Here is a 57,671-nt window from a genome sequence, read left to right on the forward strand (position 1 = left end):
GCAACCTTAATCTTATCAGCGTTTGCCCATCTTCTAAGAGTATCAGGATGAACTCCGAGTTGTTTTGCTGCTTGTGTCAGTCGTACTTTCATATCCGAAAATATATGCAATTAGCATAGTCATGTCAAGAATAATCTAGAATATTTCTAGCTGCTTCTAGCCCCGGATCTGAAAACACCTTCCTAACTGTTTCTAGCAATGATAGCCTTCATTTCCTAGACGGTAAACGAATTGGAAAGGTGTTTCTAAAATGAAGACTTTTGATCTTGTTTTGTACGGTGCGACGGGCTTTACGGGGAAGCAGGCGGCTCAATACCTTAGAAATAGGGCTCCTCGGGACCTAAAGTGGGCCATCGCGGGACGTAATCAAGACAAGCTCAAGGCATTGGCGAAGGAGCTTGGTCTGCCGGAGTCTTCGATTATTGTTGCTGATAGTCAAGATCGGACTGCCATCGAAGCTATGGTAGGGCAGGGGCGTGTGATTGCCAGCACGGTGGGACCATTCGCAAAATATGGAGCCATTCTAATTGAAGCATGCTGTCGCAGCGGAACGCACTACCTTGATATCACAGGTGAGACCCCCTTCATTAAAGATATGATCAAGCAGTGGGAGCCCGAGGCGCAGCGTACTGGTGCCAAGCTCATTCCTTTTAGTGGCTTTGACTCGGTTCCTTCTGATATCGGTGTCTACTACGCTGTTTTAGAGATGAAAGCGCTAGGGGTTGGTGTAAAAAGAATCGATTCCTACTATAAAATGAAGGGCGGCTTTAATGGGGGAACGATCGCGTCAGCGCTTCATATGGCTGAAACAGGGCAAAACCGAAAGCTCCTTGATCCTCTATTGTTGACCCCTCAGAAACTAAAAAGCGATGAAGAGAAACGAGAAAGCTACCAAACTACTAAGCCAGTTTATGTTGAAGCTTTGGGGGGATGGTCGCCTCCATTTTTTATGGCTCCAATCAATACCGCAGTCGTAAGGCGCAGCTACGCTCTCTTTCGCCAGGCTGGGTTCGTCTATGGCAAGCAGTTCCGTTATGCTGAGCGCCTTGCACCCATGGGATCGAAGTGGAAGGCCCAACTGGTGACCGGGGGCTCAGTGGCGTTTGCGGTGACTATTAGTTCTGGACTGGGCCGCAAACTAGTTGAGAAAGTCGCCCCTGATCCAGGTGAGGGGCCATCGCAAAATGCCATAGAATCGGGCTTTTTCTCAAACACAATGATCTGCACTGGCGACAACGGTAAGCAGTACAAGGCAATGCTAAGCGCTCAGGGAGACCCTGGAAATCGGGTTACGATAACTATCCTTTGCGAGTCTGCGATAACTTTAGCTACCCAAGAAGCTAAGTTGGAACAAAAAAAGGCAGCTGGATTTCTGACTCCAGCTTTTGCTCTTGGCAAGCACCTGATGAATCGTCTAGAAGAATCAGGCTTTGTGTTCAGCTTCAAGCAAGTCTGAAGCGTCTAAGGTTGAAGGGCATTTATGGCCGAACAAGTAACTATTGATATCAAGAAAAAAGGCGAGACTCGTGGCTTTCAAATCCGGCGTGGTCTCGGGATGATAGCGCTTAAAAAACACAGCGATTGGCTGGAGTTTGATTGTCAAAAAGGTGATTGTGGGATTTGTATCTTTCATATTCGACAAGGTGCAGAGAACTTGAGTCGGCCAACTGACGTTGAAGCAGATTTTCTGAAGGCGATGCATGCTGAAGCGTCGGAGCGCCTCGCATGCCAGTGTCGTGTCTTTGGTCCTATCCAGATCGAGTTGGATGACTATGACCCCTAAGACTCGGATTTATCCTTAGGTGTAAGAGAAAATCCCAAAGTCTCCTTCGTCTGCAAGCGCTGGCTCTGATATTCCTGATGGGTATAGACCAATTGATTGGAACTTATATAGCAAACGGCCCCATTGACCTTGGCTCCCGGGTATAGTGCCTTTATAGCTTTTACATAGGCTAGGATTTGCTGGTCGTAGGCTTTTCTCAGGGAATATTCAAAAAGATCATCGCCTTTTTGGGGTTCGGATGTCTTATAGTCGATCACGCTAAATTCTTTGTTGCCTTCACGAACAAGCAAGTCGATGGTCCCACGGATCAGCTTATCACCATCTAGGTAAACAATATCTCTTTCTGGCCACACCTCCTCAATTTGAGTCAACGATTGCCAGAGTGGTGATTTAAGAAACTGATGGATCTCCTCAAAAACCATTTGTCCGACCTGCTGGAAGCGTTCTTTAGGGCCATGGCTATAGAGGTCAGACCATTGCTCTTCATCGGGGATAGCTTGCTTGCGGACTACGTTTTCAAGGGCTTCGTGAATAAACGTTCCAGCCTCGGTCGCAAAGGGGCTAAATCGATGATTGGTTTCCGAGCTAGCGTCATCTGGTTTGGTTAAAAGTCTGTTGGGAGCTAGGGTTTTGATTTCTAACTGTACAGCTGGTTTTTGCTGTGGAATGTGCCAGGGTCGATGGCTATCTATGTCTCTTTCTGCCTGGCTTGTTTCGATCATAGTTTTCTTTCCTGACCAAGAAATCTCTTTATAAAAAAAACTGACGTCACCAAGGGCTTGTTGCTCAGCGTCAAGCGTCTCAAGGCTTTTTTCTAAGTGCTGCAAGAAGCCATGCTCCTTCCTAGAGTCTGCTCGCCGGCTTCCGGTAAGAAGAAGGTGGTGCTTTGCTCTAGTGAGGGCAACGTAGAGCAAGCGCAGGTTTTCGTCGCGATCATCGTTCAGGACGCGATCGTAAATCTGTTTGAAGGGAGCGAAGTCTACGGGCCGATCGTTCTGCGTTCCAACATAGCTTAGGCCAGTTTGCGCTCCACTGCTATTCTTTACCCAATAGGGATCTCGTTTTTCCCAGGCCTCGCCCAGACCAATGACGACAACCAAGGGAAACTCTAAGCCTTTGCTCTTGTGAATGGTCATCAGATTGATGGCCCGGTCTGAGGGTGAAGACGCGCCGATGCTATCCTCTTTGGCTTTTTCTTCCAGGAATTGCAGCAACTGTTGGAGTGATGTGCAGTTTTGGTTTTCTTGCTCGATGACCATGTCGAGAAGCTTTTGTAAGTTGGCCTCACCGTAAAGCCCCTCGGTGCCGCCAAAGCTTGTCTTGTAGAGACTCACAGGATTCAGGTCATGATAGATCTGAATGAAGAGTTCGCTTGGGCTGACGTGAGTGGCTCGATTCATCAATTCTAGAAGAGTTTTGGCAAACTGTGAGCCACGCTGCTCTAGGTCGAATAGTATTGAGCAAACGGTCTCCTGGGGGGTCTGGGCGCCTTTCTGGGCAACGATAGCTTCGAGTATGGGCTTCTCCGCTTGATCACAAAGTGGAGATTTGATCACAGCCATAAATGAAAGAAGGTCACTCTGGAAGCAAAGAAATTTAACTAAATGGATCAAGTCTCGAACCTCTTGGCGATCAAAAAATCCCCGACTTTCTTCCCGCCGTGACTCTAAGCCTTGGTCGCGAAGAGCTTTCTCTAAATGGGGCACATGAGTGCTTGCCCGGTAGAGAATGGCACAGTCCTGGGGTTCTAAAGGTCGCATGCCACCAGTGGCCTTGTCGAAAACTAAGGTTTCTTGATTGCTTAGCTGGTCTTTGAGGTATTGAGCCACAAAAGAGACTTCTTGTTCGATAGCATTTACATCTTCAAAAAGTGGGCTAACAGCGATTGTCCCGTAGTTGGGTATAGCTATTTGATTCGGGCTGAAAGCTGCTGTTTGATGAACTGGAAAATCGTTCCAAAATGGAGGGAATACCTGATTAACGAGATCAAGAACCAGCTGACTGGTTCGATAAGAGTGATTCAAAGGAATCTCTTTGACCCCTCGCTCACCTAGTTCCTCAGCGGCAGTTAGAAGGATACTAGCGTCAGCTTCCCGAAAGCCATAGATAGACTGCTTCTCATCGCCCACAATAAATACCGTTGAAGGCGTGCCGCTCTTCTGTTCCAATCCTTCTCCGGATAGCATTTCGTTGGCTAAGTTGCGAAAGATCGACCATTGCAATCGGCTGGTATCTTGAAACTCATCGAGCATCATATGTTTGATCTGCTGATGGATCAGAAATCTAGCCCCTTGAGCATCCGGATTGGCGAAAAGGTTATAGCAGCCTTTGGCGGTATCCTCGAACTCCATGAGCCCTTGCTGATGCTTCACCTGATCGCGATAGATACTATAGCCCTTGAAGAGACGACACAAAATCGAGCCAATATCATTTAATGATGCAATTCGTTGACCATCGCGAAAGGCTGCGAAAGCTTCTTCCACCTCAGAAATTTCATGGGCTAAGGCCTCGCGCTTCTTGCCGCGAATGGTGGCTCCAGATACCTTAAAGTCTTTGGTTAGAAGCCGCAAACTTTGCAAGCTCTCGACGCTCCGCTCAGTCAAGGCTGTTAGAAAAAGATCCCGCTTGGCAGCTGATGTTTGCTCAATGATGTTTTTAAGCGGGATCACCATGGCAGCGATCAGCTCTGGCCATGTCTGTGGCAAGGTCTCGTAGCCTTTGGGGCTAGGGATCGGCTTGAATGCTTGGCCATGGGCGACTTCAGATAGCCAGAAGTACGTTTGGTGCCTCTGGATTCCCTGAACTCTCGCCTCCAATTCAAGGGGTGTTAATGCCATCTTTTTTTGTGGTTGAGAGTCAAATAGGTCAAAGCAGATCTTCTCCCACGCCAAGCGATCGATTCTTTGGCTCTGAGTCTCTGTGGCCATATCTAGATTTGGAGGTAGAGCCTGCTTGCGATCGCCACGGCTTTCTACAGGAAATTTACGGACCCACTCCAAGAACGTAGAGTCTATGGTGTTGACGCGAAGGCCCTGGGTGCAGCTCAATATTGTTCGGGCAGTCTGTGACGCCGATAACGGCTGACTCATTGAGCGCTTTGTGTTGATCTGCTCCTGCCTGTAAAACTCAGCCATTGACTGATCAAATGATTCCGCCAGGGCCTGATCTTGCAAGAGCTGAGCGCAGATTTGAAGAATCCGCTCACGCATCTCTGCGGCAGCCTTCTTGGTGAAGGTGATCGTTAAAATAGATAGCGGATGGGCCCCTGAGGCGACAAGAAAAAGAAAGCGTCGGCTGAGCTGATAAGTCTTGCCGCAGCCCGCTGAGGCTTTTACAACACAGCTAATATAAGGATTCTGCGGGTTGGGTCGTGTTTCTTCGGTCATTGCTGCTCTCCGCTTACAAACTCATTCAAGTCGGCTTGGTCTTCAAGTTGAACCCGATAGCGGGGATCATCCTTTCGGCAGATATCTTGGTATTCGCACATTCCACAACAGCTAGGGTCTGCATAGAACCTCTCCTGGTCTAGGACTTGCTTCTCTCGCCAGGTCCAAGTCCGAACCGTTGCATCAAGAATTTGGGGCAACGACGGGCTGCGCTGGTTCGCGAGGCCCCGTTCTTGGGCCTTGTCGCGGCACTCGTCACCAACTCCATGGGTGCTCCACTCGCCCTTGATAATATTCCAATAGCCGACAATCATCTGCTTGATATCTAAGTCCCTATGGTAGCCTTGGACGACAAGTGCGTAGAAGGCTAACTGTGGGGAAATCCCTAGCTGGGTTTCACGTCGGGTTGGATTCCCTTTGCGTTTATAGTCTGTGAGCATTGTGAGGCCATAGGAGAAGTCGATACTGTCGATACTACCCTGGCAGTCACGGACAAGGTTTCGAATCTTGAGAGTTTGTCTACGGCGGCTCATGGTACCCAGAGAAGCCTCTTTCATACCACGAGAAAGTGTCACCAGCGTTTCACCAAAAAAACGATCGATATGGTCTACGAACGCTGGCCAGGAATGTTGAATCAAGTGAAAGTAGACCGGCTTGGATTGGATGCCAGCAGGGCCGATCATGATGGTCAGGCGTTCCAGCCGTGAAAGTGCGATGGACCGGAAATCGTCACGAGCCACACCATGCCAGGAAAATAGTTCAGCTTCATCATAGGTACCCCTAAAAAAGACCTCTAAAACCTTATGGAGCCATTCTCCTTCCGCTCTAGGATCGTCCCGACGGAAAAAGTCTAGGGGTTGGATCTGCGCCTTACTAAGCAAAAAGCGATAAGGGCATCGAATCAGTTTTTCCAAAGAGCTGGCAGACATTTTAGTCCATAACGAATCCGGCTCCACAGCAACTAGGCCCTCGTGATAAGGGGTTAGTACTGACTCTGGTGTTGGTTTGCCGATGGTTTGCCAAAAGTCTTCCGGTTGAAACGGTAGTTTGTGAAGCGCAAGGCGATTCTCTGCTTGGAGACGTTCGATAAATCGAGATCGAACCGTAGGCTGCCCTGCGACATACTTGCTTCTGAGAAGATATAGCTTCGGTATTCTCGCCTTGAGCAGATGAAAAGTTTGATCTTCCATCGCTTCGAGACTATCCCAGCCGGGAAGCCCCATCTCTTTTTTAAGGGTATTATCAAGTAGCTCATCTTTGGGCAAGCCCTTGGGGAAAGTACCTTCATTACAGCCTAATATGATCACCGCTGAGAATGGGTAGTAGCGTGATTCGGCAAGATTGATGACCTGAACTCCTTGAAGGGGTTCTCCAGTGACTCGGACTTCAGCAGCAAGCAAAAAGCGGTCGATGAAATCAAAAAAATCCCGGCGGTTGAGAAGCTCGCTACGCAGGCTCCCAATGTCTTCCAAAGCCCTTTCAAAACTTGAAACAGCATCTAGTAGAGACGGCTTGTCAAGCTTTGTCAGCTTCTCCCCAAAACAACGATTAAACCACCTAAATAGGGTTGTCACCCAGTGATCAAGTGGATGATCACCGCTGGCAAAATCACGGCTAAGCTCTTGGAGGCTTACAAGCAGCTCTTCTGATTCTCCGTCACCCCGTAAAAAATGCTCAAGGGTGGGGGCATTGGATCGGGCTAGGTTCCAAGTCAGGGCTTCCATACTGATTTCGTGCTGTTCCAGCAACCACGAGGTGGTATACGGGTCGCGCATCCAGTCGAGCCAATTTTCTAGGCTAGGGTCCTCGACACAGTGCATCATCCGCTGTAGCCACCGGCCCAACTCTGTGTTGCTCAAGCGACTTGTCATAGCAAGGTTTGCACCAGCGAAGCTAGCTTCCTGCAACCTAGAAAATAACGGCCCGTAGATTCCCTCGTTGGTTAATAAAACTCCAATTTGAGACGATTCGTGGCCTTGAGCCACGAGATCGCTAATCAGCTGAACGACGGTGGCGAGTTCTGCAAAAGGAGTGTCCACTTCAAGAAGTTCAGCCTGTTCTTGCGGGTAGCTTATACCATCTGCTTGGCAGGTCTTGTGATCATCAAGGAAGTTTTCAACATGCTGGCAAAGCAAGTCAAGTGGCGAGCTGCGATGATAAATATCTGGTTTCTTGCTCAGCCAAATCTCGGTGTTTGCTTGCTGGCAGACTACCTTTAGAGCAGGTAACCATGAGGGAGCGACGCTTGTATAGGCAACCAGATAAATTTTTTCGTATTGGCTCAACTGCTGATGAATGGCCCCTTGACAGCAGCTAGCCATGGCCACTCGTTTTCCTTGGCAAAGCCGGCCTTGAGCTTCAAGGTAGGACTCGACTTTTAATAGGACATCTTCGATTTCATCCAGACGATAGATTAAACTGTCGATATAGTTTGGGTCCCGGTAGATATCCTGACGAATGAAGTTTCGGCCTTTTTCAAAGCCATCGTCTCGGCAATCGTTATCGTAAAGCTCTCCCAGAATGAGACGAAGCTCTCTTTCATGGCCAGGTTGCAGGTACTTATAAGTCTCTCGGTGTAAGGTCCGCTGAATGATAAATTCCAAACTCGTCTCAGAGACTACAGATCCGTGGGTTGTCGGACGGGCCTGCTGAATGATAGCCTCCAGGCTACTTATCTTTGGGGGAATAAAGGCGGCCCAGTGACGAGCGAGTCTGGCAATCAAGTGCGTTCCCAATCGTTGCGTCGGCAAAAGGATCAGGGTACGGCTCAGATCCTTGCTTGAACTTTTGCTCAGTACGTCTGCAAGGCTTGATACCAGACAGACTTCTGGCTTATGCAAGACCAATTTGGCTTGGGATGGCATGAATCTATCCTTAGGCTTGATGAGGCGTGTCTGAAATAACCAGGCCGCTCAGTATACGCGATTTCGCAGTCACACCCAAGCTATCACGATATTTCTTGCAGCGAGAGAGACAAAAATTTTTAGAGAGGGTGGTAGGGACACAAAAAAAGATGTTTGTCACCTTCGCTGAGTTTAACTGTAGAAAAATTTTCTTAACCACAGGGGGTTCTGGAACAGTTGCTGGCTAGGCATTCTAGGGGCTAGTTATGCCAAATATAGAACCCTAACGCGCTATTCTCAATAAAAAATTCCTTGGCTCCGGCAGTGATATGCTTTATACATAAGAGCAAATATTAAAATTAAATACGACTCTTAGCGTGGGGCACAGGCGGAGCGGTAAACAAAAGTTTACTGTTGAGGGACTAGGCGAGCAGAGGGCAAAAAGACAGGCCTCCCCGTTATGCGGGGAGGGCCTCCCCTTCAAAAAGACTGATGAATGATCGTCTTTTTGTCGCATGTTCTAGGTGGCTAGTTTTGCGTGCGGTCAAGTTAGGGCTTGAGTAAACCGATGATACGGCGAATAGCATTTCAACGGGGAACTCATGAAGGCCTTAGGCAACAAGATTGTTCAGATCTATGTGTTTGCAGCATTGTTGCCGTTGATCGTCTATCTGATTCCAACGCTAGCGAGCAAGCTCTTTGTCAGTAAAGGGATCATGAGCTTTCTTTCCGATATTCCCTACATTGGCTTTCTAGCAGTGGGCTTTCTTGGCTATCGTTTGAATCAGACGCGCATCCTGTTTAGCTCTGGTTTTCTTTTTATAAGCTATCTAATTTTGCAGCATATCCATACCGGAGAACTCGAACTTGACGGTTTGAACAATCATAGTTTGATTAAGATGCTTGCCATCGGAACGCCGGTTGCTATCTTGGTTATGTTTCTCCAGAAAGAAACTAGACTCAAGGACTGGCGAAGCCTAGGGCGCTTTGCTTTGGCCATGGGACCTTTTTTTCTATTTGCCATACTATATCGTTGGCTTCCAGAAACTTTTGAAAGCACGGTAAACTTTAGTATCATCCAAGTTCCTTGGTTAAGCATTCCTCAGTTTGCCTTGCTATCTTATTTGGCCCTTCTATCAGGCTTGTATTGGATCTCTGATCAAAAGATCGGTCTCTATGTGATTGCCATGATGATTGCGATGTTTCCTTGTTTAACAGCCTATCAGATTAGTCTGATGGAGGGTGTAGAGCAGCGTAATATGATTGCTAACACAATTTTTGCCTTCAGTGTCGTTTGTGGCATCTTGGTCGATGCGATGTTTCGCATGTACTGGCAGCGTGTCTATCTCGATGAGCTTACCGGGATTCCAAATCGGCGCGCACTCGACGAATATCTTTATACGCTCGATGGTGAATACTCCATAGCGATGGTCGATATCGACTATTTTAAGAAGTTCAACGATGCCTATGGTCACGATGAAGGTGACAATGTCCTTCGCTTGGTTGCTAAAACTCTTTACCACGAAGCCAAGATGAGAATCTATCGCTATGGTGGCGAAGAATTTTGTGCCGTGTTCGAAGGAGTTGATAGCGAAGACAGCTACATGTTTGCCAATAAGATGAGACGGCTGGTACATAACAAGAAGTTCTATATTCGCTCTGAAGAAGATGAACCAGTGAAGCGCAATCTTTTGAGTCTTCATCTGAGCCAAAAAAAGCCTCGCTACAGTGCTATGAAGGCAGATGATAATCCTGAAGAAAAGGAAGAGGCCAAGAAAGCTGCTGCCAAAAAAGCTGCGAAGAAGAAAGCTAGTAAGAGCAATGGCCTCAAAGTTTATGAAGAAACCACCGATGATGGCGGAGTGGAGCAGTTTCTAAGAATCTCGGTATCTATCGGTTTAGCTAGCCCTACTCCAGATTATTCCAATCCATTTGAAGTGATTAAGCTTGCGGATCAAGCACTCTATAAAGCCAAAGAACAGGGTCGAAATTGTGTGGTCATTGCGAATAAACCCAACCCGGTTGCCTCTAGCCGAGATCAAGACTCGGCCTCCTAACCTCATTAAGATTCTATGCACTGTAGAATTAGACTAAAAAAAATCTCTGATTGTCCGACAGAGGACCTAGAAACAGCCTGAGACAAGTTAAAGGAGTCTATCATGATCTCTCGCTTACTTCTGGTAATAGCATTCGCTTGGTCGTCCTCAAGCTTTGCTCAAGAAGGATTCATGCTTGATTTCAATGCCTTCTACTTCCAGAAAAAAGAGGAACGAAGCAATACAGCCGGTACCGAAACTATCGACTACGAAACAGAGTACTTGTTCTTAGGGCTAGGTATCTGTTATCGCACTGGGCCTTGGTGTTTTGGGGGGAAGTATCTGCGGGGAGAAATAGGCAATATCAACAATAATGGGATACTAGATGGGAATATCGAGCTAGAGGGTTTTGGTGCAAGCCTTGGCTATGTTGCGGATGGCTTTGTTGGTCAGGCCACATATTTGTTTGAGGCCGAAAAACGCTTTGGAGACAGCGGCATTGGTGGTAACACCAATACGGAGTATCCTGCAAAAGAAGCTCTTATGGTCGATTTGGGCTATGGCTTTAATATTGGTAGCACATTTTTTGGGCCAAATCTCAAATGGTTCCAATTTAAGTATGATAAGCGGACCGTCAACGGACAGTCGGAGAGCTTAGCAAGGACAGAAAAAGATGAGTACCTCTTGCCGATGTTCTCCATTTGGACCTTTTTCTAATGCCTAACTATTTAGTCGGCTTCATGGTTATGGATCGCTAAGAACAATATCACGCTTTTGCAGTAAATCATCACCCTGATCGTATGCCCATACTCGCCATTTCTGGCCCGCAGCGAGATCGAGTGCCTGCTCACCATAGAAGATTCTTCGCGTGCCACGATCAAGGAATTGCTCTAGCAGGAGTCGTTCTTGGCTGCAATCTGATTGAGTCGCTTCATCAATTTGGCAAAGTTCAACGGTTGCTACGTCCGTCGAGGTGCCAGCTGCAAGGTAGATGCCGCTGCTGATCGCTAATGCGATATCGCTCCCTGCACTTGAAAAGAGACTTTCTTTTTCGCTGGCATACTCGCTTGATGCTGCATTCACCCCGGCGTAGTGGTGTAAGAAAAGGAGGGCAAGCTTTGAAATTTGAAGGTTAAGGGCGTAGTTGTTGAACTGAGATGATGTGTCTAGACTCGAATGGATGTATGGGTTGTATCCTGGGATTGACTCAAAGCCAAAAAGAGCTGGAACACCACGATCAGACCACGATTTATGGTCTGAGGTTCCTCGGCTGAGCACGGCAAAGGAGTATGCTCCATCGAGATAGTTTTTGATGAGATTAACTGCACTGCGACGCAGGTCTCGGGAGGTGTCGGTTTCAACAAGAAAGATGGTTGGATCTTCACCATTGGGGCCATACATAGTCATATCGATTTGCATGGCCCCGACGACAGCTTTTCCAGAACTTACGTAGTCATCAGCGATATCGCCACTCCCCCATAGGCCTACTTCTTCCGCAGCATAGGCTTGTAGCTCGATTGTCCTTGCAAAGCTAAGGTTAAGGCTATTGATAACCTGAATCATCTCTACCAGTATTGCTACTCCGCTAGCGTCGTCGTCAGCCCCAGGAGCGTCGCTATTATTTAAATTGTTGATGCTATCCAGGTGAGCACCGATCACTATAGTTTCCTCAGGGAGACTGGTTCCTGTGAGCCTGGCGATAACACTGTTTTGGCTCGTGATGTCATGTTCGTATGCTTCGATGGTAAATAGGCTGTTGGTATTGGCGGCGGTCATCAGGGACGATACTGTTTCACTGGCCACAGTGCCAGTAGTATGAAACCGTGTGCCTAGGTTCACTAGGGTTTCGATATGACTTAAAATCCGATCTTGATCGATACTTTCAAGGCTGCTTAGAGGTGCGTCTAAAGTAGCTAGGGAACTGTAAACCGGTGCGATCTCGTTGTCAGCCTGAGTTAGTTGGCGGTTCAGGGGAAATGTTTCGATAAGCCCACACTGTCCCCCTAATTGATGGATGGCGGGCGCTAAGCTCGAAATCAATCTAAGGTCGGAAGAGCTAATGGCAGCGATATCGAAATAGAAGTCATAAGTCCTGCGAGCGAGAATACGTTCCGAAGGTACCAAGTCGAGAAGATTGCTATGACTCGGGAACTTGATAACAGAGATCAATTGATCCTGCTGTCTTAGAGTTTGTTGGCTGACAAAGAGCTGAGTCTGTGCGTCCTTCCATATCAGGCGGCCATTGGCTTGTGTCTCGAAACTAAAGGATGGATCCATTCCCATAGCTGGTAGCGCGACTATGAAGATTATCAATAGATAACTTGGGCATCTCATCAGGGCAGGTCCGAAATAGTAAAACTAGAATCTGGCCAATCGTCTTGGCCATTCCAGTCATCAGGGATGTAAGTACTATCACCTATAGGATCTGTTGAGTCTGATTTTTGTCCGCACTGCCATTGAGCAAGCAATATGCAAGTGCTGATCACAACTAAGCCGCTGAACGGAATCTTTCTTTGGGTCATGAGTAGCCTCTTGGTATTTTCAAAAGAATAACCTTTCCAGGGGAAAAGGTCTAGGTGCCCCACGGGCGTTTTAAAATAGATTTTCCATGACAATCAATGGCTTGAGGCTTTGCCAATAAGTGGGAATCATAGCGCTTTGGATTTTCACAACGGCCTTATGGTGCTCAGTTAAGTTAAATAATAACAGTATCTTAACCTTGATTCTCGGCTCTTGCTGCCCAGCCTCATTAAAATTCTAGATTTTAGGTAAATTTTGAAGGGATCTCTCCGAATGAGGATTCATGACTTTGAGGAGAGCGATACAATGTCTGCCAAGCCACTTATCTGGATCATCGACGACCAGCCAGAGTTCCTTAACAATCTAGAGCTTGCCTTTAAGATTTTTTATGAGGTCAAGTCGTTTGTAACCAGCGAAGCTCTCCTAGCAGAGATCAGTAAGCCTGATGTCCAGTATCCACAGCTTCTCGTAAGTGATCTGGTCTTAGAGAATGATACGCTTCTCATTCACCTCCTCGAACGGGAGGATATGCAGAATTTTCTTAAAAGAAGCCAGATACTGGTTCTATCTGGGAATCCCAGTCAGGAGGTGATTACACGCTTACTGGAGCTTGGAGTGATCGACTTCATTAGTAAACCAGCAAATATCGATGAACTGATCGTGAAGATTAATCGAGCGATTGCCAAGCCTAAGCAAGATAATGGGTTGGTCTCCTATCACAGTGAGATATCCACTGACCCTACCAACCGCATTGTTCATTGTGAGGGGCGGTCAGCCGAGGAGCTAACGGGTCGAGAGTTTCAAGTGCTCACTGCAATCTTAAGAGCAGGAGAAGACGGTCTCGGCAAGAAAGATTTGATCAAAGAGGTTTGGTCGGGCAAGGCCATCGATCCCAGTGCCCTATCGGTTCACCTCACATCCCTTCGTAAAAAGATCAAAGAAATCGGAGTGAATGTCACCTATAACCGTTCTACTGACACCTACTCGATCGCGATCGCAGATTCCATGAAACAGGTTTCGTAGCTGAGGTATGAAAGCCATTGACCTTGACCACGAGCATCAAATGGCCAGAGCCTGGCTCTCGTTTTTAGCCTTAAACCTTTGTCTTAATGCTAGCCTTCAGTATTTCTATGGCGACCTGGTTTTTTGTGGGATTCTTATCCTTTTTTGCTTGGCTTGTATTGGTATAAGTTTTTTGAAGGGGCCCTTGTTAGAGTTTCGAGCCTACTATACTTGGACTCATGTGGTCTATCTATCGACAGGTTTTTTTTCTGGGGCTTGGTCGGGTGCTATCTTTTTCCATCTAATGCCCTTGATAGCTCTTAAACTTTTTCCCGTTGCCCGTCGTCGACAAAGGAACAAACTAGCAATTTTCGGCAGTATCGCTCTCGTATCCCATTTTACCTTCTTAATGGGGCAAGGGGCTACCTTTCACATCTATGACATCATCCTACATTTTATTCTTTTTTTGGGAGAGATATTCGGATTGATTTGGGTTTGGGCCAAGCAAAAGAGTGCCGAAATTCAGCGGCTTACTGCCAAAGATCAAAGGTCAAAGTCACTACAGGTCTTGCTTGGAGTTTTCTGTCACGACCTTTCCACACCTATGATGGCTATCAGTCTTATCTGTTTTCAAAAGCGGCATAGCCCGATTCTTTCCGAGGAGGAAAAAGGTGCGTGGAATGAAGTTCATCACTTGATCGAACGAGAACGCTATCTCATAGAGAATATCAGGAAGGTAGAAAAGATCGCGTCTGGAGTTTCGGAAACGATGGATCTCAACTGCGTTTTCCCCGAAGACCTTTTTGAGAAAATCGAGGATATTTTTGGCGAGCGATTGCAAGGCAAGGACATCTCTTTCAAGTTCTTGAAGGAGTCTGAGGATAGCGACCCATTGGGTTTTCTTGCCGATGAAAATATCCTGATCTACAACATCATCACCAATCTCATGACTAATGCCATCAAGTTTTCCGACCGTGGAGGTACAATCACTTTAGGTGCCTACCGGCAAGGGAATTCCGTATCTGTCTATGTAGAGGATCAAGGCGTTGGCATGAGTCAGGAACATGTAGCCAATCTGCTTGAAGGTAACATCCTGCGAAGTACCCAACGAGGAACAGAAAATGAAAAAGGGACCGGCCTTGGGATCAAGATTGTCAAAAACTTTGTGGAAGTCCTAGGCGGAACATTAGCGATATCGTCTCGGCTCAAAGGTGATGACCCTGAAAATCATGGAACTCGGTTTGTCGTGTCATTTGTGGAAGCCCCTGCCCAGGAGGCGACACATGTTGCATAGCCAGTCTCTCAAGGAACTGCATCGACAAGTTGATCTCTTTGCGCAAGATCAACGCTATAAATCCTGGTTTTGCAAGACAGTCAACCATGTTTTCGTGAACCCACTTGCGGCTGGGGTTATTGGAATTTTTGCCTTAGTTTATGGTGCCCTGAGACTCTCTGCGCCCAATGGACTGCCGTCTCTGATACCCATGGGATTAGTATTTCTAAGTTTGATACCGCCCTATACGAAGCTGGGGCGAGGCTTTATCGGAGTGCTGCCCTTCTCATATTTCTCCGTGCAGCGCTTTATCCTCATGGCTGGTTTTGCCTTCGATTTGATCTATTACACACCTAACGCCCTCTCGCATACGATCACGCCACCTTTATGTATTTCACTCATCTGGTCTACGGGGCTTTCTCATAGCTGGGCACGGGCCATCGAGCGAAATAGTTTAGAAACCGCGTTCTTTGCTACGGTTTATGGCTACACCTATCAATTCATAGCAATGGATTTTGGAGTTTTAGCACTAACCTTATTTTTTGGCCTAGGATTGAGCTTTCTCCTGCAATTTGGGTTTAAGCTTGGCTTCTATGTGATGCATCACCAGGACTCGCAAGCGTCTAGAGATCCGAATCGGGTAAAAAGCCTAGAGGCTCTGATCCGTAGCCTAGCCCATAGTCTCGGTGGTTTCACGATGACTATAGATCTGATAGCATTTCGCAACTTGAATTCTCCCGATCTACCTCAGGAACTTAAAGAGGAATGGCAGGATATCCAGCGGAGCATACAGGAGCTGAACGCTGTTGTTCGTGATATCAGAACCATCCAAAAAATAAGTGCCGGCGAAAGTGAGGTTCAGAAGGAGCATGTTTCGCTTCACGAGGTTTTCGAAGATCTTTATGAATTATTCAGCCCCAGAGCCTTGCGTAAAAATCTGAGTATTCACTCGAATATATCGTCTGCAAGTAACTCCTGGGTTTGGGCCAATAAGCAGGTCTTAGTGGAAAACATCTGTTCTGCATTGATTGCGAAGTTGATCGAGAGATCGCGGGAATGGGATAACCTTATTATAAATGCTTACAATAGTGAAAGTGAGTCTGCCCTGTGCTTGACCACTGAAGAGTGTGCTCCCGATGATTCAGGAATCAAGGCCTTCTTACAAGAGGACGTAGAGCGCCCTGGTCTCGAAAACACCGGAGGAATTCTTTATCTATCGATCGTAGATATTTTTGCGAGGCAGGTGGGAGGGCACTTCTTTGTCATCTCTCCCCAAGACGGCAGTCGGACTTTTGCTTATGTTTTGATCTTCCAAAATATAAATCAAATCGAACTGAAGAAACTGAAGCGTCAAGCTTCATGAAAGGATACGACGATGAAACAATCGGGACTTTACTTAATGTCGTTGACTTTAGCGGGTTGTGGATTTGATACTGATCAGTTCATTAATATCGAGATGTATGGAGTCTATACATCCCCGACCGATGCTGCCGGAGATACAACTCCACAGAGTTTGGAAGTTGAACTGACTAGCGTGGCTCTTTTAAATGCTTCGGGCAACGAGCAAACAGTTCTCTACAGTGGCGACCCGGTCGAGCTTACAGTCGTCGATCGATCCCAGTTGATTTACCAGAAAGACCTAGCTGACTATCAGGATTCTACGTTTATCCAGACTATTGTCACCTTTAATACAAGTTACATCGCTAACGTCAAAGATTTAGACCCTGTCACGGACGAGCTTAGTACCGGGACAGTCGTGTCAGAAGATTCGTTTGTGGTTGAAACGGGTAAGAGTGTCACCTTCTCGCTCAAGGTTTCTTGGCAGAATACGGTGCTCGGAACAGAAGTGGTGACGGACCCTACCTTTGAATTGGTTCTCGAATAGGCTTTTTGGATGGAGGGATTGTTAGATTCTGCTACTATGAGCCGTGTATCGATTAATCTGGTGTTGGTGACTCATGGAAAAGCAGAATCTCATTGTTCTTTACGGTGGCAGATCCACCGAGCACGAAGTTTCTTGTCGGAGTGCTAAGTTTGTTTTGGACCATTTAGATACGTCAAAATATGAATTAACACCGATCGCGATCACAAAAGATGGGCGGTGGTGCTTGCAGGATATTGAGACCTTACGTAGCTGTACCGAAGCAGTCTTGCCGATCGATGAGGCAGGGCCAGATTTTGAACAGCTTAGTCTCCATCATGGAGCTAATGTAGATAAACCCGTGGTTGTGTTCCCTATACTTCATGGGACCTTCGGCGAAGATGGCTGCACCCAAGGGTTTCTGGAACTAAAATCCTTTGCCTATGTTGGTCCGGGGGTACTAGGCTCAGCCTTAGCCATGGATAAGATTATTGCCAAAAAGCTCGTGGAGCTAGCCGGGGTGACGGTAGTTCCGTACGTAGATTTTCACCTTTCAGACTGGAAGGTTTCATCCGCCGAACTCCTGGCTACCATCGAAAAAACCTTGCGATATCCGCTGTACGTAAAGCCTTGTAATTTGGGTAGCTCAGTTGGTATCACGAAGGTTAAGGCCCCAGACCAGTTGAAAGCTGCTATCGAAGAAGCCTTGACCTTTGATGATAAGGTTCTAGTTGAAACTGGCATTGACGCACGGGAAATCGAGTTCGCGGTACTTGGCGGACAGGAGCCAAAGGTCAGTGGAGCGGGGGAAGTAGTGGCCAAGAAAGACTTCTATACCTACGCTTCAAAGTATGAGGACAAGGATAGTTCTGACATTCTGATTCCTGCTCCTCTAGCGTCCGAGCTGGTCAAACAAGGTCAGGAGATCGTGGTGAAGGTGTTTAAAGCATTGAACCTGTACGGACTGGCGCGGATAGACTTATTCCTTGATAAGGCATCTAACGAGCTTTACTTCAATGAGGCTAATACCTTACCTGGGTTTACTAGCATCTCTCAGTATCCTTTGCTTTGGAAGGAGGCTGGCATTGATGGCTCTAAGTTACTAGATGAATTGATTCAATTAGCATTGGATCGATGGAGCAGGCAGCAGGCCTTGAAGCGTTCTTACAGTTAAGAACATGTTATTCCGGACCAATTCAGAAAGCTCTTGAAGATATGTCATAAAAGCGTATTATGCGGATCGACCCACACCAGTGGGTTTCCCATTGATCCTGTATTTTGCTGACTAGGAGTTTTCTATGTTGTTTCGCGTATCAAGCCCCCTTGCTCTTGCCCTCGTTTTAAGCCTCGGACTGAATGCCTGTGCTTCTGATGAAGTTCCCACTGAAGAAGTCGTCAATGTAGAAGAAGAAGTAGATACGAACCTGGACACTCCAGCTGAGCCACCTATGGACGACATGGCCATTCAAGATGAAGTGCCTGCGTTCGATCTCAATTCGACAACGGTTTCCTTTGGATATGATGAGTACACCGTGAATCCTGATAGCTATGGTGCTCTAGATTCTCTTGCCAGTTATCTGAAGGCAGACTCAACTGTAACAATCACAATTGAAGGTCATTGTGATGTTCGAGGATCTACTGAATATAACTTGGCATTAGGTGATCGTCGGGCTGAATCTGTGAAGGACTACCTTCTAACACTGGGTGTTGCTGCATCCCAGCTTTCAACCATCAGCTATGGTGAAGAAAAGCCATTGAGCCCAGGAAACACCGAAGCTGATCATGCACAGAATCGTAGGGTTCAATTCTCACAATAAACCAGAAAGGCTGCATTTATTGCAGCCTTTTTTGATTTCCTCTACTAAGCCCTCCAATCTGTGTTTTCATCCAACCCTTTGGTAGTCAATCGCTTCCAATTCTCCTTGCTCCTCTCTTGACGATCTAGTGAAACAAAGCCTAGCTTGCCCTCTGACCATCTTAAAAAATTGAAAAAGGGAGTTGTCGCAATGTATACACGATTTATACAGCTGATAACGGGAGTTCTGGTACTTCTTGCAGGAAAATCTTGGGCTGCCGAAATGAGTATGTCTCAGTCAACTAAAATCGAAACCTCGGCATCAGTCGATGTGGTATCAGCCTATATCTTTCGGGGGGCCACTCTGAATAAAGGGGCTGCTGTCCAGCCAGGGGTTGAAATGGCCATAGGTGGCGCGACTATCGGAGTTTGGGGAAGCCAGGCAATGGACGCAGAGGAAACGGAAACCGAGCAAGAAGTTGATGTTTACGCCAGCTATGACATTGATCTATCTGGAGCGACCCTTACTTTTGGAGCGGTGGAATATATTTACCCGGGCGAGGATATCGATAATGATCGCGAAGTATCCATAGGAATCGGTTTCGATACCTTTCTGTCGCCGTCCATCGCGGTAAACTATGGAATTGGAGGTGCTGTTGAGGAAACAAGCTACACCGAATTTGGAATTGAGGAAGGTGTATTTGAAGAGGGAGACTTCTCTGCTAGCTTAGGCGCCGCTGTAGGCTATCTCGATCCTGAAGGGGGAACTGCTGGCTTTTCACACACTCAGCTTATTGCATCAGCGTCGTTTTCAATGATCTCTGCTTCGCTGAACTACTTCTTAGAGATGGATGACGAAGTGCAAAGCTTTGAAGACGCTGAAGAATTTTATGTGTCTGTGGGAACAGCATACGCATTTTAAACGAAGCCTCCATTCAACAAGGGTGGCCTTTAGTGGCCACCTTGTTCTGATATGAGACTCTTGATTAGCTTCCTTGTCTGAGTAAGGTAAGCTGATCCGAAAATATTTACGTGGTTGAGCAGGTGGTACAAGATGTATATTTGAACCCTAGCTTCGAAACCTGGCTCACGAGGCCATTCCTCATCGTAAGCCCTAAAAAAGTCGTCTGAAAAACCACCAAACAAAATCGCTAGCGACAAGTCTGCTTCCCGATGTCCCCAGTAAATGGCAGGATCAATAAGAATTGGAGAACCTTGCTTATCCCAAAGAACGTTTCCTGACCAGAGATCCCCATGAAGGAGGCTGGGCCTAAGATCGCTTTGTTCACTGAGTAAGGACTCCACAACGGATACTAGCTGGTCTTCTAAGCTCTGCAAATCAGCTGGCCAAAGCCCTCGTTTTCGCAACCAGTAAATTTGAGGACCCAAGCGGGCTTTTAAGAAGAACTGTGCCCAGGTGCGATCCCGACACTGGTCGTTGATCTGGAGCGTAGAGCCGATAAAGTTATTGCGATCGAGGCCCCAATATTGATGGGAGTTTTTATGAAGGCGTGCGAGTTGAGTTCCCAAAGCTTTGAAGTCAGCCCGATCCAAACTACCGGGGCTAATGTATTCAAGGACCAAGTAGTGTTTATCTTCAGAAATGATTTTAGGTGTGCGAATACTTCCAGATTCTCTTAAGCGACGTAAGCCATCCGCTTCAGCCCCTATGCTAGGCTCTGTCGATTGGTCAATTTTTAAGAAGAAGCGTTGGCCATTGTCTAGGGTGATGAGGCGGCTATCAGAAACAGATCCACCGAAGGCCTGGCTAATATCGACGATCGACGAAGAAAGACTCTGCTCAACCTGGAGGAAAATCGGTTCCATTGTGTAGTCCTGCATGTGATGACGTAGCTTTACGAACTATGATAGAGTTTGCAGTTCCAAGATTCTAGTGAGAACTAAAACTCCATCAGATAAATCATACGATGCATCGGTACCTTAGATCTTAGCTTTAAGGTAGAAGCGATAGGGGGCTGGATGACCTTCAATGGTCTTGGTCCCGCAAGGGCTTAGAGACTGGGCCAGGCTGTTGATAGGAGCCCAGGGGCTCGAACGCTGCTCGTCTGTAGAAAGTTGCTCACTAAAGATGACCTCAATTTTTTGAAAGCCAGCCCGTCGGACCCAGTTTTCAAGGCAAGAAAGCGTTGGCAGGAACCAGATACCACGGGCTCCCGCGTACTTTCCTGGTGGGACGAAAGCTACCGGCTCGTCGCCGGCGATTCCCTGGCAGTCGATGAATAGCTGTCCACGTTTCCTGAGGCTCTCTCGCATTTTACGCAGAAGCCCGATAGGGTCTGTGTGATGGTACAGAATTCCAAGGCAGAAAATCGTATCGAAGGACTTTGGAAATAAGTCCATGTGCTCAACACCAAATAACTCAAAGTAGAGGTGGCTTTGCTGGGCATAGCGATTGAGCAGTTGAAAATTAAACCAATGTTTTGCAACGGGCTCGAACCCAATAACGGCTTTTGGTCGCTCTGGCACCATTCGAAACATGAAATAGCCGTTATGACAACCGATATCGGCAACCACATGATCTTCTAAGGAGCCGATAGCTGGCTGAAGTCGCTGCCACTTAAGGTCGGAGCGCCACTCACTATCGATCTGTGTTCCAAACAGGTTAAATGGGCCCTTTTTCCAGGGAATAAAGGCTTTGAGGCTTTCTTCAAGCTGTTCTTGAGGAATCATTCGCTGCGAGTCTAAGTGAAAGCCAACCGTTGCCTCATCGAAGGTCCATGAGTTTGGATCGATGGCTGGGGCTTGCTCTAAGGCCTTTCGATAGGGGGCGAAGCGAGGCTCCTCAAGTTGAGCCATCCTCTCATCGCGAAGTTCCTGGATGCGATCAGCATGGTCAGATGATACGAGTGGGAGCCATGGAATATTGGTCACTAGGAGTATCCTTTAAACGCTACAAGAGACATGAAGTTGTTCCATTTCATGACCGAATCGCAATGGCTGAAACCGGCTTGGCCCAAAAAATCCTTGTGCTCTTGCTCAGTGAATGGAATGAGCACATTGTCCAAGGCTTCCTTTTTCTTTTCGATCTCGGTGCGGCTATAGCCTTGACGCTCTTTGAACTCTTCGTAGATTTTTGTCGAAGTTTCTTGAAACTGCGGATTATCAAAGCGTACCTTCTCACTGACAAACAAGATACCACCTGGGCATAGCCCATCATAGATTTTTTGCAGAAGTGCGAGTCGCTGGGTGATCGGCAAAAATTGCAAGGTGTAGTTGATGATCACCACAGAGGCATTGCTGATGGCAACGTTCATGACGTCGTCGCAGATGAGCTGGTAGCGATGCTGCTCGGGAGCGTGATCAAGCTTTTCTTCAGCCTTGGCAATCATGGCTGACGAGTTGTCGACACCAAAGAAAGTAACCGGCTTTTCTAGGCGCTGAGCGAGGTGGATCATGGTTGTTCCCGTGGAACAGCCAATATCATAAATGTGGCTACCAGCTTTATAATAATCGAGAGCCCAGTCTCCTAAATAAGTCGTCACATCGCAATAAAGAGGAATGGAGCGTTTTACCATATCATCGAAAACGCCAGCTACTTCGGCGTTGAATGCAAACGGTTTTGGATATTGTTTGCTGGCAAACAGCTCATCTTTCTTGCTATTTAAAACGAGTCTTGGAATTTCTTGCATAACTGGCTTTGTCTCCCGTTGAGAATCGAGGCCCCAAGCTAACACAGGGCGCTGCACCTTAAAAGCCAAAAACCAAGACTAATTCGCATAGCGTAGAGCCATTCCGTCGTTGCCTTATCCGCAGGAATGGACTAAGAATGGGTTCCAAGCGAAAGGTGTGAAATGAAAAAAAATCAACTATCACAGTTAGATGAGATTTCTTTACAGAATTTGGAAGTACGCTGCCTTGTGGGTATTTACCCCCGAGAGAGGCTGGAGCCGCAGCCTGTTATATTGAATCTGAGCTTGTATCTTGATACCAGGAGGGCTGCTCGGCAAAGATCCCTAGATTATTCAGTAGATTACGCGGCCCTATCCGAAGAACTTAAATTCCTCCTCCAAAATTCGCGATTTCGCCTCTTGGAGACTGCTGTTGACGCAATAGCTCACTATGTATTGAGTGCCCAGTATATCGACCGCCCATTGGCTCCCATCGAAGCAGTTCGGGTGAGCATTGAGAAACCAAAAGCGCTCCCAGGATGTACCTTGCCTCGACTCAGTATCCTAAGGGCCAAGGAAGACCTCACAGAATCCTGCAGATATAGCGACAAGCTCTGCGTTGTGCATAAAAATCCTGATTCTGCGATTGTTAAGCTCCAGCTGGGGCCTGGAGAAACCAGCTTGTTGCCCACGGAGCCAAACCTTGAAGTTGTCGATACGGCTTTGAGCCCATGGTTGCTGGGAAATGGTGAGCCTTGGGCTGTGCACCAGGTGGTCCCGCGCTCCACAATTCGGCCCCGTGTGGTAGTAAATCAGAGCACTAAAGAGACTGGAACTCTCCTCACAGTGTTACGCCGGAAGCAGGATGGCCAGGATATTAGTGACGATTTCTACAGGCTTTTTTCGGTAATAGGCGAAGTCTCACCAAGTGCATTCGTCGAGGGTTACCAAAAAGCAAGATTCTGAAAGGTCATGGTGAATTGTTTTTAACCGTTAAGAAGCCAAGGTCGTTAATCTTTGGTGGAATTCATGACCCAAAAAAAAGTTACATTGCTTCTTGTCGACGATGAGAAGATGAACACTATGATCCTAAGTCGCAGGCTTAGGAAAGAAGGCTTTGACATCGATGAGGCAGGGGATGGCCAGCAAGCCGTTGCGAGTGTACTCAATAAGCACAAGCCAGATTTGATACTCATGGACCTGATGATGCCTGTCATGGATGGCTGGGAAGCTACCAAGCAAATCAAGCAAAAATTCCCAGATGTTAAGATAATCGCTGTGAGTGCGAAGGTGGATGAAGAGTTCCACACGATCGAGCAGGGTTTTGACGGCTTCTGCGCGAAGCCGATCAACTTTAAGGTTCTGATCAAGAAAATCGAACAGGTGCTTAACTTAGATTCCGCAGCCTAGCGCTGGCTGAATAGCAGGAGCCACTCCACAAAGCGTGACTGTGGGATCACCTTACAGTAAAACGCTCCACCAAAATTCCCAACGGCGTCGGTGCTGGTTTCTACTGAATAGGTGTTAAGCTCCCATCCCTTACGGCCTTTCTTGAGGCTCGGAAACGATCCAATAGCCCACTGATCACCACGGTCTTTGATGGATTCTGTAATTTTTAGCAGGCTTGATGTCACTGTTCTTGTTTTCTTGCCTTCGTCGGACATTTCGCCCAATAGATAGAAGTCATCTGCAGAGAAGCTTGCGAGGACTTGAGACTTCTGGTCGGGAGTTAAGCTTTTATAGGCCCGTGAAAGGGTCTCAAAGTTCAGGCGGGCACAGCTGCTGGCCGGGCGTTCGGGAGACATCTCTGTAGCCGTAATGATGGCGGCTTGAGAGCGCAGTTTACAGCCCACAACTTCGGGACTTAGGTAGGTATTCTGCGATACATCAACAAGGTTTAGGGATGCCTCAAGATAAGTTGGTATATATAGGTTGAATTGGTCATCGATTGAAGACTTGTCAAAGACGAAAGCAGCATAGTCAGTTTTATTTCGATAAATTTTTTCAGTAAGGTTGAGTCTCTGCCAGTCCTTGGTAGACAAACCCGCGACGGCTTCCTGAGATCTTTTACAGGTGCCGTCATCATCTTGCCAGGCCTTTAAGATTGGGTTGAGTGCTTGGGCCGTTTGTGCAGTGTATGCCTCAAGGGATAGTTGACCTGTGAGCTGTTGATCCATAAAGCCATTGATAACGTCTGCGATTTGACGATGGGCCGTATCCAAGGGTGCTAGTGCAGTGAGATCGTCGTTCAGTTCCGAACCGTCTGCAAATTGCATATGGTTAATCTTCGGAAGTAGGATGACAGGCTTTTGTAAACGTTGTTCGGGATCGAGCTTCTGCGATTTAAGAAACTCTCGACCAATGAAGCTAAAGCCTGTTAGCCCATCCCTTTCACCTCCAAGTGTAAGAACTGGAATTGGATAACTCGCTAGATCTTTGCCGATCAGGGGAGTTTCTGCCAGGTAGCTGCCCATTAGAACAAGGCCTGCTAAACCCTTTGACTGAGCCGTGTCAGATGCTGCGATTCCGCCATGAGAGTGACCTGCTAAGAATGTCTTTGTTTTGGCTTGAGATAAGCCCAAGTCTTCAAGTTCACGAAGGACGCGATCGATTCGTGCACCGGTTTGCAAAGGGTTAGCGAAGTCACCAAAGAACTTGGCAATATATACTTGCGTGGGTCTCGATGCGTTTGCTTGGATCTTCCGTGCCAGAGCTAGGTATTTGCCACTTTCGATATATGCTCCGGGAAAAATGACAACAGCTGCCTCGGGATCTTCGACTTCTAGCACTTTAAAGTCGGATCGATCTTCCACACTGGCGTAAAGAAATGTTGGTAAGAAGGTTAAAAAACATAGCAAGGCAAAAGTTTTCATAGTCTTTCCCTAATTTGTGAAGATTGAAGTTAGGGAGGACTTTAGGGCCAGAGTACTTTGCTGTCAAATTTTAAAGAACTAGGCGATTTTCACGTCATTGTTTCTAGGTTCGGGAATTTTTTCCACAATTGAATCGAGTCCCAGGGGACGAATAACTAAGTTAAACTGACAAGATATTTTAGTTGCGCCAATGAATAGCCGCGTGCTCAATAAGCCATACGGTCCTTCAGACATCTGACCACGAATTGGCTTTAGTGGTTCACGGTATACCGGTACACAGCTGGAGTGTGTGAGAGAGAACTGGTCATCAATAATGCCAAGAAGTCGGTTGCAGACAAGATTTGTGAACTCCTTTGCGACATCCACCATGAACTCGTACTTATTACCAATGTCTTCGCCATCAGAAAGCTGATTCGCGAGCAGCTTAAGATCGCGTTTGAGCAGAAAGCATGCGCCTTCACCTATGTTGGTACCCTTATATACTATATGAACGCTCACACTCTCTTCGTCATTATCGACGACGGAGAGCTCGGGAAGTTCTTCAAACTTTACATCGCTAAAGTTGGTTTCCAAGTCTAGATACTCATCGATAGTATGCGTCACTTCATGAAGCCCCGCTTGGAGCAAAGAGTAAAGATAGTCTTTCTGGTAGCCGCTTAACTTAGACATAATGAACTCGCTTTCCAACTCAGTTCGACCATACCAACCTGTTCGGCATATTCCGTATTGGCTAAATCAAAATATAGCAATCTTTTGCGACTTATATCAGAGCCTTACCATAATGTAGAGAATGCTGGTCCAATTTCTCCTAAAACCCTGAGTTTTTATGCCGTTGCAATGAATGGACATTGGAACTGGAGGAGCTTGTGAAACAAATTCTGATCGTCGATGACTCGATGTTATCCCGAAAAAAAATCGCTAAATATATTGAAAGCCAAGGTCACCATGTTATTACCGCATGCAATGGCATCGAAGCCTTGAATACTCTGGAGCAGCATGAAATCGCACTCATTGTTTCCGATATCAACATGCCTGAAATGGATGGTCGGGAATTTTTTGAGAAGCTCCTAGAATCACGGGCAAACTCTAAGAACGTGCCTATTGTCTTCCTGTCATCTATGGCACATTCTAAAGTCCGTAAAGAGCTCCAGGAGCTGGGAGCCTTAGCTGTGATCGAAAAGAAATCTCTACAGGACCTAGACCCTTACCTGGCAGCTTAAGGTCCTAAAGTTAAAGAGCCGCAAGTGATTGCGCGATATCACTCTTGAGGTCCTCGATGCTTTCAATACCCAGTGATAAGCGAACTGAAGTCTGGTCAAGCCTTGCTCGTTGTCGTTGGTCTTCGCTAAGATCCATGCCATAAAAATAAAGGGCCGGGGCTACCAGAGACTCTGTGGAGCCAAGACTCGCTGACAACGTGAAAAGTTTCAGCCCATCGATAAAAGCTTCCAGAGATGAAGACTTATTTTTAAAATTGAACATCACTACTGTGCCTCCATCTGTTGGGAGCTGATCCTTCAGGTAGTCGAGCCCTGGGTAAAACACATCCCCCACCTGTGCTTGCTCTTGAAGCCAGACCGCTAGGGCAAGGGCGTTTTGAGCCTGCCTCTCATAGCGGAGACGATAAGTTTTCATGCCCCTTAAAATGAGAAAGGCTGCATGAGGGTCCAACACAGAACCGATTTCGACAGCATGTTCAAAGATCTCCCTGATTACGGGTTCACGTCCAAGCAGCGCGCCGCCCATGACATCGCTATGTCCTCCCGCATATTTTGTCAGGCTATGGATATATAAGTCGACATCAAGATCTTGATTCTTGTGGAAGCCTGCAAATGTGTTGTCAAGGATTGTAGTGAGTTGGTGCCTCTGGGCGATTGCGACAAGCTCTTTGTTATTTGGGACCTTGAGCTGAGGGTTGGTAGGAGATTCCCAGATCATGAATCGAGTTTCAGGTAGAGCGGCCGCTTCGTTAATTTGGTCGAGATCGTCAAGTGACAACTTGATACCTTCGACGCCAAATTTTTTTAGAGTTTTCTCGATCAATATCCTAGTGGGGCGATAGGATTCGATAAAGTATATGATTTTATCGCCCTGCCTAAGAAGGCTGAATAAGGCAGTTGAAATTGCCCCTACACCGGAGCTAGTCGCGAGTCCTGCTTCGGTACCTTGGGCTTTGGCGAGCAGTTGCTCCAGCTCGAAGACCGTTGGATTGCGGTATCTTGAGTAAAAATAACCAGGGCGTTGGCCTTCGAAGAGACCTTTCACATCAGCAAGTTTCGGGAAGGTGAACTTTACTGATTGGTAAATTGGAGACACCAAGGGTCGGTTGTCGTGAGGTATGGGGTCAAGTTGGAAGTGATTAGTCAGGGTTTCCAAGTTCATTTGTAGGCTCCAGAGATGACTACGTTAGAACTTGTGTTATCACGATTAGGCTTCCCATTGCCAATACTTGTGTGCAGGCAGGTTTCAAGAGCCTGGCACTGCCAGGCTCTTTTCGATGGATAGGGCCAGTCGAAAAAATTGCAGGGTTTTTGGTCAAGCAGCTTTCTTTGGAATATCCTTACGGACGTAAACATACTGCTGGCTGTCTTGATTGAGCACTTTTACGTAGTAATGCTCAGATGTCTCGAAGAGAACCTCGCCCTTTAAGCCACCTTTAAAGGTGAAGATGCCAGCTGGTTTTTTGCTGGAAGTTTTCTTAGCAGCAGGCTTCTTCTTCGCCGCGGGCTTCTTTGCTGCGCTAGCTTTCTTACCTACTTTCTTTTTAGTAGCTGTTTTCTTAGCAACTTTTTTCTTAGTCGAGGTTTTCTTCTTAGCTGAGGATTTCTTTGCAGCTTTCTTTTTTGCTACTTTTTTCTTAGCAGTTTTTTTCTTTGCAGCTTTCTTTTTTGCTACTTTTTTCTTAGTCGCCTTTTTCTTGGCAGTTTTTTTCTTTGCAGCTTTCTTTTTTGCTACTTTTTTCTTAGTCGCCTTCTTTTTAGCCGTCTTCTTCTTTGTTGCTTTTTTTGCTACTTTTTTCTTAGTTGCCTTTTTCTTTGCAGCTTTTTTCTTAGTTGCCTTCTTTTTTGCTACTTTTTTCTTAGTTGCCTTTTTCTTGGCAGTTTTTTTCTTTGCAGCTTTCTTCTTGGCTACTTTTTTCTTCGTCGCTTTCTTTTTGGCTACCTTCTTCTTAGTTGCCTTTTTCTTTGAGACGGCTTTTTTCTTTTTCTTCGTTGTTGTTTTCTTTGCAACCTTCTTCTTAGTTGCCTTCTTCGCTACCTTCTTTTTTGCTTTTTTCTTAGCCAAGACGCTTCTCCTTTACTCCACAAACCAAGGGTTAAATATTTAAAATTAATACATCTTTTAGATGTTGTAGTGCCCTATATAAGCCTGGGGTTGAAATGCTTCGCGACCGTTGGGATCGGCTTGCCTGCCATAATTTTTGCAAGCAGTTTTGCACTTCCATGGGCCCAGGAAAATCCGTGTCCCGTAAAGCCTGCCACTGTATATATCAGAGGCGAACTTGTTGGGCCAATAAATGGGAATCCTGTCTTTGATGAGGCCATGATTCCTGCCCAAGAATATTCCCACTCTAGTGTTTCGTCAATTTTGTAATGATGTTTAGCAAAATTCTTAAGGCCGTCCTCAACAAGTGAATTGGGCGCAATATCGTAGGTGCCCAATTCCCCACCCGGTGTATGATTGCGCCAACCACCAAGCATCAAGCGATTGTCTTCGGTGACCAGAGCGTATTCGTAGCCATGATCGAAACTATGGGGATATCGCACAGGAAAATCGTGTTTGAGCGGCTTAGTTGTGAGAATTTGGCCACGGAATGGTTCTACCAGTTTGTGTTCTGAAAAGAACCTGGATAGCAGTGGCGAGTAAGCATTGGTGGCGATGACGGCAGCATCGAAAATGATCGTATTGCCATCTTTTAATGTGACTTGAACTTGGCCTTCGGCTTCTTCCACGCTTATAACTTCACAGCCCGAGTGATACCGGACGCCCCGATCTTGGCAAGTTTGAATCAAACCATTACGAAATTTTACGGGATGAGCCTGGGCAGAGCCCGGTTCGTAGCGCCCGCCTGTAACATTTTTGAAACCTAGGCTTGTAAGTTTGTCTATGTCGACAAATTCACTCTCAAATCCGGCATCTCGGAGCAATCGAATCGATTCGTGGATCTCGTGGACTTCGTGATCATCGACGGCGACCACAAGATATCCGTTTTGCTGGTAGTCGCAACGAAGGTCCAGATCCGAGACTGTTTTCTTAACTTCGTCGCAGATCTCGATAGAAAAGTTCCAAATATCACGAGCAGTCTCGGCGCCATGAAGGCTTTGGAGAGCTTGCATAGACTCTACGGTTCCATGCAATATATGACCGCAATTACGGAATGTTGCAGCCTTTTCTGGCTCGAAGTCCAGGATTGAAATTTGATCAAACCCTTCTTGCTGAAGAAAATAAGCAGCGCTCGCGCCGGCAAGACCAGAACCGATCACGCAAATGCCTCCTGGCTTTGGAAGGGTTTTTGAGCCTTCCCGCGCAGGAACATCTAACCAGTAAGGGTGTGAAGGTATTGAGGGCATTTTGAAACTCCTTAGTCTGATCTTGAACACATAACATGTTGCAAAGGTTATAAAAATTCAAGGCTTTAAAAAACTTCAGGAATTGGCTACATTCGGCTTTTGATTCGGATCGAGAAAATGAGGCAACATGAGACAATTGAAGGCCGCCTTGGTTGGCATGGGAAACATGGGCAGGAACCACTTGAGGGTTCTTAATGAAAGCGACGCATTCTCACTCAAAGCTATTGTCGAGCCGAATCCTCCGTCGCCTTTGCCAAGACTGCGAGAGCCACTTGCTTGGTTAGATTCCATCGAAGATCTCAAATCGTTGGACCTAGACTGTGTGATCGTTGCAACTCCCACTGAAACTCACTACGAGATCGTAAAAAAGTTGATCCCAATGGGATGGCATATCCTAGTTGAAAAGCCAGCGGCTAGCACCTACGAACAGGCCCAGGAGCTTACCAAGTTGGCGGCAGAACGAGGTGTTTTTCTTGCTGTTGGCAATATCGAACGCTGCAATCCTGTGGTTTCGAAGTTGAAAAAAGTCTTAGAAGAGGGGGTTATAGGGACTCCTGTTCATTTGAATGCCACACGAGGGGGAGCCTTTCCCAATTCTGTGAAGCCAGGCAATAATGTAATTCTCGATTTGGCTGTCCACGACTTGGATGTATTTCGGCTGCTTTTAGGGCCTTTGGCAGTTCAGGGGAGCGTTGCTCACGCGACAGCCTTACCTGGAATCCTGGATACGGCAGAAGTCACCGTGGCCAATGGCGAGGGAATTACAGGTGCTGTCCATGTAAACTGGCTAAGCCCCCAAAAAATAAGAGAAATCCGAGTCACAGGCACCAAAGGTGTTTGTATCGTCGACTACATTGGACAAACTTGCCGTGTCTTCGGTCGCGACTTAGCTGAAGACAATCTTCGCTCCGCAGGGGAGTTTGAGATCCATGATCATCCATTTTGCACGCTGGCAGAGTTTCACGTTGAGCCTGGGGAACCTTTGAAGGTCCAGCTTGAACAGTGGCAGCGCTGCTTAGAAAAGCAAGATCACAACCTTGCAACTGGGGATCAGTTATCAGAATCGGTGGCATTAGCAGAGCAGTCGATCGTCCTCGCTCAGGGTGGCCTTGAGCCAGGGTTCTTCAAGGCCGATGCTTGGAAGCCTCACTTTTCTGCCGATCGTCAGCCCTTGCCAAACTAAAGAGACACTATGGCCTCGTTTTTCTTATCCGTTGGTGAGCCTTCAGGAGACGTCTTGGGGGCTGAGCTTGTAGCTGCACTGAACGACATCATGCCCCATGCTCACGGGTTTGGGATCGCAGGACCCAAGCTGCGCAATCTTGAGTATGAAGAAATCGCTGGGATAGAAGAGCTTTCGGTGATGGGCTTTGTCGAGGTCATCAAGCACATTACCTATCTCAAGCGACTGGAAGATCGTTTGCTGATGGAAATAGATCGCCGACAGCCTGACTTTGCCGTCTTGGTGGACTACCCTGGATTCAACATGAGATTCGCTGAGTTTCTGAAGGTCCGCAAGATTCCTGTAATTCAGTTTGTAGCACCGCAATTATGGGCATGGAAAGAGGGCCGCACCAAGAAACTGAGAGATGTGACGGACCTTGTCATGGGTATCATGCCTTTTGAGGAGACTTTCTTTAACGATCGCGATGTGAACTTTAAATATGTTGGAACACCACAGGTGGATCGTGCCGCGGCTGCGAAGCATCGGCCCGCGGACTTCAAGCTTTCTAAGCCGACGATTGGTTTTTTTCCTGGGAGTCGGCGCAGCGAGTTATCGAAGATGCTGCCGATGGCCCTTGCAATACGGGATGAAGTCCGTAGCCAATGGCCTGATAAGTTTCAGTTTGCGATTTCAATGGCTCCCTCACTGGATGTATCGCTGTTCAATCAAGCCTTATCTGCTGATGAGAGCTCAGATTTACTCAGTGAACTTAGTTTAGGGCAATCGGCATTGTTGGGGGACACATCCTTTGTAAGAGGGGAGTCTTTGGATCTGATGGCTTCTGTGAATTCTGCTTTAGTGACCTCTGGTACGGCGACTTTAGAGTGTGCTCTCACAAATTGCCCACTTTGTGTGGTCTACCGTATGAGTCCTTTGAGCTATCAGCTGGCCAAGCGGTTGGTAAAGCTGCCCCATATTAGTCTTGTGAACTTGGTTGCAGGAAGAGAAATCATCAGGGAGTTCGTTCAAGAGTTTACTTATGAAGAGGTTGCCCAGGAGTTAGCAGCACTAGCATCAGATGGTGATCGGCGAGAAACGGTTCTCGGCGACTTGACTCATCTGCACACACTAGTGCAAGGGGACTTGTCTAGGTGTGCCGCTTTGGCGGTTCAATCTTTTATGAATTCTCGGCAGTCAAATATATAAAGATATGTTAAAGAATTCGTCCAAAGCTCAGCTCAGTGATCTGGTCTGATTTGGCAGACTTGGTTTTACGCCAAGAAATTTCACTTCATAGAAGACATGGGTGAAATTAGGGTGTTATCTTTTGTTTTAGGAACTTGAAAACGCTATTGTCAATAATCGTCGCGTCTTAGCTATATAAATTTTATATAAAAACTTGAAATTTATAACCATAAATTCTAGACACATACCCCTTGGCCTAGAAAGTGAAAAAAAGCTCTTGCACGTTTTTTGACGCTAAGTAAAATGGTCGCACCTTGGACCTCATAACCGGAAGGAATTCACATTATGAAACGATGGGCACTGGGACTAGCAATCTCGCTTGCTAGCACATCTCTCTTTGCGGCTGACAAGCTAATCATCATTTCTCCGCACCGAAAGTCGATCCAACAGGAGTTCATTCCAGCTTTCAAGGATCACTACAAGAAAACCTTCAAAACCGATGTTGAGGTCGACTGGCTAGACCAGGGTGGGACGTCTGACGACGTGCGCTTTCTCAAGGCCAAATATGCTAAGAATCCTAAAACCTCTGGTGTAGATGTTTTTTGGGGTGGCGGTTCGGCCACTTTTGTTGAGTTAAGCCAAGCAGGTTTCTTGGAGCGGTATGACCTTCCCCAAGACCTCGCCAGCAAAGTTCCCCAAACCGTAGCGGGCATCCCGTTGTTCGATAAAACCAAGACCTGGTATGGCTCTGCGTTGTCGTCCTTCGGAATCTTCTACAATAAGAAAATACTCCAGTTTGATCGTCTTCCCGAGCCACAAAGCTGGGATGACCTTGCTGACCCGAAATTCATGGGTAATATCAGCGTGGCTGATCCGCGCCGCTCAGGCTCTGCAAATACCATGAATAATATCATCCTCCAAAGTAAGGGTTGGGAGAGCGGTTGGCAGTTACTTACTTCGATTGCTGGCAACACTCGTAGCTTTACACATTCTAGTTCCGATCCAATCAAAGCTGTTGTTTCTGGCGACGTCGCCTTGGCGATGGCGATCGATTTCTACGCGCAAGCGAAGATTGGAGATCTAGGTCCTGAAAATCTTGGTTTCGTGATGCCGAAGGGCCAAACAGTTCTGGACCCTGATCCAGTGGCAATTCTAAAGGGAGCGCCGAACCGAGAAGTGGCGAAGCGTTTTGTTGAGTATGTTCTGAGTTCCGAAGCGCAGAAACTTTTGATCATGCCGAAAGGTAGCAAGGGTGGCCCTCGAATTGCATCTCTTGGTCGCATGTCTGTGAACACTGCTGCCTATACAAAGACAGAAGGCCAGCGGATTAATGAATTCAACCCATTTAAGCAGCAAGCCTTCTTGACCCTTGATTTGGAGCAGGCCACTCGAATGCAGCGGGTTTTTAATGACTTGGTTGGTGCTATCTTGGTTGATACCCATCACGACCTAAAGAAGGGCTGGAAGAAGCTCCACCGTTCGGGTGCGACACCAGAGAAGATTGCTGCCTTCGCCAAGCCCCCTCTTACAGAAAAAGAGTTTCTTGCGCTCGCTGACAAGTGGGGTGATGATGTCTTCCGCAATAAGACCATCAACGCCTGGGTTAGCTACGCCAAGCAAAAATATAGCAACGTGAAGTAAATTATCGTCTGGGAGCGATTCCTTAATGGAAGTTGTATTTAAGAATGTTTTTAAGCGTTACGGCGACTTTACGGCAGTCGATAACCTTGACCTGAAAGTCGAAAGCGGAGCCTTGCACTTTCTACTCGGCCCCTCAGGCTGTGGTAAGACCACAACCTTGAGAATGCTAGCTGGATTGGAAACTGTGACTGAGGGGCAGTTGTTCTTCGATGGCAAGGATGTGACCAAACAACCTGCGGCAGATCGCGGGATAGGTATGGTTTTTCAGAACTATGCTCTATGGCCACATATGACTGTCTATAAGAACATTGAGTACGGCTTGAAGCTGCGCAAGCTGACTGCCGACGAAGTGAAGCAGAGAATCGAAGACGTTTTGGAAATCACCCAACTCAAAAACTTCGTACATCGCCTTCCAGGTCAGCTTTCAGGTGGCCAACAGCAGCGTGTTGCTTTGGCCCGCGCCCTTGCAATTCGTCCTAACGTTTTGCTTCTTGATGAGCCGCTGTCAAACTTAGACGCAAAGCTGCGTAGCGAGATGCGAGACAACATCCTACGCATTCACAAGCAGACTGGCATCACGACTGTCTATGTAACTCATGACCAGAAAGAAGCACTGTCTATGGGGACGAGTATTTCTGTCATGCATGCCGGACACTTGATCCAAACCGCGAGCCCTAGAAATTTATATAATCATCCGAAGACGCCGTTTATCGCAGGCTTTATTGGTGAGACGAATCTCATCCCAGGCCGGGTGAAGTCTGTCCAAGGTAATCAGTCCGAAATTGAAACAGGGCTGGGAATCTTAAAATCCAATCGTATGTCTGAGCCTATGAGTGTCGGAGCTGAAGTCAGTGTTTCCATTCGTCCCGAAGCCATTGCCATCGACTGGGGTAAATCGGGACAAGGCGAAAACCCGTTGGGCCTTGCAGTTGAGCATCTTACCTATCTTGGCGAGTCGGAGCAGTTCCTCCTTCGGGGTGATGGTGATATTGGCTTGAAGGTTAACTTCTACCATGCTCCTGAGCACAGCTTCCACGAAGGCGATCAGGTCACATGCTTTATGCCTGCTGATGATGTTCTTGTTCTTCCACCACAAGTAGAAATGGGGCCTGGAACCTAATGGCAAATCGAGAAGAGTCTTCAAAACTAGCTCGCGTGCTGTCCAACGCGGTTGGCTATGGTACCGTGGCCGCCACGATTGCGATCCTGTTTTTCTTTCTTGTCTGGCCAGTAGCCGTGATTGTGAGTAAGGCCTTCATCAACGATGGCCAATTCACTCTGGAATACTTTCCTCTATTGTTTGCCAACGAGCTTTTCAAAAACTCGATGGTCAACAGTTTGTGGATCGGGGTTGCAACGACCGTTCTCACAACAATCGTGAGTTTGCCTCTGGCTATCATCAATGCCAAGTACGAGTTTCGAGGGAAGGCTCTTCTTTCCGGTCTCTTACTCGTGCCTATGGTGATGCCTCCTTTCGTGGGTGCTATTGGTATTCAACGATTTTTTGCTCGGCGAGGATCGGTGAACATTGCACTGATGGAGTGGGGAATCATCGATACACCGATCGACTGGCTCGGCCCCGAGAACATGTTCTGGGCGGTTGTGGTTCTAGAAGTGCTTCACCTTTACCCAATCATGTACTTAAACCTAACCGCTGCACTAGCGAATATCGACCCCAGTGTTGAAGAAATGGCAACAACACTCGGTGTGCCTCGCTGGCGTCAATACCTTGACATCATCTGGCCTCTAGCACGACCAGGCTACTTTGCTGGAGCAATCATTGTCTTTATCTGGGCCTTGACTGACTTGGGAACGCCGCTCTTGGTAGGGTTCCACGAAACCATACCGGTGCAGATATTTAACATGATTACCGATGTGAATGAGAATCCTATTGGGTACTCCCTGGTCTTTATCGTGATTGCTATGACCGTAGGTTTCTTCCTCATTTCCAAGTTTGCCTTAGGCAATCAAAAATATGAAATGATGGCAAAGGGCCATGTGACAAGTGGCAAGCGCCAAGCGTCTGGGTTGGGGCTGGTTTTCATCTATGCCTTAGTTTTGGGAACTGTAATTGCAGCGCTGATTCCTCATATATCGGTAGTGATTACAAGTTTGAGTGACAAGTGGTTTATGACGGTTCTGCCTGAAAACTACACCCTCAAGTATTATGCTCAGATTTTTGAGGCTGAATTGCCTTATATCAGTATTAAAAATAGTCTTTTCTTTGCTGGGCTTTCGACGATTGTGGATTTGGTCTTAGGTCTTTTGATCGCCTACGTGATTGTACGCAAGCTTGTCCCATTCCCAAGTCTCTTGGATAGTTTAGTGATGGTGCCGCTCGCGCTGCCGGGTATCGTTTTGGCCTTTGGCTACGTAGTAACCTATTCAGATACGGCTCTAGATCCCTTAAACAATCCGATTCCCCTCTTGGTTATCGCTTATGCGATCAGGCGCTTGCCTTACATGGTGCGTTCCGCTGTCGCTGGGCTCCAGCAGACCAGCATCTCCCTTGAAGAAGCATCGGAGACTTTCGGAGCGTCCCGTTTTCACACCATGCGGAAGATTACCATTCCACTGGTTATGGCGAACTTGATCGCAGGAGCACTACTGTGCTTCTCCTATGCAATGCTTGATGTTAGCGACAGTCTGATTCTCGCGATGAAAGAGAAATTCTATCCACTAACCAAGGCGATTTACGTGCTGTTCTTGGAACAGGGCAGTGGTGAATTGGTGGCGAGTGCTCTTGGTATGGTTGGCATGCTCATTCTAACCGTCTGCATCATGGGATCTTCTTTGATCCTAGGCAAGAAGATGGGTGAGTTGTTCCGTTCATAGGATCGACTTTTTATTCTAAGCGCTAAAAAAGGCCCTTGAACAGGGCCTTTTTTTGGCATCGATAAATGACTTTAGTAAGTCTTTTTCTTTTCATCACCCTTGGAAATCTTGCGGTCATCATCTAGATTTTGCCCATCTTTACCTTCCGCTAGCTTTTCTCCCAGGAAGATGCTTTCCCAGAAATTTCTGATCTCAGCGACCCGATCTTCTGTCATTTCAGGAACGCCTCCACCACCAGGGATTCCCGCTGGGTTGGCGGAAGCTGTGGCGGAAAGTAGGATGCTAGCCAAAAGTGCGCTTGCTATTTTCATGAGAAACTCCTTTCGTCAGATTAGAACTCGCGTTCTAACTTATTATACGGTCATTTTAGAATATTTATTTAGAATTTAAATTCTAAATTCTGATGAATTTTTGTACCAGTCGATAATGACATAATTATTTCTACTGGCGATGTAAGTAGGTTTCGTTAAGGAGCAGCTCTTGACCTTTGGTGGTATTTCCAGCATTCTGCCCTCATGAAAGAAGCGAAGCAGGCCAGAAGCCGAGAAACACAAAGAAAATTGATCCATGCAGCGGAAGAAGTCATTCGTGAGCAGGGAGCTGAAGGCCTTAAGGTCGATATTTTAACCAGCCGAGCTGGCTGTTCAGTGGGATCGTTTTATAATTTGTTTCAGGATCGTAATGAGATCATCTCGGCGGTGATGAGAGAGTTTAAATCTCGCATGATCGAAGAGATCAATAATATTCTATCCTTAGATAAACATGAACGCTCCAGTCGCGAGCAAGTATTTGAAATCGTTGTTGATTTTGCGGTTCATGTCTACAGTGGCAACGATTCCCTGTTTCGGGTGGCGCAGGGTGCCTATAGTGATATTCCAGAGCTTGTTGATAATGGTAATGAGATTGTAGCTGTTGCTGTGGATCGGCTTGCAGCACTGCCGTGTATGCAAGCTTTGGATCGACGAGCCATTGAGTTTTTGGTGAGAATCAATATCGCGAGCTGCGATCACTATTTATTCTGGCAGAAGCTTCAGTATGAGGACCCTCTGTTTCTGAAAAAAATGCTCCTCAATCTACTTCGAAATGCATATCCCAACTAAGAATTGTAAAATGAGTGAAGCAGCACACTGAAGGCGGAAGAAGTTTCTCAAGCAATCGATAATTTGGCGTTCAAAAAGAAAAGTGCTGGCAACATTGCCAACACTTCGCCGAATGGGGACATCTATCCGGCGGGGCGGATAGAATTCTATTTGTGTAAAAGGTATGGCTCGCATCCATGGCCGTTCTAGGGACCAAACTCAATGTACAAGACTAAGAAGCCTTTTTTTGGCAGCCGTTGATGGGATCGGGGTGATCAACGACAGCCGTTGCGCAGGGCTTCCTGGGGCAAACCAGTCTTGAACCATTTGCCATGGATCCGAACCATGAGTCACTTGGATTTCCCTATGCAGTGTTATAGGGAGCACCTCGTGCCCAGATAGAAAGAGGTGGATGGTAGGCGAGGCCATATCACGCCATGTTCAGTTCAGCTCCACTCCGCAAATAACAGCTTTCGCTTCAGTGCAAGAGGCAGAGGCCTTGGCTACCAATCCATGAGTACACCTATAATATTGCAAAGCTGGGGCCAAGTTCAGCCTAGGCTAAGTCCTCGAAAATAGGTGCTTATAGAGAACAGGAAAAAAACCGATATCTGTAAAAATGTTGAGTCAGTTTGGACTTTTAAGTCGACGATGTCGTTTTTGAAAGGCATATCGATCATGCCAAGCTGAGTAAAACAGAGGTTGAATTCGTAGCAATGGTCATCTCTTATGGAGAATTGGTTCTTGGCAGCAAATTAAGATAAAATTTGAGTAGCTTCTATCGAGTTAGGAAATACGATGCTCAAGTTTTTTAAGATGCTAAGGGTATGGTGCCTGCTACTCATCAGTATTCCAGCTAGTGCTCAAGAGTTGGACTATGCCTTTGAAACGGCTCGAATTAGGGGGCGGGGAGGAACCTATGCTGCTCAATACTACGGAAATCAAAGTCCTCGCTTCAATCCTGCAACCCTCGCCGAAGACAATGCTGCCTTTCAACTAAGGCCCCTAGAGATCAATCTCTCTGTCGGCCGCAATGTTGTTTCAACGATCAATGATGTGGTAGGCCACGATTTTGGCAAAAGCGATACCGATGCAGTGATTGAGTTTATTAGAAAGTTTGAGAATAAATTCGGGGACCGACATCTGGGCCGCTTCGAGCTAGAGTTGCTCGCCATGCGGGTGCTTTCTGTGGAAGTGATGCCGTTTGTCAAAAACCAGACATATATCGAGCTTCGGCGGCCGACCACCCCGCAGTTTGATTATATCGTGGACACCCAAACGGGGATCTACATTGCCTATGGGCTAAGCTTGGGCGGCGTTGTAAAGCTGGGCTTCGGGCTAAAACCAATGTTTCGAACTGTCACTACCGGACAATTGATCTTCACTGATGTCCTTGATCTCGAAAATACCGATATTGAAGCCTTCGCCGACACTACTCAAGGCAATGGTATTGGGGGCGACCTGTCTGCATTGTGGACTCCAATAGCTAGATTTAGGCTTGGACTGATCGTGGAAAACGTTGGTGACATGGGATATTTTGACTCCGACGATGCACCGAGTAATATCCGGCAAAAGTCCAGTTTGGGCTTCTTGTGGCGCTACCCCATGAGTTCTTGGAACCTTGATATTCTTGGTGATGTTCAAGATATGGAGAATCGTGATGGCAAGCATTGGTCGCGCCTCTTCCACTGGGGAGCCGAAATTGGCACCAAGGCTTTTAGCAAGGATCATGACTACGGTGCAGTTGTGGGCATCAACGATGGCTATGGCACTTGGGGGCTTTTTGCTGACCTTTGGATCGCTCGATTAGAAATTGCCCAGTACTCTGTTGAACTGGATCGTAATCCGGGAAGTCGTGAGGATGCTCGATATGGTATTAGTTTGCGGACTTCCATGACGTTTTAGGAGAAATTATGAAGCTTGCGACCATGAGCCTGGGGGCTTTATTGTTTTTGTTGAGTTGTAGCACAAATATCTATGAATCACTGGTTACCGATACAGATGATACTGGCAAGATGGAAGAAGCGGCGAACTTGATTGATGATCAAAAATATGACGAGGCTGTGGCGAAGCTTAACGAAGTTGAAAAAGATAACAATGAAAAACGCTTCCTGCAGGTTGCAGCGTTGCTGGGGCAGTCAGGATTCAATGTTTGGCAAATTGTGATTGATATTATCGATTCTGGTAGCAGTAGCAGTAAAATTACCTTTGACCGCATCTTTGATTCTATATCTGGCAGCGTTTTTGGTTCTGGGGATGAGAGGGATGCTAGAATTGCTGCCATTGGCCAATCGATAACCCTGCTTGATACAGCTCCAGAGGGGCAGACCCGAGCGACAGCAAACCTTAACTGCTTTCTCGGTGGGGTACTTGCTGTTGTTGCTGTCGATGATGGTAACACGGCTATGAGTGGAGTGAGTTCAGCTCTTCAATCGATCCAGGATAATGCGACGGGTACTGGAGACAGTACGGAGGAATGTCCAGGTATTGAAGACCTTAGTACCAACCTTGATTTGATTGCTTCTGTACAAACCAACCTATCCCTAGTGCTTGCGGCCACCAGCGATTGCAGTTTCATCGATTTTTCGGGTTCGGAACTCAATAGCGTTGAGCAACAGATTGCAGACTTTGTAGATAATGGCGATCAAGGTTGTTCCGAGAATCCTGACTGTGGTGCTGGAGCAGCCTGCCAAGCGCTCAGCCTCGGCTGTGTTCAGTCGGTAGTCAATGATGATAGTTCGGTGTCGGGTGATGGCACGGTCTCATCTTGTGAAATCGTGCAGAACTGCCTAGGAGCAAGTTGCTTCTAATGAGAGCTAAGCTCAATGGCGGTAGGGCCTAGAGGTTTGAAGGGGTAACGAGCTAGAAGCTCTCCATTCTGGTCGGCGAAGTAGAGCATCATTCCTACCAGCTCTGCTCCCTCAACGCCGCTTGGAAGGCTGAAATTAAGCTGGGAATTCCATCGTTTTCGAAAGCTAAAGCTATTCGCTAGGCTAAGATCCATAATCGAGCCAGATTCCGTGAGGATGACCTGATCGTTGGGAATTCCAATGAGTTTGATATTGCCGTCTGCAAGCTGAAGCTTAGCAACTCCCCAGGAGTAACCTTTCAAGAGACTTTCGGAAGTGTTCGAAAGTGAAAACTCGATGCTTGTTCCCCCTCGGGCAAGCGTTGTCATCGTTAGGCGACTGATAAAGAACAGGGGGCTAGCTTTAGCTTCTTGCCAATCCTTAAGGTTGATGACAGGGGCAGCGGGTTCGGTCTGCATCTGATTCTCAAGCTGAGGAGTATCGTCATATGCTTGCTCGAAGATATTCTCATACTGCGACTGGTAATTCAGAACTTGTTCGGTCCGTTCACGGAGGCTGTTGACCAAGTAATTTCGTGATTCAATAAACATTCCCGAGGCGATCACGGCAGCGATACCGAATAAGCTCAAGAACACTGCTGTGAGGCTACCGATAACAATAAAGCGACTCGATAGTCGGTGGCGATGTGTTCGTCCGCGGCCTACAAAGTAGACAAGCGAGACCGATTCGTTGGACTTTGTGTAGTTAATTACTTTTCGAAGCCAAGACCACATATATCAATCCGGTAGCAGGAATAAGAAGACGATTTTATATCATCTACTTAAGTCTATTGCAAATCATCTAACCTTTCTTTAGATTAGCCTTCGACCTAAGCGGAGGCAAGTCTTCATGATCGCACCAATCACTCGCCGTGGCGTTATCAAAATGGGTGTCATGAGCAGTTTTCTGTCAGGAACCCGTTGGGCTTTTGGTAATAACTCACTGCGGGAAGGGCAAGCTCGATCTCATGATGCAATCACGCAGGCCGAGCTAGATTTCTTGCACAAGATGATCCAAGTGCTTAGCCCCGAGTTTTATGGCAACACCTCCTATCACGACTTGCAGGATCACATCATTGTCTTAGATAGGCTCTTATGGGAACTTTTTCCTGATTTCCATTCAGAGTTACGTCAGGGGCTGAGCTTTCTCACCTCGCGCAGCCTGACCTTCGCAACTCTAAGCAGCGTCTACTCGCCTTCAGCGTAGAGGAAATACTTGAAATAAAAAAAGATGCCGAAACAAGATTGATTCCGGCATCTTTATCGAAAAGGATATGGCGAATCCTACAGGGTGGTCATGGCGTTGAACACTCCTGCTGCTGTCTCTGCCATAGCTGTGGAAAGCTGTAGTAAAGACAACATTTAGCTAATGGTATTAGCCGACCTCTGTGATGATTACAAGTTGAACTTTGCACTTTTAATGGCTGCAAATACTGAGAATCAAGGCCCTTACCCTGATTGTTCCTACCTAGGTAAAAGTAGCGTAATTTAAAATTTAGGTTATTTTACGAGAAAATCTGGATATCGACCATTCTTGTCGAATAAATTGTAGCAAAATTACAAAACATCGATTATGGTCAGGAGGTCTTGATGAGAGTGCAAGCTCTCGTTGTCCAGTTTCACTGGACCTCTAAAGATACTATCTGCCCGGTGACATTCGCAGAATCTAGTTTTGATCGAGTGTGCCCCCTTAGAGGGTATCGGAAATGAACTCCTCCGATACCCACTTTTTTTCCCAATCTTTGTATCAAGCTAGCCAATGAAGTCTTCGTTCGTAATTAAATCTCATTGATTGTAGTGCCTTGCATCTCCGTACAGCGTCTTTTTAGCTAATCCTCTGCAATCATTAAAGGACTCGTCATTGCTTCCGAAAATACCCATAGATCGATGAGGGTGTTGATGGCGTTGAAGAACTTTCAAAAGAAGATGATCCAAGAATCATATGCCAAGATTCGCAAGATAGATGGAACCCATCCCTTTAAGGAGTCTGTCCACGGCAGTTTTGTCAGCTATCGAGTTCGCTATCGTGGCCGCGGACGTATCAGCTACTTCAACTTTCCACTGGCGAAAGAGATGGGCTTGATCTCCAGTGATCATCCCCACGTTATGAGTCGATCCCTCGAATCGGCGCTCCTAGATACGTTTAGTATTCAGATTATCAATGAATACGATATGACTCATGGAACGAAGATCGACCCTAATGATGTCAAACCAAACCAGTACATGGCGACCCGGTATCTACAACTTCAGCACCCAAGTAAAATTGGCATAACATCTGGTGACGGGCGTAGCATCTGGAACGGTGTTGTTCGCCACCGAGGTAAAGTCTGGGATGTTTCCTCCTGTGGTACTGGAGCTACGTGCCTTTCACCGGCAACTGCAATTAACAATAAGTATTTTAGGACCGGCGATCCTGCAGTCAGTTATGGCTGTGGCCATTCCACAGTATCGGAAGGCTTGGTTGACGTCCTTTTTAGCGAGATACTTACAAAGAATCGGATCGATACGGAACGGGTTTTGTGTGTCATCGCCTATCCCAAGGGCTTAGGGACCACAGTTCGTGTTGGTAAGAATTTGCTCAGGCCATCTCACTTCTTCAATCACCTTAAACAGGGGCAATATCTAAGGCTAAAGGATGTGGCAGACTACTATATTCAAAGGCAGGTTCAAAACGGTGACTGGAAAATACCCAAGGGTCAAAATCAATACCTTTACCTTAGGGATCGCATGGTCGAGACCTTTGCTGATATCGCAGCTAAGTTTGAAGCCCATTATATCTTTTGTTGGCTTGACTGGGATGGCGACAATGTACTCGCCGACGGCGGTATTATAGATTTCGGCTCGGTCAGGCAGTTCGGCCTTTACTATCATGAATATAAGTTTGATGATGCAGAGCGCTGGTCGACGAATATCAAGGAACAACGAGGTAAAGCACGCTATACGGTTCAGACGTTCATCCAGCTTGTGGATTATCTGATAAGTGGTAAGCGAAAGCCGATCCACTCGTTTCGCAACCATCGATCCTTGAAACGGTTCGATCGACTTCTCGAATGGCGGCTTAAGGAAGAACTGCTTTGGAAAGTGGGTTTCAACGAGCCTCAGATCAAGTTTCTCATGGGATTTGCCAACAAGCACGTTGATCAGTTACTAAAATCCCATAGCTATCTGGAACAGATAAAATCTCGCGAGGGGGTTCATCAGGTAGCTGATGGTCAGAATTGCAATATTCTCAGCAACACCCGCAAGTTGCTACTTGAGCTGCCGGGTGCTATGGTCGATTTAGAGCCTCTCGATCAGCAAGCCTTTCTGAAGATTCTTGGGTCTCATCACAGCCAGTATGAGAGCTTTCCTAAAACCAGAGCCTTGCGGCAGCATATTCAGAAGTTTCAAAAATCCTACATTAAGCTTGTCCAGAAAACTTCAGACAATCAGGGGCGGTCCTCGGCCATCATACTAGCAAATCTTCGTCAGCGGGCTCAGCAGATCAACCACCCAGAGCGGATTACCGGTGATTCGTTGTGTCTGGTGGTCGAGGAAATCTTGAAAAAGCGTAGCTCTTTTAGCTTTGAGCAGCTAGAGCAGCTGATCCTTCATTTTGTAAACGAGCAAATTCTCAATCCCGACTTCAAACCTAGTAAGGCATGGCGTGAAGCTGTTCGGCCACCCATATTTTCTCGGCGCTTTTATCGGCGCATCCTCAAGCTTGTTTCAGATTATCGAGAAGGTTTATGATGAGGTTATGGATGTTCAGCTCTGGTGAAGCTGAAGACAACGAGGATATGGATGAAGACCTATTCCATGAGATCGATCGAAAGCGGCCACAAATCACATTTATCCCTGCTCATCAGGATGATGCCTTGATATGCTACGACGAATTTATTGAGCGGTTCGCACACTACGACTATATTAAATTTCGGATGCTGGATTTAGAATCCCCAGTGACGCAAAAGGAGCTACGAAAAACATTGCAGTCGGACCTGATTTATCTCTCTGGTGGTAATACCTTCCACTTTCTTAAGTATCTTCGCAGTTCAGGCTTTATTAACGAACTGCGATATTATGCTAAGTCAGGTGGTTTGATAGCTGGCCATAGCGCTGGTGCGATTTTGATGACTCCGCACATTCGAACGGCGAGCTTTCCCTATTTTGACCGAGACGAAAATGAGGTAGGTATTAAGAATTTCATAGCCATGAGGCTTGTTAAGTTTGAGTTTTTTCCTCATTACGTGAATAATATTCGATATTCAGATGCCCTAGTCATGGCATCGAAAAAGTGCCATTGGCCTATTTATGCAGCCGCTGATGGAGGCGGTGTCGCGATCACTGATAAGGGGCTGCGAGTTTATGGTAAGGTTTGGGCCTTTTTTCAGGGCAAAAAATTCAAGATTGGATTTCGATGAAGAGCTTACGCAAACAATATGAAGCATTGATGTCTCACCCCCGGACATTTAAGACTCTTTTGAGTCTTTGGCCGCCGTTTCTTTTTTCAGGAATTCGTGTGGCAGAGGTAGAGCGCGATTACCGCTATATTCGAATCGAACTTAAGTCTTATCCTTTCAATCGGAATCATTTTGGAGTGCACTTTGGTGGCTCATTATTCGCCATGTTAGACCCTTTCTATATGTTTATGGTGCTTCATAATTTGGGGCCAAAATACTACGTATGGGACAAAAGTGGTGAGATCGAGTTTGTGAAACCTGGGCGAGGCACTGTTACGGCTCATCTGCAGGTCGATCAGGGAATGATCGATCTAATCAAATCGGAAACCGGAGCAGGAGATAAATACCTTCCTGAGTTCTCTTGTGAGGTATGGGATGAGCAGGATGAAGTCGTTGCGATTTACAAGAAAGTACTCTACGTGCGTCTCAAGCCAGAGCATCGCAGTTGATCTTTAAATCTGTGGTAACATATGATCACATCTCTAATGCAAGGAGGCGAAGGTGAGAGGAATCTGTCTTGTCGGGTTACTCATAGTTTGGTTAAGCTCATGCAAGAAGCAAGTCTTGGGTCCAGTTGTCGAGCCAGGTAGCTCGAAATTATCCAGTATCATGATTGGTGCCCCTAAGGTGAAGGTAGATGGCTATGACCAAGCGACAGTTTCTATTACCTGCTTGAACTGTGCGAATCCGAAGGAAGAAGCTGAATCCATGGTCGATCATAGTATTGCCTTTAAAGAGCCTAAGGCCTTTGAAGAGCTAATGTTAGATCTTAAAAAGTATCGTTTTACGGAAGGTCGATACGTGACAGTAAGGTTGAAATTCTTCAAAGCCGGTGAGCTAGTTCTTGATACGTGCTCAGGTGGGGCTCAAGGCTGTTCTGACTACCCTCACAAACTAGTGAAGCACGATGACCTTGATCAGTTTGTTATCACAGTGGTCCTTCAGGATCTTACCGGTGATCTGGTTGAAACATCTGGGCCGGCTCAAGATATTACCATCGCCACTGAAATTATCGGATCAGGAAACGATTTGGCTAAACTACCTTTTACTACATCGAGAGAGCAACAGGATGCTAAGGCCGGGGAAAAACACTGTGTCGCCGATTACCAGGATGGTGCTCATGGGGGGCAACAGATAGATGACCAGTGTGTGTTTGCATATGGGGATACCGTTGTCCAACAGTCTGAGAAGCTGCGCTATGTAAAAGCTGATCCTAGATTCGATTTGATATGGTTAGCTAAGTCTGAAGCCAGTGGCAAGACTCCCGTGGTGCTAGGTAGCGAGGAGCGTGGTGGGGTTTTCTACCCCATGTTTCTATGTCGGTCTGCAGACAGGCTTGGTAAAACAAGCTTCAAAGAGGATGGCAGCCGCCAGCTCTGGGATCAATGCTACATAGCCGTCGACGAGGCAGGTACCTCGTTGCAGACTCCTGCTTTAGTCACAGATTTTGAAATTTTAACCTTTGCTCGATTGTAAATGCCCTGATTTTGTCTGATATGCCTACATGTTTCTTGCGTGCTCATAGAAGGCATTCATCATCCGCGGTAGGCTGACAGAAACAAGCTTACTTGTGATTGCCTTTGGAGCAAACACTTTTAAGGCTACATCCACACTATAGGTGACCTTGCACTTGTCCCCAAGATCCTCGATGAGCCACTCGCCCGAGTTTTTCTTAAACAGGCTGCCAGCGTGTAGATCCCACGCCACCCGCCGAGGTCTATCATGAGTCATCTTCAGGGTATAGGAGATTTTTTTCACGATGTGGATATTATATTGAATCTTCGCCTGATGTTCGTCCTTTTCTAGAACGTCTATACTATCGACTTCAGACAAGATCTTGGGATAGTGCTCGTAATCGAGAAGTGCGTTGTAAAATTGCTTTGCTGGTATGTCAAAAGTCTCTTCTCGTGTTGCCCCTGCCACGGAAAACTCCTTAATAATAATAGAAAAAGGCTGCTTGATCCAAACAAGCAGCCGATACTGTAATCTCTTGCTCAATAAGCGTCAATGGCTCGTTAAAACTAAGTTCAGCTAATTTGTCAGTTCATCTATAGAATGTCGCCATCGCCATTATCAACGTTCAGGAACATTCCAATCATGATACCTTCGATTCCGTCTTGAATAGCCTTACCTGCTATTGTTGGTAGTATATTAATATCAGGGGTTACTGTAGATTCATAGATCAATAGATGCTGATTGCTCGTGCAAAGTTCTGAAGTGCTGCAGTCGACCACATGGACCGAACCAATTTGATCTTTAACTCCTTCCGAGCCATCGAGTTCAGCGGCGCCAGCAGGTACTTCTTGCGGCCCCTGATTTTGCACGACAAACTCTAAGGAAGCTAAAGCACCATCATAGGTCTTGACGACAGTGTTGTGAGTCAAGACGCGGACATTTTGCCAGCCAACGATTGGTGCTGCAATGCGATAGTCAGCGTAGTGGCGAAGGATCTCTGCTTGGTCTCCTTGTGCTGGAATCGGCGCAAGAACAGCGCTTTGATTGAACTCTAAATTGTCCGTACCAGACGCGAGCGCGTAACCGGGCCATGCGACAAAGTCAAGGTAACGGCTAGTAGCGCTATCCACAGTGGGAAAATCAGACTTTTCAGCTGCCACAAAGAACTTGATTTTCACAGAGCCAACCAATGGTGGTGCGGAAAAATCAGAACAAAAGCCCTTGAGCTGAATACTGTCGAGGCAGTCTGCTGGCGCCTCAGGTAGTGCTTTTGCAAATCCTAAGGTTGATACACTTAAGCCCAGTGCCATCATTGCAATTTTCATTTAGTAACCCCTTGTAATTGAAATAAAAGGCTCTCACCCCTGGAGAGAGCCGAAATAAAACCACTAATCGTAGAGTAAGGACGGTGCGGTTAACCAAAAATCAACCACTTCGGTTTGCTTATCCAGCAGGCCCTCTTTGTTCTCACTAAGATGTAGCAGAGACTGGAACGAGTTTTTAAGTTCTTCGTGACCCAGTCCATGCCATTGGCCTCGCTCATGGACAAAGCGCAATGTCGCTGAAAGCTGGGGGAGAAGTGTATCCATATCTTTGATGCACTGACTCCAATCGTCTCTTCTAGCCCGCGAAATTGCGGCAATAGCCTTGTCAAACTGAGCTAGACTACGAGCGTCCCGAAGGCCGTCGACCCAGAGCTTATTGCTAAACCCAAGACGCGGATCTTTGATCAAGTTATTTAGAGCTTGAGAACCATCGGCATTCTGATGAAGAGGAATCAAAACGTCAAGGGCTAATGAACTCCAAAAGCCCAGTTCTTGTTCAAAACTGTCGTGTGCTTGCAAATGAAGCCTGGCAATCTTTGGCCAGGCTTTTAATAGTGGCAACGTCAGCTCTTCTGAAATGCTTAAGAAATTACCCTGGGTTTGATTGGATAGCCCCCGAAGTGGAATCGACATTCCATCAAACGATAGGTTTAGCTTTTGACTTAGGTCTTCACCCCACGACGTTTGATTCCAGACCACGAACAGCTTTTCCAAGCCATCAGCATTTAGCTCCTTCGTTTCCATATCGAAGCTCAAGCTTGTGGTTGTGATCCATCTGACAAGAACTTGAATAACTCTAGCCTGCTCCTGGACTGTCCCTAGATTGGCCATTGCTTGATGTAAGGATAGAAAGGTTTTATCCCATTGCTGGTGATTAAAGACTAGCAGTAGATCCCGGATGCCAAACATTACATCACGATTGATTAGAAAACGACTGGTGAGCAAGCCTTTATCTTTCCAATCAAAAGAGAGCCCGAAGAGGCCTTGAACAGCTGCGGGAAAGTCCGTGGCTAAGAATTCGTGGGAGCTTGGGCTACTGTGATGACTTAAAGTAGCAATCATAGTGTGACGGAGGTGCTCATCGCTTAGGATACTATGAGCTAAACTCACAAATAGCTCCACGGCGCTGCCACCCTTTTCTTCGAGTTTACTCTGATGGTCTACAAAAATCTGTAGTAACTCGCGAATAACAGGCCTGGAATTGTTGTCTGAGCTGCGAAGAGCCAATTGCTTGCTAAGCTCATTGAACCTTGCTGATCCCATGAGTTCTTCTAAGAATCCAGTATAGCTTTCTAGGAGACTTGTATTAGCAATGCGAAAATTGAGAGCTGAAATTTGGAAGTACCAATCTTGGGATCCTGATTTCTGACTCAGCAAACCATTGTGAGTTCTAAGCCAGTAATCGGCGCTATGATTCCACCTAGCAGCCTTTACCTTTTCGAAGCGGATTTTACTGGTTAGCTGATGTAGTTCCGGGCGAAGAATTGGGTTTTTCCCAAGGTTCAGTATATCAGCGAGTACTTGTTTGCCGAAGGTATGCGGAAATCCATCGTGATTGATCGCAAACAGTTGGCCCGCTGAGAATCTGCAAGTTTCCTGGTCGATTACTTTTAGTTCAAGAACCTCTTGCCAATCAGGTGAGCTTAGCAATGGGCACCACTTGGCGGCTAGAGTACGAGCCAGAAAGTCTTTCAAGACACCATGAGCTAGTATTTCATCATCGGTCTCTTGAGTTAAGTTCATGGGACAAGGTTGATCGGCAAGGCTAGAGTTGCGATCCTGGTAGCAGTAGCGATCCAGAATAGCCACACTTGGTTGTGCTAAAGCTATGGAACGATCTCCAGTAAAAGTTAGAAGGTTTAAGCTTGAAAAAAGCTTAAGTTGCTCAGCCGTTCGAAAAGTACTCGCCTTAAATTGAGACATATTGCGATTTCGACGAAAGACAAACCGCCGGCTAAAGATGCTGTCTCGTATATCCTCGGGAGGAGGGAGAATGTTTTCTTGGATCTGTTCGAGGCTATCATGACTTCCTAAAACCTTTGGAAAGGTGTTATGGAATATGGTCCAGGGAAAAAGCTGTTTCGTTGGGTCAGCTAAGAAACTGAGGTTTGTAAATGCTCGCCAGGATTCATGGTCATTATAGAGTCTTTGGCCAGAAGCCTTGTATGACCCAGGAATATATAGAGGAGCCTTGAGATAGTGAGTAAGCATATAGAGTGAAATCATCCGCTTTTCGGATCGGGAGTAAGGGGAAGATGTGAAGAATTGCTTATCTACAGCTTGATAGTTGCGATCTTGATCGTAAAGAGTAGCGCGCCAGGCACTGGGGCTAGAATAGTCAGGCATGGCGGTTAGGATGGCCCAGTATTCGAAATCGCTGACAATCTGTTCGCCAATAGAGCTGATTGCCAAAGGAATGTCCTTGGTACTCAAACCGCCGCTTTGAAGGTGCTTACTCCAAAGAGACCAGGGTTTTTGATGACCTATTTCGATGTAAGGCTTATCTGCAAATACTTGCTTGGGGGAGATGATATTTGTGTCCTTTAGAATGTAGCCACTATCATCAAAACCAACATAATTGAGAACATTTGACCCCAGAGTGATTGTTTGAACTTCAGCTTGCCCCTGTCGGTTACTATGAGGGTTTTTAAAGATGGAATCGACTTGTTTAAATTTAGAAAGAACTAGTGATAATCGACTCGGATTGGTCTGGAAGCTTGTCTTTAATGAGGCGGGCAGTGTTTCAAGAATTCCTTCATGTTGAAACCTATCGCGATAGACTTGAATCATCGGTCCATCGGTGTAGAGACCTGCGAATACCCGGCTGGCTCGATTGTCTGCGGCCATGGTCTCGCCATCAGGCATTAGGTGATAGAATTGTTCGCCGATACTTGCGAGCTTTTTAACTTTGATAGCGAGGAGACGCTCTAGAAAATCTCTTGAGAAAAGTAAGCCCTCTTTCTCCAACTGTTGATCAATTTTCATAATATCTATTGCGTAAATACCCCCTTGCTGGCTTTGACTCCAGCCGACAAGGCCTTCCAGGCGTTTAACATCATAGACAGGTCCCGAACTCAGATTCCAGTTCCAAAGGTAGTAAGGATCTCGCTGCAATTCGTTAATAGTCTCAGCCAGGGTTTCAACAACTAGTGCTTGCGTGAGTTTGGGGTCTTCCTCACTATCGCTTCTAAATGTCAGCTCAGGCGCATAGAGTTTTGTGTAAGCGTCGAGGGGGAGTTGGATACACATGGGCTCTGCCGATGACGAGCTGCAATCGAAAGAAAGTTGAACACCCATCTTGTGGCCCATAGCAGCGACCATTGGCGGTAGATAGCCGCAAGATAGGTGAGGTCTGAAATAAGATCCAAGCAGTTCTTGAGCCTCATCGAAGGATGAAAACTTTTCTTCTAAGCTCGGGAGTGTAAGATCATTACAACCTGGAATGACCCCACCTTGGCGGACTAACTGGATTCCATAGTCGGTGAGTATACTAGTTCCAGCCTTAGCTCTCAATTTGTTCAAGGTCGGATCGAACGCTGGCTCAAGGAGTTTCTTAGCAGCTTCAGCAGAAGATTTGAAATCTGCTGCACTGCTTTCGTTTAGTTGATAGAGAAATGCAACTAAGTTTTTTATTGGTTGACCTTGGGTACTTAAAAAGTCGTCGCTGATCTGGAGAAGTTTTCGAGTGCTATCCAAACGCTCCTTTGGGGGGAGACCTTGAATATAGGATATGATTTGGAATAAGCTGCCTATGACTGCCCTTAATGATGTATCGCCCGTTGCCTCAAGATACGATTCCCAATGATCTAGGCCTGTTGTAATTTGATCGTTGGGAATTAGTTGAATATCACTTGATTCAAGGCAATTTTCATCCTCGCTAGCGGGATTTGTATCTGCCCATGTCTCTAAGCAAGACTTCATGATCTCTTTTTGGTGAGGGGCTGTAAGTGGGATCGTGTTTTTTGGTGTCAGCTGTGATTCAATAAGGCGCCATAGATTTCGTTTTCGCAAAATTTCAATTGTGACTGGCAGAAGGTGTGGGCGGATAGCATGCCCTTGAAGCAATTCTTGACTTAGTGCTCCTAGTCTTCCGTCTTGGATATCTGACAGAAAGACCCCAAACGTTTCTAGTAGAGGCCGTAGTTGCCCCTGATGGCTCCATCGCTCGAACAGCTCTAGCGATCGATTCAGGTTGGTTCCAAGTAAAAGGTTTTGAAGATCGTAGAGCCGCTCTTCAGCAAGATACAAGTCTCGTTCCTGATCATTCATGCCCCGATCGAAGGCTACACTCAATACAGTTAGGAATGGGTATACCTCTTCTCGATCTTGCCCTTCTGGATTAGGCAATAGGAGGAGGTCGATGAGGCTTTGAATGCCATCTGGACTTAGCTTGTCGATGGCATTGAGAATGCCTGGAAGGGAGCTTGTGCCAGAGCTGCTCTGATTCGAAGCACAGTGTAAAATGTTGTAAACGTAGTTTCCTGACAATTCTAAATCACCGAGGATAGAAATCTCGCTACAAGCAAGCTGAGCGCTAGAGGGTTTTTGGTCATCCCATGTGTCGTGCTCCGTAGACGACGAGCTTCGACCACAGGCCGTGAGTAGGCTGAACACGGTAAGGATTGATCCCCACCTCAACAATGCAAACTTTTGGTCAAATGTCATAGCGAACCCCCCCCCAAGAACGTGTCTGTACTACCTCCGACCTTAGATCCAGTGATTGTTAGTCTTTCTTCATCTAGGAAACTATGCTGCGCACAAATATCGAGATAGGCAGAACGGCCTTCGGGTAAGGAGGATTCAAATACCTTTAAACCTGCGCCCATAGCTATAACCGTACGATTGAGATCAACGACCTTTTCCTGGCCTGTGCTTTGATTGGCGCTTTCATGATGTTCAATACCCAGCCTCAGAGCGAGTTCACTAAAGCTAGTAAGTTGATAGGCAAAGCCGAAGCGGTAACTCCAAGTATCGTCAAGGCTAAGGTTTGAGCCGGGAGGTGTTTGGGTTAAGCTAGCAATGTCTTCGCCGTCGAGGTAGACGAGAGGTGCTTCAAAGCCCGACCACCTAGACCATTCTATTGAAGTATAAAAGCCTATTGATCCGTTGCGAAGGGCAAAGCCTAACTTGAAAATTTCTGGATCGTAGAATGGGACGAGCCTCGTTTGCAAGGTCACAGGAATCGTTAAGCTACTATCGTCACCTGTAGCGCCCACTGCAAGGCGAGTATCAATCTTAGATTCGGTTTCTTGAGCGGCTCGATAGCTTGCACCGAGTGACCAAAACCCAGAAGATGTTTCTTGCCGCCACTGGAGTCCCCCGTATGGAGTTAACACAGGGACCATGTCCAAATTAAAACGTGCAGCGGAAGCCTTATTGTTGAGGGCCATATCCAAACTACCTTTGGCCCGCAAGGTATAGTAGCTGCCGATTCCTATGGAGAACGAATGCCAACGGGCTGCAAAAGCAGTATAAATCGCAGGTCGCTGCTGGCGATTTGCAAATCTTAGGTAGTTCAACTCATTGGGAGCACTGCCTGAAAGCTGCCCAAAATTGTCTGACGGCAAGTAAGCTGCAACTCCAAAGTGAAATGCTGGGCTTAGTGCTAGGTTCAAGCCAAAATTAGTCCCAGTTAAGGGAGAAGCTTGCGACGCTCGATAGCTTGAACGTGGTAAGCCCGATTGATCATCGGTCGAAGAATCATTTAGATCCTTTAAATTGAGCTTTGTGAGCTGATAGCCTACGCTAACTGAAGTGCCGTCCTGGTTTGTAAGTGATGCTGGGTTTGCGTAGGCTGCATAAGCTCTGTCACCACCAGCTGTCGCAGCATTCCCGAGAGCGACGCTTCTAGGGCTTATTCCGTAGGTGTCTACGACGCTTGCTTTGGCTTGGTCAAGGTATAGACTTATAGAAGCCACGCTGACCATAAGCGTGATTCGATACATAAATACTCCCCCTTATTCGATCCCTCAATAGAATAGATACCTTTCAAATCAGGCCGTATAGTTGTGATTTTCTGAAAAGCGATGAGTATCAATGAAACAATTGAGGGTCAATTGTAAAGTGGACTTCTATGAACAAAGACAAATTCTTTAAGCCTTTAATATTGGCCTATGACTTTCAAGTCGAACGTTCTCAAGACTATGACATTTTCAGAAAATATATATAAAAGCTCTTGATTTAAAGAGGATAGCCGATACGTGAAGGTGGTTTATTTTTATTCAACTGAACGGTGAACGGACTCTTCGTCTCTGTATTGTTGATCTTGGCTTGCCGCTAATTACCCATGATAGACCATAGTAAACTAAGTTTTGCAGGAATCCCGCCGAATAAACCTTTAGATAGAATTGCTTCATGAGGTCATCGTGATCAACGAGTCGTTGCTGATGCAAGAGAGGCGAACGGAGGTTCGTTACAGCTTGAATGGCTTGGTCCCCCTTCGGTTAGAACTAGAAAAGGGACAAGTTTTGGATGCGATTTTTCTCGATGCTTCGACACGGGGATTGGGGATGATCGTCGAGCCCTCACTCAAAGTTGACCAACAGGTCCTTCTCAAAGTTGGGGGAGGGATACAGCTAAAAATGTCGGTTCGATGGATAAAAAAACCCATGGGACTGACTGCGCCAGGAGTGCCAGTATTCCACCGAGCTGGAGTTTGCTTGCTTCAAGGTAGTGGTAGTCAAGGGGAAAAGCCTTCGAGCATTTTAGAGATACTTGAGAACTTTCACTGTGTGGATCACTAATGATATTCAACTTGAAACTCATTGAAAATGGTTATCTCCGGGTAGGAGTGATTGGCTCGTCTGAATCGAAGAAAGTGCAAATGCTATCAGCCTTTGATGGCCTTAAGTTTCAAGAGGTCAGGGGCTTTTCAAGCTTTGAGGAGGTTGAGCCATTCTTATTGCAAGGTAAGATTCATTGGGTATTCTCCACATTCAAAGACGAATCAGGAGCCTTTCTCTGTGATTTTCTAGATGAAATATACTCTCAGCCCATTGGTCACCCTATGGTCTTCAGTGCCCTCGTTCAGGTTAATGAAACCCATTTCCTACCAGATGCCTTCGCCAGAGGTCTCTTTAGCTGGCACCCTGATAAAGGAGTAGCGGAATATAGTCGTCAGAGTCTTTGGCGTCTCAAGAGAAAGGTAGGGCAAGTCAATGGGCTTGCAGCTATGATCCCATATATGTTCTATCGTTCTTATCTTAAACAAAAGTCCATGTGGGACGAGCTGGTAGATCTTTGTGAGCAGATGATCCGCTGCTATCGCTATGAAGACGTTATCAAACTCCATCTGGTAGAGGCATATATCCGGGCCGGTCATGGAAAAAAGGGTAAGAGTCTATTGCGTGAGATTGAATATTTCGAACCGTCCCTGGCGGGACAGATTGCGGAAGTTAGACGCAATGTTCTGGGTGAGGAGCCAAGTAAGACGGAATCTCTTGCCCAACGCTACCAGGTCAAACATGCAGTCATCGTCCAAAGCTCACTCGATCAGCGCAACAGCCATCGGGAGATGCTACAGGAATTTGGGTTCGAGCGTGTTGACTGTTTTGAATCAGGTGAGGATGCTTGGCGGGTTCTAGCAAAAGAAAAGGTTGATCTTCTCCTCATGGATTGGAAACTTGAAGGTCTCCATGGTAGCTGCCTCCTACAAAGAGTTAAAATATCGTCTGCTTGGGACTTCCCGGTGATAGTCTACGCAGACCGCTTTAGAGAGCAAGAGTCGCAAATTATCAACCAGTACAGCGTGGCTCAAGTCCTACCAACGAAAGCTAGCCGCCATCTCAGTTCTATGGGGATATCTTGGTGCTTGGTTCAGAGTAAAGAGCCTACCGAAGCTCTGGGAATCGAAAGTAAGATTTTTGAGAGACTTGGCAAGAAGGACATTGCGCGGGCCTATCGATACTTTGAAAAGTATCTGAAGGTATCCAGTCGTGACCCTTCCAAAGAGAAGTATCTTAAGGCCCAAATCGATCTAGCTGAACGCAACTACTTGGATGCAAAATACCTTCTAATGGAAGCAAACTTCGACTCGAAAGTGAACTCTATCAAGATTGATACTTTGATGGCTCGTTGCTTGCTTGAGCTTGGGGATTTTCAAGGAGTTCTCAATCTCCTTAAACGTATCAAGAAGAAGAGCCCTCAAAGTATTTTAGTCCTAGGGATTCTTGCTAAGGCATATGCGCGTCTCGGTGATTTAGAAAACGCAGCCCAGGTGGTTGATGAGGCTCTGGCGATTGATCGAGGGCATCCTTGGATTCGCCACACAGCAGCTAAGGTACATTTAGCCTTAGATGAGATGAAAGCTGCAAAGTCTGATATGGAAGATGAAGATTGGGAGCCTGTTACCAAGGATAGTAACAATCTTGCATCGGTTTACTTTGAGAATAAGATGCAAGAGCGTGGTATAAACCTATTCAAAACACTCATTGATCTTATCCATGGTAGTAAGATAGCGGCTTCTCTAGAGCCAGTGCTGCTATACAATTTAGCTCTGTCATATAGTTTTCAGGGTGACCGGGAACTGGCCAAAAAACACCTAGAAAAGTGCCTGGTATTTAAGAATAGTTTGGTGGTAGAGCTGGCACGGGAGATGAAACAGGCCTTCGAAGATGAGAAGAGCCCTGACCTGTTCTTTTATACCTTCGCAATTGAAGATGAACACCCCTATCAGGAGTTGGAAGAAGGGCAGGTTACAGGTGAGATATTAAATACCGGAACTGAAATCGATCTTGATGACCGCGTTTTTCTTCGCGGTCTGGTTCATGCGCCTAGGGCTTTAGGTAAGGCATCCTAAGCTAGGTCTTGTATGAGCATCATGCTGCTCAATGTAAGGAAGGACTGTTGATTGATGAAAACACTACTATGTATTTTGGGAATTCTTTGGGGACATCAACTTATCGGCAAAGAAAAACTTGTAAAGTATATTGCCTGTACTAAGGATATGGTTGGCGAAGCTTGCAAGGAAACTGCTGAAGAATTTACCAAACTTGCGGAGCAGATTAATAATATTCAAAAGGAACTGGAAAGTAAGGGAAGTGAGCTATCAAAACTTAAAGAACAAGTAGCAAATAAGGAAAAAGGATTGGGATTAGCTTCAGCAAGGGTTAATTTTTTGATGAAGGACCTTTCTGATCCACTAGAGGCAGCAAGGCGGTTAAAAGACACTGCTGCCGATACTATTTTAAATCATGGTCTAGAAAAAAGTGAACAATCATTGAGTAGTGATGTCGCTAGGCATCAAGGAGAGTTAAGGCGATTTGCTTTTGCAAAAGCCAAACTCGCGGTAACAATCAATCGTGTAAATGCATCCAATTATGAACGAAGTAGGCAGCTATGTGAGCGTTCCTGGGCGGTTTTTGTCGGGCGTGCGCAGAACGTCGTCAATCGCATTGATGAACTAGAGCATCAAATCAGCAGTTATGAAGCGCTTGCTAAAGCATATCCAAAAGTGGGAACGAACGTCACGCCGGAACAACTGGCTTCTGCTAAGGAGTTTTTAGGGGATGAGTTTCGTCAGAAGTGGAAGCCATCTGCATACGAAAAATCATTTGCAAGCTATTTTTCGAGTGAGTATGAAACTGTACTTCAAAAGCTTAGAGAGGCAATAAAATGATCAAGTTCGTATTGTTATCGATTTTTTTGGTGCTTGTATCATGTAAGACGACAAATCATGATGTCAGTAAAAGAAAGAAAGTAACTAAGTCCGAGATATCAAAGCAAGGTACAAAAATAGAGTACCTAGCCTGCAATCAAGGGAGTAAGCAAGCTGAATGCTTTGAAGTGAAAGAGGAGCTAAAAAACTTACAAGCATACATAGTACAACTCCAGAAAAATCTAGAGACAACGGATTTGGAGCTTGCAGCATCTCAGGACGATCTTGAGGCAAAAATGCAAACCCTGCAAAGGACACTCGATAGTGAACAGGCCTTGATAACTAGCCTTCAAGACCCACTAAAGGCGAGGACCAACATATTATCATCGACTGCCGATGATGTTGTCTGGTTTTCCGACAATACTGACTCGATCGATCGCCATAAACAATGGCACAGCAAGCTCATGGAGCATTTTGAAGACTATGCAAATGCTATATCGCGATTGAAGGGTGACTTTGGAGATGAAGATGT

49 protein-coding genes (1 of these 49 running past the window's edge) are annotated in these 57,671 nt (G+C 46.5%); 31 read left to right on the top strand and 18 right to left on the bottom strand.

Features of this window, described 5'->3' with window-relative positions; all coding sequences use genetic code 11:
* Window positions 1–250 precede the first annotated feature (250 nt).
* Together B9N89_RS27380 and B9N89_RS27385 are read left to right on the top strand one after the other, a co-directional pair.
* Window positions 251–1,456, top strand: coding sequence for a saccharopine dehydrogenase family protein (locus B9N89_RS27380; protein ID WP_132325061.1), 1,206 nt, complete (start codon window positions 251–253; stop codon window positions 1,454–1,456).
* 24 nt (window positions 1,457–1,480) lie between these two features.
* Window positions 1,481–1,783 (top strand): 2Fe-2S iron-sulfur cluster-binding protein, encoded by a 303-nt coding sequence (locus tag B9N89_RS27385; protein ID WP_132325059.1) that lies wholly within the window; start codon window positions 1,481–1,483, stop codon window positions 1,781–1,783.
* Here the strand turns inward: B9N89_RS27385 and B9N89_RS27390 are convergent.
* The gene (locus tag B9N89_RS27390; RefSeq protein WP_132325056.1) at window positions 1,780–5,169 is read right to left on the bottom strand and encodes a UvrD-helicase domain-containing protein; all 3,390 of its coding nucleotides are present in this window, start codon (window positions 5,167–5,169) and stop codon (window positions 1,780–1,782) included. The genes B9N89_RS27385 and B9N89_RS27390 overlap by 4 nt on opposite strands.
* Complete coding sequence (locus B9N89_RS27395) at window positions 5,166–8,033, bottom strand: PD-(D/E)XK nuclease family protein (protein ID WP_132325053.1); 2,868 nt, start codon at window positions 8,031–8,033, stop codon at window positions 5,166–5,168. Before B9N89_RS27395 ends, B9N89_RS27390 begins: the two co-directional genes overlap by 4 nt.
* A 581-nt stretch (window positions 8,034–8,614) precedes the next feature.
* Here B9N89_RS27395 and B9N89_RS27400 point away from each other — a divergent pair.
* Together B9N89_RS27400 and B9N89_RS27405 are read left to right on the top strand one after the other, a co-directional pair.
* Window positions 8,615–10,069: a GGDEF domain-containing protein gene (locus tag B9N89_RS27400; protein ID WP_132325050.1), complete on the top strand. Its 1,455-nt coding sequence runs from the start codon at window positions 8,615–8,617 to the stop codon at window positions 10,067–10,069.
* A gap of 102 nt (window positions 10,070–10,171) precedes the next feature.
* Window positions 10,172–10,765, top strand: coding sequence for a hypothetical protein (locus B9N89_RS27405; protein WP_132325047.1), 594 nt, complete (start codon window positions 10,172–10,174; stop codon window positions 10,763–10,765).
* A gap of 27 nt (window positions 10,766–10,792) precedes the next feature.
* Here the strand turns inward: B9N89_RS27405 and B9N89_RS27410 are convergent, their stop codons facing one another.
* Both B9N89_RS27410 and B9N89_RS27415 read right to left on the bottom strand, forming a co-directional pair.
* Entirely contained in the window at window positions 10,793–12,331 is a 1,539-nt protein-coding gene (locus tag B9N89_RS27410) for a M20/M25/M40 family metallo-hydrolase (protein WP_234996184.1), read from the bottom strand.
* Window positions 12,332–12,381: 50 nt separating this feature from the next.
* Window positions 12,382–12,570, bottom strand: a complete 189-nt coding sequence (locus B9N89_RS27415) for a hypothetical protein (protein ID WP_132325041.1) — start codon at window positions 12,568–12,570, stop codon at window positions 12,382–12,384.
* A gap of 304 nt (window positions 12,571–12,874) precedes the next feature.
* On the opposite strand from B9N89_RS27415, the gene B9N89_RS27420 reads away from it, so the two are divergent.
* From B9N89_RS27420 to B9N89_RS27450, 7 genes are all read left to right on the top strand, one after another.
* Entirely contained in the window at window positions 12,875–13,591 is a 717-nt protein-coding gene (locus tag B9N89_RS27420) for a response regulator transcription factor (RefSeq protein ID WP_159455679.1), read from the top strand.
* Between the two features lie 7 nt (window positions 13,592–13,598).
* Window positions 13,599–14,864, top strand: coding sequence for a sensor histidine kinase (locus B9N89_RS27425; RefSeq protein ID WP_132325035.1), 1,266 nt, complete (start codon window positions 13,599–13,601; stop codon window positions 14,862–14,864).
* Window positions 14,854–16,206, top strand: a complete 1,353-nt coding sequence (locus tag B9N89_RS27430; protein WP_132325032.1) for a sensor histidine kinase — start codon at window positions 14,854–14,856, stop codon at window positions 16,204–16,206. Before B9N89_RS27425 ends, B9N89_RS27430 begins: the two co-directional genes overlap by 11 nt.
* A gap of 12 nt (window positions 16,207–16,218) precedes the next feature.
* Entirely contained in the window at window positions 16,219–16,728 is a 510-nt protein-coding gene (locus B9N89_RS27435) for a hypothetical protein (RefSeq protein WP_132325029.1), read from the top strand.
* A gap of 73 nt (window positions 16,729–16,801) precedes the next feature.
* The gene (locus tag B9N89_RS27440) at window positions 16,802–17,878 is read left to right on the top strand and encodes a D-alanine--D-alanine ligase family protein (protein WP_132325026.1); all 1,077 of its coding nucleotides are present in this window, start codon (window positions 16,802–16,804) and stop codon (window positions 17,876–17,878) included.
* 124 nt (window positions 17,879–18,002) lie between these two features.
* Window positions 18,003–18,521, top strand: a complete 519-nt coding sequence (locus tag B9N89_RS27445; protein WP_132325024.1) for an OmpA family protein — start codon at window positions 18,003–18,005, stop codon at window positions 18,519–18,521.
* A gap of 189 nt (window positions 18,522–18,710) precedes the next feature.
* Entirely contained in the window at window positions 18,711–19,421 is a 711-nt protein-coding gene (locus tag B9N89_RS27450; protein ID WP_132325021.1) for a TorF family putative porin, read from the top strand.
* A gap of 29 nt (window positions 19,422–19,450) precedes the next feature.
* On the opposite strand, the gene B9N89_RS27455 is transcribed toward B9N89_RS27450, so the two are convergent.
* The 3 genes from B9N89_RS27455 to cmoA all read right to left on the bottom strand — a co-directional run bounded on the left by B9N89_RS27455 (window position 19,451) and on the right by cmoA (window position 22,149).
* Window positions 19,451–20,326, bottom strand: coding sequence for a fructosamine kinase family protein (locus tag B9N89_RS27455; RefSeq protein ID WP_159455680.1), 876 nt, complete (start codon window positions 20,324–20,326; stop codon window positions 19,451–19,453).
* A 114-nt stretch (window positions 20,327–20,440) separates the two neighbouring features.
* Window positions 20,441–21,391, bottom strand: a complete 951-nt coding sequence (cmoB, locus tag B9N89_RS27460) for a tRNA 5-methoxyuridine(34)/uridine 5-oxyacetic acid(34) synthase CmoB (RefSeq protein ID WP_132325016.1) — start codon at window positions 21,389–21,391, stop codon at window positions 20,441–20,443.
* Entirely contained in the window at window positions 21,391–22,149 is a 759-nt protein-coding gene (cmoA, locus tag B9N89_RS27465; protein WP_132325014.1) for a carboxy-S-adenosyl-L-methionine synthase CmoA, read from the bottom strand. The genes cmoB and cmoA overlap by 1 nt, the downstream gene beginning before the upstream one ends.
* A 162-nt stretch (window positions 22,150–22,311) precedes the next feature.
* On the opposite strand from cmoA, the gene B9N89_RS27470 reads away from it, so the two are divergent.
* The gene (locus B9N89_RS27470) at window positions 22,312–23,094 is read left to right on the top strand and encodes a dihydroneopterin aldolase (RefSeq protein WP_132325011.1); all 783 of its coding nucleotides are present in this window, start codon (window positions 22,312–22,314) and stop codon (window positions 23,092–23,094) included.
* A 63-nt stretch (window positions 23,095–23,157) separates the two neighbouring features.
* Window positions 23,158–23,538, top strand: coding sequence for a response regulator (locus B9N89_RS27475; protein ID WP_132325008.1), 381 nt, complete (start codon window positions 23,158–23,160; stop codon window positions 23,536–23,538).
* Here the strand turns inward: B9N89_RS27475 and B9N89_RS27480 are convergent.
* Window positions 23,535–25,001 (bottom strand): alpha/beta hydrolase, encoded by a 1,467-nt coding sequence (locus B9N89_RS27480; protein WP_132325005.1) that lies wholly within the window; start codon window positions 24,999–25,001, stop codon window positions 23,535–23,537. The two genes, B9N89_RS27475 and B9N89_RS27480, sit on opposite strands and share 4 nt — an antisense overlap.
* 78 nt (window positions 25,002–25,079) lie before the next feature.
* On the bottom strand, window positions 25,080–25,670 hold the full coding sequence (locus B9N89_RS27485) for a hypothetical protein (RefSeq protein WP_132325003.1): 591 nt from the start codon (window positions 25,668–25,670) through the stop codon (window positions 25,080–25,082).
* 197 nt (window positions 25,671–25,867) lie between these two features.
* On the opposite strand from B9N89_RS27485, the gene B9N89_RS27490 reads away from it, so the two are divergent.
* Window positions 25,868–26,221, top strand: coding sequence for a response regulator (locus tag B9N89_RS27490; protein WP_132325000.1), 354 nt, complete (start codon window positions 25,868–25,870; stop codon window positions 26,219–26,221).
* A gap of 10 nt (window positions 26,222–26,231) precedes the next feature.
* On the opposite strand, the gene B9N89_RS27495 is transcribed toward B9N89_RS27490, so the two are convergent.
* From B9N89_RS27495 to B9N89_RS27505, 3 genes are all read right to left on the bottom strand, one after another.
* Window positions 26,232–27,383 carry a trans-sulfuration enzyme family protein gene (locus tag B9N89_RS27495; RefSeq protein ID WP_132324997.1) on the bottom strand — a complete coding sequence of 384 codons (1,152 nt, stop codon included), beginning with the start codon at window positions 27,381–27,383 and terminating at the stop codon, window positions 26,232–26,234.
* Between the two features lie 153 nt (window positions 27,384–27,536).
* Window positions 27,537–28,286 (bottom strand): histone, encoded by a 750-nt coding sequence (locus B9N89_RS31590; RefSeq protein WP_159455681.1) that lies wholly within the window; start codon window positions 28,284–28,286, stop codon window positions 27,537–27,539.
* Between the two features lie 74 nt (window positions 28,287–28,360).
* A complete protein-coding gene (locus B9N89_RS27505; protein WP_132324994.1) occupies window positions 28,361–29,572 on the bottom strand; it encodes an NAD(P)/FAD-dependent oxidoreductase in 1,212 nt (403 codons plus the stop codon).
* A gap of 127 nt (window positions 29,573–29,699) precedes the next feature.
* On the opposite strand from B9N89_RS27505, the gene B9N89_RS27510 reads away from it, so the two are divergent.
* From B9N89_RS27510 to B9N89_RS27530, 5 genes are all read left to right on the top strand, one after another.
* Window positions 29,700–30,755 carry a Gfo/Idh/MocA family protein gene (locus tag B9N89_RS27510; protein ID WP_132324991.1) on the top strand — a complete coding sequence of 352 codons (1,056 nt, stop codon included), beginning with the start codon at window positions 29,700–29,702 and terminating at the stop codon, window positions 30,753–30,755.
* A gap of 9 nt (window positions 30,756–30,764) precedes the next feature.
* On the top strand, window positions 30,765–31,943 hold the full coding sequence (gene lpxB / locus B9N89_RS27515; RefSeq protein WP_132324988.1) for a lipid-A-disaccharide synthase: 1,179 nt from the start codon (window positions 30,765–30,767) through the stop codon (window positions 31,941–31,943).
* Between the two features lie 324 nt (window positions 31,944–32,267).
* Window positions 32,268–33,563: an ABC transporter substrate-binding protein gene (locus tag B9N89_RS27520; protein ID WP_132324985.1), complete on the top strand. Its 1,296-nt coding sequence runs from the start codon at window positions 32,268–32,270 to the stop codon at window positions 33,561–33,563.
* 25 nt (window positions 33,564–33,588) lie between these two features.
* Window positions 33,589–34,683, top strand: coding sequence for an ABC transporter ATP-binding protein (locus B9N89_RS27525; RefSeq protein WP_132324983.1), 1,095 nt, complete (start codon window positions 33,589–33,591; stop codon window positions 34,681–34,683).
* The gene (locus B9N89_RS27530) at window positions 34,683–36,398 is read left to right on the top strand and encodes an ABC transporter permease (RefSeq protein ID WP_132324981.1); all 1,716 of its coding nucleotides are present in this window, start codon (window positions 34,683–34,685) and stop codon (window positions 36,396–36,398) included. Before B9N89_RS27525 ends, B9N89_RS27530 begins: the two co-directional genes overlap by 1 nt.
* Before the next feature lie 71 nt (window positions 36,399–36,469).
* On the opposite strand, the gene B9N89_RS27535 is transcribed toward B9N89_RS27530, so the two are convergent.
* Complete coding sequence (locus B9N89_RS27535; protein WP_132324978.1) at window positions 36,470–36,709, bottom strand: hypothetical protein; 240 nt, start codon at window positions 36,707–36,709, stop codon at window positions 36,470–36,472.
* A 204-nt stretch (window positions 36,710–36,913) separates the two neighbouring features.
* Between B9N89_RS27535 and B9N89_RS27540 the strand changes: the two genes are divergently transcribed.
* From B9N89_RS27540 to B9N89_RS27550, 3 genes are all read left to right on the top strand, one after another.
* The gene (locus tag B9N89_RS27540; protein ID WP_132324975.1) at window positions 36,914–37,498 is read left to right on the top strand and encodes a TetR/AcrR family transcriptional regulator; all 585 of its coding nucleotides are present in this window, start codon (window positions 36,914–36,916) and stop codon (window positions 37,496–37,498) included.
* A gap of 777 nt (window positions 37,499–38,275) precedes the next feature.
* On the top strand, window positions 38,276–39,382 hold the full coding sequence (locus tag B9N89_RS27545) for a hypothetical protein (RefSeq protein WP_132324972.1): 1,107 nt from the start codon (window positions 38,276–38,278) through the stop codon (window positions 39,380–39,382).
* Between the two features lie 8 nt (window positions 39,383–39,390).
* Window positions 39,391–40,287, top strand: coding sequence for an outer membrane protein assembly factor BamD (locus tag B9N89_RS27550; protein ID WP_132324969.1), 897 nt, complete (start codon window positions 39,391–39,393; stop codon window positions 40,285–40,287).
* Here B9N89_RS27550 and B9N89_RS27555 read toward each other — a convergent pair.
* A complete protein-coding gene (locus tag B9N89_RS27555) occupies window positions 40,284–41,060 on the bottom strand; it encodes a hypothetical protein (protein WP_132324966.1) in 777 nt (258 codons plus the stop codon). The two genes, B9N89_RS27550 and B9N89_RS27555, sit on opposite strands and share 4 nt — an antisense overlap.
* Before the next feature lie 115 nt (window positions 41,061–41,175).
* Here B9N89_RS27555 and B9N89_RS27560 point away from each other — a divergent pair, with 115 nt between their 5' ends.
* The 5 genes from B9N89_RS27560 (at window position 41,176) to B9N89_RS27580 (ending at window position 46,240) form a co-directional block, all read left to right on the top strand.
* Window positions 41,176–41,532, top strand: a complete 357-nt coding sequence (locus tag B9N89_RS27560; protein ID WP_132324964.1) for a hypothetical protein — start codon at window positions 41,176–41,178, stop codon at window positions 41,530–41,532.
* 692 nt (window positions 41,533–42,224) lie between these two features.
* Complete coding sequence (locus B9N89_RS27565; RefSeq protein ID WP_159455682.1) at window positions 42,225–44,057, top strand: protein adenylyltransferase SelO family protein; 1,833 nt, start codon at window positions 42,225–42,227, stop codon at window positions 44,055–44,057.
* Complete coding sequence (locus B9N89_RS27570) at window positions 44,054–44,725, top strand: Type 1 glutamine amidotransferase-like domain-containing protein (protein WP_132324958.1); 672 nt, start codon at window positions 44,054–44,056, stop codon at window positions 44,723–44,725. Before B9N89_RS27565 ends, B9N89_RS27570 begins: the two co-directional genes overlap by 4 nt.
* Complete coding sequence (locus tag B9N89_RS27575) at window positions 44,722–45,213, top strand: DUF4442 domain-containing protein (RefSeq protein ID WP_200820805.1); 492 nt, start codon at window positions 44,722–44,724, stop codon at window positions 45,211–45,213. The genes B9N89_RS27570 and B9N89_RS27575 overlap by 4 nt, the downstream gene beginning before the upstream one ends.
* Before the next feature lie 52 nt (window positions 45,214–45,265).
* Window positions 45,266–46,240 carry a hypothetical protein gene (locus tag B9N89_RS27580; RefSeq protein WP_132324955.1) on the top strand — a complete coding sequence of 325 codons (975 nt, stop codon included), beginning with the start codon at window positions 45,266–45,268 and terminating at the stop codon, window positions 46,238–46,240.
* A gap of 24 nt (window positions 46,241–46,264) precedes the next feature.
* On the opposite strand, the gene B9N89_RS27585 is transcribed toward B9N89_RS27580, so the two are convergent.
* The 4 genes from B9N89_RS27585 to B9N89_RS27600 all read right to left on the bottom strand — a co-directional run bounded on the left by B9N89_RS27585 (window position 46,265) and on the right by B9N89_RS27600 (window position 53,489).
* Window positions 46,265–46,687 carry a type II toxin-antitoxin system RatA family toxin gene (locus B9N89_RS27585; protein ID WP_159455683.1) on the bottom strand — a complete coding sequence of 141 codons (423 nt, stop codon included), beginning with the start codon at window positions 46,685–46,687 and terminating at the stop codon, window positions 46,265–46,267.
* A 125-nt stretch (window positions 46,688–46,812) separates the two neighbouring features.
* Entirely contained in the window at window positions 46,813–47,544 is a 732-nt protein-coding gene (locus B9N89_RS27590) for a hypothetical protein (RefSeq protein ID WP_132324949.1), read from the bottom strand.
* Window positions 47,545–47,607: 63 nt separating this feature from the next.
* Window positions 47,608–52,209 carry a hypothetical protein gene (locus B9N89_RS27595; protein ID WP_132324946.1) on the bottom strand — a complete coding sequence of 1,534 codons (4,602 nt, stop codon included), beginning with the start codon at window positions 52,207–52,209 and terminating at the stop codon, window positions 47,608–47,610.
* Window positions 52,206–53,489 carry an OmpP1/FadL family transporter gene (locus B9N89_RS27600; RefSeq protein WP_132324943.1) on the bottom strand — a complete coding sequence of 428 codons (1,284 nt, stop codon included), beginning with the start codon at window positions 53,487–53,489 and terminating at the stop codon, window positions 52,206–52,208. The genes B9N89_RS27595 and B9N89_RS27600 overlap by 4 nt, the downstream gene beginning before the upstream one ends.
* A gap of 420 nt (window positions 53,490–53,909) precedes the next feature.
* Between B9N89_RS27600 and B9N89_RS27605 the strand changes: the two genes are divergently transcribed.
* The 4 genes in view from B9N89_RS27605 to B9N89_RS27620 are tightly spaced (at most 54 nt apart) and all read left to right on the top strand, a layout consistent with a single transcriptional unit that may run on beyond the window.
* Window positions 53,910–54,287, top strand: a complete 378-nt coding sequence (locus B9N89_RS27605; protein ID WP_132324941.1) for a PilZ domain-containing protein — start codon at window positions 53,910–53,912, stop codon at window positions 54,285–54,287.
* Window positions 54,288–54,298: 11 nt separating this feature from the next.
* A complete protein-coding gene (locus B9N89_RS27610; protein WP_159455684.1) occupies window positions 54,299–56,341 on the top strand; it encodes a response regulator in 2,043 nt (680 codons plus the stop codon).
* Between the two features lie 54 nt (window positions 56,342–56,395).
* On the top strand, window positions 56,396–57,160 hold the full coding sequence (locus B9N89_RS27615; protein ID WP_132324937.1) for a hypothetical protein: 765 nt from the start codon (window positions 56,396–56,398) through the stop codon (window positions 57,158–57,160).
* Window positions 57,157–57,671: the 5' portion of a coiled-coil domain-containing protein gene (locus tag B9N89_RS27620; protein WP_132324934.1), read on the top strand. Its footprint extends 307 nt past the window's final position; the window shows 515 of its 822 coding nt (coding positions 1–515); it begins with the start codon at window positions 57,157–57,159; the stop codon falls past the right edge of the window. Before B9N89_RS27615 ends, B9N89_RS27620 begins: the two co-directional genes overlap by 4 nt.

Source organism: Pseudobacteriovorax antillogorgiicola, assembly GCF_900177345.1.
Classification (GTDB): Bacteria; Bdellovibrionota_B; Oligoflexia; order Oligoflexales; family Oligoflexaceae; genus Pseudobacteriovorax; species Pseudobacteriovorax antillogorgiicola.

Bases quoted from the DNA above. Each gene is read 5' to 3' on its own strand.
- B9N89_RS27380 (WP_132325061.1), top strand. From the start codon at position 251: ATGAAGACTTTTGATCTTGTTTTGTACGGTGCGACGGGCTTTACGGGG.
- B9N89_RS27385 (WP_132325059.1), top strand. From the start codon at position 1,481: ATGGCCGAACAAGTAACTATTGATATCAAGAAAAAAGGCGAGACTCGT.
- B9N89_RS27390 (WP_132325056.1), bottom strand. From the start codon at position 5,169: ATGACCGAAGAAACACGACCCAACCCGCAGAATCCTTATATTAGCTGT.
- B9N89_RS27395 (WP_132325053.1), bottom strand. From the start codon at position 8,033: ATGCCATCCCAAGCCAAATTGGTCTTGCATAAGCCAGAAGTCTGTCTG.
- B9N89_RS27400 (WP_132325050.1), top strand. From the start codon at position 8,615: ATGAAGGCCTTAGGCAACAAGATTGTTCAGATCTATGTGTTTGCAGCA.
- B9N89_RS27405 (WP_132325047.1), top strand. From the start codon at position 10,172: ATGATCTCTCGCTTACTTCTGGTAATAGCATTCGCTTGGTCGTCCTCA.
- B9N89_RS27410 (WP_234996184.1), bottom strand. From the start codon at position 12,331: ATGGGAATGGATCCATCCTTTAGTTTCGAGACACAAGCCAATGGCCGC.
- B9N89_RS27415 (WP_132325041.1), bottom strand. From the start codon at position 12,570: ATGACCCAAAGAAAGATTCCGTTCAGCGGCTTAGTTGTGATCAGCACT.
- B9N89_RS27420 (WP_159455679.1), top strand. From the start codon at position 12,875: ATGTCTGCCAAGCCACTTATCTGGATCATCGACGACCAGCCAGAGTTC.
- B9N89_RS27425 (WP_132325035.1), top strand. From the start codon at position 13,599: ATGAAAGCCATTGACCTTGACCACGAGCATCAAATGGCCAGAGCCTGG.
- B9N89_RS27430 (WP_132325032.1), top strand. From the start codon at position 14,854: ATGTTGCATAGCCAGTCTCTCAAGGAACTGCATCGACAAGTTGATCTC.
- B9N89_RS27435 (WP_132325029.1), top strand. From the start codon at position 16,219: ATGAAACAATCGGGACTTTACTTAATGTCGTTGACTTTAGCGGGTTGT.
- B9N89_RS27440 (WP_132325026.1), top strand. From the start codon at position 16,802: ATGGAAAAGCAGAATCTCATTGTTCTTTACGGTGGCAGATCCACCGAG.
- B9N89_RS27445 (WP_132325024.1), top strand. From the start codon at position 18,003: ATGTTGTTTCGCGTATCAAGCCCCCTTGCTCTTGCCCTCGTTTTAAGC.
- B9N89_RS27450 (WP_132325021.1), top strand. From the start codon at position 18,711: ATGTATACACGATTTATACAGCTGATAACGGGAGTTCTGGTACTTCTT.
- B9N89_RS27455 (WP_159455680.1), bottom strand. From the start codon at position 20,326: ATGGAACCGATTTTCCTCCAGGTTGAGCAGAGTCTTTCTTCGTCGATC.
- cmoA (WP_132325014.1), bottom strand. From the start codon at position 22,149: ATGCAAGAAATTCCAAGACTCGTTTTAAATAGCAAGAAAGATGAGCTG.
- B9N89_RS27470 (WP_132325011.1), top strand. From the start codon at position 22,312: ATGAAAAAAAATCAACTATCACAGTTAGATGAGATTTCTTTACAGAAT.
- B9N89_RS27475 (WP_132325008.1), top strand. From the start codon at position 23,158: ATGACCCAAAAAAAAGTTACATTGCTTCTTGTCGACGATGAGAAGATG.
- B9N89_RS27480 (WP_132325005.1), bottom strand. From the start codon at position 25,001: ATGAAAACTTTTGCCTTGCTATGTTTTTTAACCTTCTTACCAACATTT.
- B9N89_RS27485 (WP_132325003.1), bottom strand. From the start codon at position 25,670: ATGTCTAAGTTAAGCGGCTACCAGAAAGACTATCTTTACTCTTTGCTC.
- B9N89_RS27495 (WP_132324997.1), bottom strand. From the start codon at position 27,383: ATGAACTTGGAAACCCTGACTAATCACTTCCAACTTGACCCCATACCT.
- B9N89_RS27505 (WP_132324994.1), bottom strand. From the start codon at position 29,572: ATGCCCTCAATACCTTCACACCCTTACTGGTTAGATGTTCCTGCGCGG.
- B9N89_RS27510 (WP_132324991.1), top strand. From the start codon at position 29,700: ATGAGACAATTGAAGGCCGCCTTGGTTGGCATGGGAAACATGGGCAGG.
- lpxB (WP_132324988.1), top strand. From the start codon at position 30,765: ATGGCCTCGTTTTTCTTATCCGTTGGTGAGCCTTCAGGAGACGTCTTG.
- B9N89_RS27520 (WP_132324985.1), top strand. From the start codon at position 32,268: ATGAAACGATGGGCACTGGGACTAGCAATCTCGCTTGCTAGCACATCT.
- B9N89_RS27525 (WP_132324983.1), top strand. From the start codon at position 33,589: ATGGAAGTTGTATTTAAGAATGTTTTTAAGCGTTACGGCGACTTTACG.
- B9N89_RS27530 (WP_132324981.1), top strand. From the start codon at position 34,683: ATGGCAAATCGAGAAGAGTCTTCAAAACTAGCTCGCGTGCTGTCCAAC.
- B9N89_RS27535 (WP_132324978.1), bottom strand. From the start codon at position 36,709: ATGAAAATAGCAAGCGCACTTTTGGCTAGCATCCTACTTTCCGCCACA.
- B9N89_RS27540 (WP_132324975.1), top strand. From the start codon at position 36,914: ATGAAAGAAGCGAAGCAGGCCAGAAGCCGAGAAACACAAAGAAAATTG.
- B9N89_RS27545 (WP_132324972.1), top strand. From the start codon at position 38,276: ATGCTCAAGTTTTTTAAGATGCTAAGGGTATGGTGCCTGCTACTCATC.
- B9N89_RS27550 (WP_132324969.1), top strand. From the start codon at position 39,391: ATGAAGCTTGCGACCATGAGCCTGGGGGCTTTATTGTTTTTGTTGAGT.
- B9N89_RS27555 (WP_132324966.1), bottom strand. From the start codon at position 41,060: ATGTGGTCTTGGCTTCGAAAAGTAATTAACTACACAAAGTCCAACGAA.
- B9N89_RS27560 (WP_132324964.1), top strand. From the start codon at position 41,176: ATGATCGCACCAATCACTCGCCGTGGCGTTATCAAAATGGGTGTCATG.
- B9N89_RS27565 (WP_159455682.1), top strand. From the start codon at position 42,225: ATGGCGTTGAAGAACTTTCAAAAGAAGATGATCCAAGAATCATATGCC.
- B9N89_RS27570 (WP_132324958.1), top strand. From the start codon at position 44,054: ATGATGAGGTTATGGATGTTCAGCTCTGGTGAAGCTGAAGACAACGAG.
- B9N89_RS27575 (WP_200820805.1), top strand. From the start codon at position 44,722: ATGAAGAGCTTACGCAAACAATATGAAGCATTGATGTCTCACCCCCGG.
- B9N89_RS27590 (WP_132324949.1), bottom strand. From the start codon at position 47,544: ATGAAAATTGCAATGATGGCACTGGGCTTAAGTGTATCAACCTTAGGA.
- B9N89_RS27595 (WP_132324946.1), bottom strand. From the start codon at position 52,209: ATGACATTTGACCAAAAGTTTGCATTGTTGAGGTGGGGATCAATCCTT.
- B9N89_RS27600 (WP_132324943.1), bottom strand. From the start codon at position 53,489: ATGTATCGAATCACGCTTATGGTCAGCGTGGCTTCTATAAGTCTATAC.
- B9N89_RS27615 (WP_132324937.1), top strand. From the start codon at position 56,396: ATGAAAACACTACTATGTATTTTGGGAATTCTTTGGGGACATCAACTT.